This window comes from Hymenobacter mucosus (genome assembly GCF_900188255.1).
GTDB lineage: Bacteria > Bacteroidota > Bacteroidia > Cytophagales > Hymenobacteraceae > Hymenobacter > Hymenobacter mucosus.
On record NZ_FZNS01000001.1, the window covers coordinates 459,445 to 517,115 of the forward strand.

Sequence of the window (57,671 nt, forward strand, 5' to 3'; positions counted from 1 at the left end):
ACCTACGACCCCTCGCGGCCGCCGGTAATGGACATCAACCAGATTGCGGCCACGCTGCCTCACCGCTACCCCTTCCTGCTCATCGACAAAATTATTCACTTAGATGCCAATACGGTGTCGGGCGTGAAGAACGTGACGATGAACGAGCCGTTTTTTCAGGGCCACTTCCCCGGCAACCCCGTGATGCCGGGCGTGCTGCAAATTGAAGCCATGGCGCAAACTGGCGGCATTCTTGTACTGAACACCGTGCCCGATCCCGAGAACTACTGGACGTACTTCATGGGAATTGAAAACTGCCGCTTCCGTCGCATGGTAAAACCCGGCGACACGATCATCTTCAAGTGCGAACTGCTGGCTCCTATTAAGCGTGGCATTGCCAAAATGGGCGGCAAAGCCTATGTCAACGGCAAAGTGGTAATGGAGGCCGAAATGTCCGCTAGCATTGTTCGAAAGGATAATTAAAAATTAAGGCTGAAGACTTCCGGATGGCTTATGCCGTTTTTACGGAGCCATCTGCTTCACTTTTTAGTTTTTGATTCCCCATTTTCAATTGAAAGGAATGAACCAACCACTCGCCTACATCCACCCCGAGGCTAAAATTGCGCAAAACGTAGTAGTAGAGCCCTTCACGACTATTGATAAGGACGTGGAAATCGGGGAAGGCACCTGGATTGGACCCAACGTCACTATCATGGCCGGGGCCCGGATTGGCAAGAACTGTAAAATCTTCCCGGGGGCCGTTATTGCGGCTCAACCCCAGGACCTCAAGTTCGCCGGCGAGAAAACTACTGTGCACATTGGCGACAACACCGTGATTCGCGAGTGCGTGACGGTGAACCGGGGCACCGTAGATAAACTGAAAACGGTAGTAGGTAATAACTGCCTGCTCATGGCTTACGTGCACATTGCCCACGACTGCGTAATTGGCAATAATTGCATTCTGGCTAACACCGTGCAAGTAGCAGGTCATGTAGAAATTGGTGATTTTGCTATTGTCGGGGGCTCATCGGCCGTGCACCAGTTTGTACGCATCGGGCCGCACGCCATGATTTCGGGTGGCTCCCTGATTCGTAAAGACGTGCCGCCCTTCGTGAAGGCCGGCCGTGAGCCGTTGACTTACTCGGGCATCAATAGCATTGGACTACGCCGCCGGGGTTTCTCGGACCAGAAAATTGCCGAAATCCAACAGCTCTACCGCCTCCTATTCCTCAGTGGCCTGAACAACGCCGCTGCGCTCGACCAAATTGAGTTAGAGCTTTCCCCCTCTCCAGAGCGTGACGAAGTAGTGAATTTTATTCGCAACTCAGGCCGGGGCGTTATCAAGGGCTACTCCCGCAACGGCAACGGCGGCGCCGAGTAAACCGGGGAGTACGTAACCGGGGGTGAGCAGCAGGATTGGGGTAGGACCGTAGTCGTCCGGACCAGGTTCTGCTGCTCACCCTTTGCTTTTCTTTCTTTTACGCGCACCCTATGCTGCTAACCGCAACCGGACTTAGCAAACGCTTTGCCCGCGAATGGATTTTCCGCAACCTCACGCACGCATTTCATGCGGGCACGGCTACGGCCATCTTGGGGCCAAACGGCTCGGGCAAGAGCACACTGCTCAATACCTTATCGGGGCAGTTGCTGCCCAGCGAAGGCACGCTGACGTATGCGTACCAGGGAAAGCCCGTGGCGGTGGAAGAAGTGCCGACGTATTTGGCCTACGCTGCGCCGTATCTGGAGCTTATCGAAGAGCTGACCTTGACAGAATTGATTCAGTTTCATACTCGATTCAAGCCCCTCCGGCCCGGTCTTACCCCAGCGGCTCTAATTGAACTGATGTACCTGGAAAAGTCCCGCCATAAGCTAGTGCGCGATTTTTCATCGGGTATGAAGCAGCGCCTTAAGCTTGCTCTGGCTCTCTATGCCGAGGCTCCCTTACTCCTGCTCGACGAACCAACTACCAACCTCGACCGCACGGGTGTAGACTGGTATTTAGAGCACGTGCGGGCTACCTTAGCTGGCCGCACGGTGCTAGTGTCAAGCAATGTGCCTGAGGAGTACGACTTTTGCCAGGAGCAGTTGTTAATCACTGACTTCGGCGCTAAGGCCGCACGGTAGCGTGTTTAGGGAAGGGTAGCACAGCGAAGTGGCACCTGTGAAATAGCACGGTACAAGGTGTAGGCGCACCTTGCCTATCCAAACAGCAGAGTGGTGTAGCCGGGCCGAAGAGTAGAGAAATGGAATCCGGTTTCTTAAAATTACTACGCACCGGAACTGCCTGATTTCGCAGCAGAAGCACTTTTTTCGCCCTATTGCGAAGCAGCAGCGTAACCTTCTAAAGGCTGCGGCACGTATCTTCGCAGCCGAAGTGCGGCTTTTTTCCTCCGAATTTATTCACCCTTACCGCCCCTAGCAAGGCCATGAGACAATACGACGACCTCGACGACGACTTCCTCGACGATGACGACGAGCTGGACAACTTCGCCAAGACCGGCGGCAGCAAAACCCGCGGCAATTCCGAAGACCAGCTCTCCGCCAAGTACGCCGACTACCTGATGTGGCGCGATACGGGTTCTTCCCACGACGAAGCGCTGGACCTCGCCAGCATGACCGAAGAAGAATTCACTACCGCTGAAGCCGCCGAAGATCCTGATGGCAGCCGTGGCTACGGCAGCCTCGATGATGAGGACGACGACTTCGCGGATGATGACGATGACGACGACTTTGGCAGCCACCGCACCGGCAGCGGCCGCCGTGGTTCCAGCTTCGACGACGATGATTTGTAAGATTTCTAGCTGCCTTTTAGGGTAGCTATACAAGAGAAAGGCCCCTGGTTCTCCAACCAGGGGCCTTTCTCTTGTTAGATGAGTAGGTCCACGTTCGAATAATTGACAGCCTAGCTCTTGCGGCCGAATACTTTCTTGAGCAAATCCGTGGTGCGCGCTACGGGATTTTCGCGAATGTTGGCTTCTTCCTGAGCAATGAGCGTGAACAAGCCATCAATAGCTTTGCCAGTAGCATACTGGTTTAGGTCGGTTTGCACGGGCTTTACCATTGGAATGCGGTTGTAGCGCGTGGTGAGGTCGGTGTAGTAGCGCGTGGCCCCTACTTTGTCGAGGCTCTGCTGGATAATGGGCTTGAAGGCAACCGTGAGCTGTTCGGTGGTGGTTCGCTTGAGGTAATTGGTAGCCGCGTCTTTCTCACCTGTCAGAATACCCCACACATCTTTAAAGGTGAGGCTTTTGATGGCCGCCAGGAAGATGGGCTTGGCGCTTTTGGCGGCATCCTCGGCGCCGCGGTTCAGCGTAAGCTCAAACTTATCTACTTGGCTACCTAGCCCAATGGAGCGCATGGTAGTAGCTACGCGCTGAGCATCAGCCGGGAAAGGAATACGGATAAACTTATTCAAGTAAAACCCATCTGTTTTCGACGCTTGATCGGCTCCTTTGCTGATGCCCTGCACCAAGGCCTCCTTCAAGCCATTGGCCGCTTCTGTGTTCGACACACTGCCCGAGCTTACGCCGGTGGTAGTAGTCTTGGTAGGCATGGGCAGCTTGATGTTGCCAATCTTGGGGAGGCTAAATTGGGCGGCAGCCTGAAGGTGCAGGCCCAGCACGGCCATCGGGAGCAGAAGGAGGAGGCGTTTGTTCATGGAAGCAGGCAAAAGCAGCAAAGAATAACAGTAGGCTAGTGCCTACGAGGACTGCTAAATGCACAAACCGGACCAAATCAGCTCCTGTTTCGGGCAGACGTGCGCCAGCTACATCATTATCGATGGATGCCCCAGAAAGGTCGACCGCTCTGGCATTCTGATCGGGCTAGCAGGAAGCCCAGTCAACCCCTAAAATGACTACGGAGTGCCCAGCACGTGGTGGACACTCCATAGACCATAGAGAAGGCAGCAGCTACTTGCCGAATACTCGCTTCAGCAACGCACTACCCTGAGCCGCCGGGTTGGCCCGAATGCGGCCTTCCTCGGCTGAGATGAGGGCGAACAAGCCATCCACTGTTTTCTCGGTGGCATAAGGCACCAGCTGAGGATTAAGCGGCGTCACTAGCGGAATCTTATTGTAGCGGGCCACCATTTCAGCGTAGAGCCTGGTAGCACCGGTTTGCTCCAAAGACTGCTGCACCGTTGGTTGGAAAGACGTCCGCAAGTCGGCCGCTGTTTTTTCGTAGAGCAGTGTGGTAGCGGCATCTTCTTCCTTACTAGTGGCCAGTGTCAGCGCATCTTGCAGGCTCAGGTTTTGTACTGCGTTCAAGAAAATAGGCTTGGCCTGAGCAGCTGCCGTTTCCGCGGCATGGTTTAGCGCTACCTCGAAGTTATCGACCAAGGCACCGGCGCGCACCTTGCGTAGCGTGGCAGCTATTAGTTGAGCCTCCGGGGGAAAGGGTATGCGGATATCGGCGTTGGCATTGAAACCATCCGTTTGGCCAGCTTGTGCTACGGCCCGCGTCACGCCCTGGGTGAGGGCCTCGCGCAAGCCCGTGGTAGCCTCGTCGGCGGTGAGGGGCGCTTTCACGGGAGCGGCGGGCACTACGGGGGTAGTAGCTTTGGTAGTAGTGGTCGTCTTCTTGACGGGCGTAGTCGTCTTTTTAGCCGCTGTGGTTTTCTTGGCGGTGGTCGTCTTTTTGGTGGTCGTGGTGGTCTTCTTGGTCGTCGTTTTGGTCTGAGCTAGGCTTACTTGGGTGGCGGCTAGCAGGAGTGAGAAACCGAGGGCAACGGTGCGGAGGGGAGTCATGACAAAAAATAGGGTAAACCAGAAAGCCGTTGTGGCGTTGTTACGGCACGAGGTGCCAATATTGCGCCAATTCCACCACCCATCCTAACCCTTGCTTGCATGCCCACTCTTCCCGTCGTTGAAATCATGACCATTGGCGATGAGCTGCTCTATGGGCAGGTCGTGGACACAAACTCTGCCTTCCTGGGTCAGGAGCTGGCGAAGCTAGGCTTACGCGTGCGCCAAATTACCAGCGTGTCAGACCGGGCCGATGAAATTGTAACTGCCCTGGACCTAGCGCGGCAGCGCGCCGACGTAGTACTGATGACTGGTGGCCTGGGTCCAACCAAGGACGACCTTACCAAGCACGTGTTGGCCCGCTACTTCGGCACCGAGCTGGTGCTGCATGAACCCACTTTGCATCACGTGGAGGGCATTTTCGCCCGCTACAACCGGCCCATGCTTGAGGTAAACCGCCAGCAGGCCCTGGTACCAGCCAACTGCACTGTGCTGCACAATGCCCTGGGTACGGCCCCCGGCATGTGGTTCGAGGACCAAGGAACCGTATTCGTGAGCATGCCGGGGGTACCTTTCGAGATGAAAGGACTGATGACTGATGAAGTGCTACCCAAGCTTCAGCACCACTTCCAGACGCCTGCCATTGAGCACGTAGTTGTGCAAACGGTAGGCCTGGGCGAGTCCTTCTTAGCCGAGCGAATAGCGGCCTGGGAAAGTGCGCTGCCCGCCACGGTAAAGCTGGCTTACTTACCCTATTTGGGAGGGGTACGCCTGCGCCTTACGGGCTACGATGATGGGCAGCCGAACCTGCGCGCCCGCATGCAAGCCCTGCTACCAGAGCTGTACACCTTGCTCGGCGACCATATTTTTGCCGAGGGCGAGGTGAAGCTGGAAGATGCCGTGGGCCGGTTGTTGACGGCGCGCGGACTGACGGTAGGTACTGCCGAAAGCTGCACCGGCGGCTTGCTGGCACATCGCCTCACGTCAGTGCCCGGCAGCTCCCGCTACTTTCAGGGCAGCATCATAGCCTACAGCAACGACATAAAGATGCGGGAGCTTGGCGTGCAGGCTTCTACCTTGGAAGCCTATGGGGCCGTGAGTGAAGCTACCGTGCGCGAAATGGCGGAAGGCTTGCGTCATCACTTGGGGGTAGACGTGGCCCTGGCTACCAGCGGTATTGCCGGGCCCGATGGCGGCACGCCAGAAAAGCCTGTGGGTACCATCTGCATTGCCTACGCCGATGCGTTCCAGACCGTTAGCCGGCAGTTTAGCTTTGACCGGGGCCGGCAGCTCAATGTGGAGTACACCACTACTCTCGCCCTAAATCTACTGCGCCTGAGCTTGCCACAGTAACCCATACCGGGCCGGCGGCCTTATTCTACCGCCGAGCTCTATCACTGCCCAAGAGCGAAATCACCTGGCCGGTATAGTTGGGTAATATCCTAGCTTGCCAGCACAGTGCAGGCGTGATGCTTTCTACTACCTTTGCGCCACAAACCGCGAAACTCCCACCCCACCCCTTTTCCCCAAACTATCCCAACCGCATGGCACGAGTGGAAATGACGATGCCCAAAATGGGCGAATCCATTATGGAAGGCACCGTTCTAAAATGGCTCAAACAAGTCGGTGAGACGATTGAGCAGGACGAATCGGTGCTGGAAGTGGCAACTGACAAAGTAGATACGGAGGTGCCCGCCCTCCACGCCGGTGTATTACAGGAAATACTAGTGCAGGAAGGCCAAGTAGTAGCCGTGGGTGCTCCTATTGCCATCATCGAAACGGACGTGGCCAGTGCCGCTGCCCCAGCGCCTACCACCCAACTGGCACCACCTTCAGAAAACGGCGCCGAGAAGCCTGCCGTTCCTTACCTGCCCGAGCCACACGACCCACAGGCCGCAACTAGTCTTGCACAGCCCCAGCCTGGCCGCTTCTACTCCCCCTTAGTGCTTAGCATTGCCCGGGAGGAAGGCATTAGCATGAGTGACCTAGAGCACTTGCCCGGCACAGGTAGTGAGGGCCGCGTGACGAAGAAAGACATCCTAGACTACGTAGCTGCTGGTAAGCAGCCCTTGGCACAAGCAGCACCCGCACCTGCGTCAACACCCGCACCGCAGGCTACTCCGGCCCCTGCCGCCGCTGCTGAGCCTACGCCTGCTCCTATAGCACCAGCTGCTACTCTGGCGGCCACGGCCCAACCTGCTCCCACCGCACCGCAGCCGGCCGCTGCTACCAAAGCTGTTCCTTCCATCAGTGGCAACCAGGAGCTGCTGGAGATGGACCGCATGCGCAAGATGATTGCCCAGCGCATGGTAGACTCCAAGCGCATTTCGCCCCACGTGACCAGCTTTGTGGAGGCCGACGTGACCGAGTTGGTGCTCTGGCGCAACAAACACAAGGATGCTTACAAGAAGCGGGAGGGCGAAAACCTAACCTTCACGCCCATTTTTATTCAGGCTATTGCCCGGGCCATTCAGGATTTCCCCAACATCAACGTGTCGGTAGAAGGTGATTACATCATCAAGAAGCGCGACATCAATGTGGGAGTTGCCGTGGCCCTGCCCTCCGGCAACCTGATTGTTCCGGTAATCCATAATGCCGACCAGCTTAACCTCAATGGCCTGAGCAAGCGCGTAAACGACCTGGCCAATCGGGCCCGAGCCAATAAGCTTAAGCCTGAGGACTTGGAAGGCGGCACGTACACGGTATCCAACGTAGGCTCCTTTGGCAACGTGATGGGCACCCCCATCATCATGCAGCCCCAGGTAGCTATTATGGCCGTGGGTGCCATCAAGAAGAAGCCCGCTGTTATTGAAACACCGCAAGGCGACCTAATTGGAGTGCGTCACTTTATGTTCCTCTCGCACAGCTATGACCACCGCGTGGTGGACGGCTCCTTGGGGGGCATGTTCGTACGCCGCGTAGCCGACTACCTCGAGCAATTCGACCCGAATACCACCATTTAATTGGGCGCTAGTCACTTGTTGGAGGTTGATTGTTGAGGCGGCACTTCCCTTCAATAATCAACCTCCCACTTTTGCTAGCTTCACTTTTCTTCATGAATAAGCTTGTACCACTTGTAGCGCTCATCATTGCGTTGGGCCTCATTTTATTTCTGTACCAGCGCCTGCGCACGGCCGAATCAGAGCTGGAGATGGCGCAGAAGCGCTTCAATGACTGCGAGCAGGTCAACTTCCAGCTTCAAAATCAGCTGGTACAAGCTACTCGAGGTCCAGTCCCCGACAGCCTGAAAATAGTAGACTAGTCGGCGGCGTCAACAACACTAAAGAGAGCAAGCCTCTACTACGGCGCCACTTGGCGTCGTAGTAGAGGCTTGCTTGTTTCTGAGGTAGTAAGGGAGTTAGCTTACACAGTACGGTTTAGTGTGCGGGTGCGGGCGGCATCTACGCTCCAGGGGCCAGGGCCGGCCGCGGCTAGGTAAAGAAACACGAAACAGTATAGCACTGCCAGTTCTCCTTGGTTGACGATGGGCAAGGCGTGCTGGGGAGCATGTGCCATAAAGTAAGCCACCGCCATCAGGCCCGAGAGGATAAAGGCTACGGGCCGCGTGAACAAGCCAATAAGAATTAGCAAGCCTCCTCCAAACTCTAGAATACCTGCCACCAGCATAAGGCCCGTGGCACTACCGGCATGGTCGGAAGGAGGCCAGCCAAAAAGCTTTTGCGAACCGTGAAAGGTAAACAGCAGCCCAACCACAATGCGGAGCACGCTCAGCAGGCGGGCAGACCAAGGAGAAAGGAAGAAAGTAGCCATGGAGAAATGGTAGAAAGTGATGGTGTGGGTTTGCAAACGCAAAACTCCTTGGGCAGGATGCACCAAGGCCCGCTTTGCCCGCCTATTCCAATACCCAGGTTACTTTTTCATCCAGCGGCTTACGAATGCTGCGGGCAGTAGCGTCCGGCTTAGGGTAGCCCAGAAAGAAAAATCCCAACAGCTGGTCCTGGGGCCCCAAGCCAAAAAATGGCTTGGCCTCTTCTAGGTATGTAACGCCACCACTGCTCCAGAACCCCGCCAGCCCATAAGCTACGGCCGAAAGGTGCAGATTTTGTACGGCGCATGCTACGGCCGCTACTTCTTCTACTACGGGCACCTCAAGGTTGCGCTTCAAACCAATGGCGATGACGTGGGAGCTCAGCAAGGGGCTGGCCGCTAGCTTCTCAAACTTGTTCTGCTGAAACTTCTCCCCTGCTTTCTCCCGGTATAGTTCCGACTGAAACGTGGCCAGCTTTTGCCGGCCCTCACCCCCGAATACTACGAAATGCCAGGGCTCCGTGCGCTTATGGGTAGGGGCCCAAGTAGCATTTTCGAGTAGCTCCCGCAATAAGGCCGCAGGTACCACGCGGCCAGGCTCAAACTGTACGGGCTGCATACTCCGGCGCCCCCGGATAAGCTGCTTTACTGCGGCTGGGTCTACGCTAGCTTGGGTTTCAACGTGAGTTATCATAGGCATAAAAAGCAGAAGAGTAGTTGAATGTTTGCCTGCATGCATAAAAACCAAAAGCCAGCTCTAAGGCTGGCTTTTGGTTTTGTTCGGCGGCGTTAGGGACGGCCTCCGCTAGTACCCTGCGCGGGGGTAGCGCCGGCACCATTGCCCCCGTCGCTACCGTCCTTCAAGTCATCGTTGCTGACGGAACGGCGGCGTTTTGGCTGGGCCATGCTCATCTTACCAATGCGGTAGCTCAGATTCACGCGCAGGCTAGTGCGGTGAAATATGTTCACACTATTCTGGTCGAGCGTAGCCGTGCTGATTTCATTACGAATGCGGTTCGTGGGTGTGAAGAAGTTATCGGCACCGAAACCAATCGTGCCTTTCTTCTCATCGAAGTCCTTCTTCACACTCAGGCTGTATACGCCAAAGCCACCCTGGTAGCCTTGCAGCTGTACCTGCCGGCCGCGGTAGAAGCTAAACGCTTGCAGCCCCCAGCCTTTGGTGAAATTGTAACCTCCCATGAGGCGGCCGCTGGCTACCCAGCCTTGGTTGCTAGCCGCGTACAGCGGATCCGAAAGGTTGTTGTCGAGAGTAGCGTAGTACACATCTACCCCGCCTCCCAGCGTCAGCTTGTTGTTGATATTGACGTTGGCATTCACGCTGCCTCCGTAGGCGTTTTCCGTACCTATGTTGTCGTAGGAAGTACGAATAGTATCGAAGTTGGCGGTGCGTACCGGTTGAATAGAGCCGTCGGTGTTGCGTACAAAGGCCGAGAAGTTCAGCGAAGTCTGCTTGATAAAAGTATTGTAGCCGATTTCAAAGTTGTTCGTGTACTCTGGCCGCAGTTGGGGGTTACCCACAGTTACGTTGAGAGGATTGGCCGCTTGGCGGTTCGGGTTCAAGAACTGCAAAGAAGGCCGCTGAATCCGGCGGTTATAAGCGGCTTTCAATACGTTGCCGTTCGTCAGCTTGCGGGATACGTTTACGCTCGGCACCAACACCCCATACGATGGAATGGAGGGCGCATTTTCCGTGCGAAAATCCGCGTCGATGTTAGTGTATTCGTAGCGGGTACCAGCTTTCAGGGTGTAGCTTTTCAGGAAACTCAGCGTGTACGAAGCATAGGCCGAGGCAACGTTCTGGTTGTAGTCGAACACGTTCGACAAGTTGGCACCAGGCCGTACTTCCCCGTTTAGCAACGTAGTATAGTCGCTGTTTACCCGGCGCATAATGTCCTTGGCGCCAAACTCCAACAGCTGAGTTTTGCTTAGAGGCGTCTGGTAGTCAGCCTGCAGGGTAATTTCCTGGTTGTAGCTGTCGTTCTGGTTACGGATGTTGTCGCCAGCGCCCTCGCCTTCTAAAATGTAGTTGGTGAAGTTGTTATTGCGCGTGTTACGGCTGTACTGGCCCAGCAAGCTAAATTCGCGCTGGGGCGTTTCATACGTGTGGGTGTAGTTGATGGTCGCGTCCAGCGTGTGCGAGTTGTCAAGCACTTTCACATCGCGCAGGCTGCTGTTAGTTGGGTTCAGCCGCCCATCGTAGAAGATGGTGTTGGTAGCCAAATCGTCTTGGTAGTTGGTGCCATTGCGCACACCCAGCTGCACCGAGGCCGACAAGAAATTATACTTGTTGATGTCGTAGTCCCACCCAAAGGAATAACGACCAAATAGGTTCTGGTTGCGCGTATCGGCGGTTTGGGTCGTCTGGCTCAGCAACGAGCGGGTACTTAGGTCGCTACCCTGCACGGAGTAAGAGCGCTGGTCGTTCGTGAAGCTGCCAGGCGTGTTGTACTGAGCCCGGCCACCGCCACCTAGCGAGAAGCCCATCTTCCCTACCCGGTACGAGGCATTAAGGCCCAAGTCGGAGCCGCGTAGGCCGGCGCTAGAGCGCAAATCCAGGGTAAAGCCCTGCAAGTTGTTTTGCTTGGTAACGATGTTAATAATACCACCGGAACCTTCGGCATCGTACTTAGCCGAGGGCGAGGTAATTACTTCCACCGTTTTAATCTGATCGGCCGGAATCTGCTTGAGCGCATCCGCAATGCTGTTGGCCGAAATGGTGGAAGGGCGGTTGTTGATCAGGACCCGAATGTTTGAGCTACCCCGCAGGCTCACGTTGCCGTCGAGGTCCACGGAAAGCATGGGCACGCGCTTGAGCACATCGGTAGCATCGCCGCCGCGCGTTGTCTCGTCTTTCTCGGCATTGTAAACGGTACGGTCTACCTTCTCCTCCACTAGGCTGCGCTGGCCTTCCACTACTACCTCGCCCAGCTTCTGGGCCGAAGAACCTAGCACCACATTGCCCAGCGCCACCGTATTGCCGGCATCGGTGATAACAACACCAGACTTTTCCACGGTTTTGTAGCCAATAAAGCTAATTTGTACGGTATACGTACCAGCCGCTACCCGCGAGATAGTGAATTTGCCGTTGTCGTCGGCGGCAGTGCCATCCACGGGCTTGCCAGTAGCGGGATTCAGCAGTGCCACGGTGGCGTAGGGCACGGGCTGCTTGGTATCGGCATCCACAATAGTGCCCGTAACGCGGCCAGTGCCTTCCTGGGGAGCGGGCACTCCGCCAGGCATGGCACCCGCTGGCCGGGCTGCACCGGCAGGCCGCTCCCCGGTAGGCGCCTGGCCAAACACCACGTGGCCGCTGCTAGTAATGGCGAGAAGAAGGAAAAGTTTTTTCATGAGGGCGGGAAGGGAAGTCGCCAGAACGAGGCAGACGAGCCGTTAGCTGTAGTTTACTAGTGGTCAAAGGTACCGTCGCGTCAGAGCCTGCCGGAAAATAACCCGACTAACGCCGCTGTTTCAGCCCCGAAGACCACGGAATGTCCGGCCGAACCACTGTTGACCGGCTACTGACACAACTTTACTCCTGAGGTGGCACGCACCGCCTATTATTTATAGAAATGCTGCCTCTACAACCCAAAAAAGGCTGCTCCAGTTAGCCGGAGCAGCCTTCAACTAGGGTCTTAAGGCGGCAGGAAAATGCCCCCCGCGTGGGCCTAGGCCTTCATACCCAGCAACAGCAGCATGAAAGCAAACTGCCGGGCTGTGTCCTGAATGGACTTGAAGCGGCCCGAGGCCCCTCCGTGGCCCGCCTCCATATCGGTGTGCAGCAGCAGCAGATTGTTGTCGGTCTTTACGGTCCGCAGTTTGGCTACCCACTTAGCCGGCTCGAAGTACTGCACTTGCGAGTCGTGCAGGCCGGTAGTAACGAGCATATTGGGGTAGGCCTGAGCCCTTACCTGATCATAGGGCGAATACGACAGCATGTAGTCGTAGTACTCCTTCTGGCTGGGGTTGCCCCACTCATCGTACTCGCCGGTGGTCAGGGGAATGCTTTCGTCGAGCATGGTGGTTACCACATCTACAAACGGCACGGCGGCTACTACCCCCTTGTAGTACTCAGGATGCATATTCACAATAGCACCCATTAGCAACCCGCCTGCCGAGCCGCCCATGGCAAACAGCTTCTGAGCCGAGGTATACTGCTGGTCAATCAGGAATTTGGAGCAGTCGGTAAAGTCGGTGAAGGTGTTTTTCTTCTTGAGCTTCTTGCCGTCTTCGTACCACTGCCGCCCCATTTCCTGCCCACCCCGGATGTGGCAAATGACGTAGGCAAAGCCCCGATTGAGTAAGCTCAAACGACCGGCACTAAAGGTGGCATCCATGGAGAGGCCATAGGAGCCGTAGGCATACTGGAGTAGGGGTGCACTGCCGTCCTTCTTAAAGCCCTTCTTGTACACAATGGACATGGGAATTTTGGTCCCGTCGGTGGCTGGCGCGTACACCCGCTCCGTCACGTAGTCCTCCTTATTGAAGCCGCCCAGCACCGCTTGCTCCTTCAAGAGCTTTTTGGTGTGGCTGTTCATGTCATAGTCGTACGTGGAGTTGGGCGTCGTGAGCGAGGAGTAGCCGTAGCGCAGAATGGGGGTATCAAACTCGGGATTGATGCTGATGGCGGCAGTGTATGTAGGCTCACCAAAGTTGAGGTAGTGTTCCTGCTTATCCTTCCAGCGAATCACACGCAGCTGTAGTAGCCCCTCCTTTCGCTCCCCCAGCACCAAGTACTCCTTGAATAGCTCCATGTTTTCCAAAAACACGTCCTTACGGTGCGGAATCACCTCCTGCCATGCCGATTTGGCGGTGTTCGTCACCGGCGTTTTCAGCAAATGAAAGTTGGGGGCGCCGGCATTGGAAAGCACATAGAACTGGTCGCCGAAGTGCTCAATTTCGTAGAGGTGGTCTGCCTCACGGGGCAAAAACACCTTGGGCTCTTGCGTGGGCTTGGCAGCCTCCAAAAAGCGCATCTCCGACGACATTGTACTGCCCATTTGCAGGAAGATGTACTTGCGCGACTTGGAGCGGCCCACCCCTGTGTAAAAGGTATTATCCTTCTCTTCGTACACCAGCACATCCTGCTTGGGGTCGGTGCCCAGGGTATGGCGGTATACCTGGCAGGGCAGCAAGGTTTTCACGTCTTTCTTGGTGTAGAAGACGGTCTGGTTATCGGTTGCCCACACAGCGTTTCCGCTGGTGTTGGTAATTTTTTCGGGGTAAAGCTTACCGGTCTTCAGGTCGCGGAAGCGTAGCGTGTACAGGCGGCGGCTTACCGTGTCGGTCGAATACGCCAGCACGTGGTTGTTGTCGCTGACCTCAAAACCGCCAATTTGGAAGTACGCCTTGCCCTTACCCATTTCGTTGGCGTCGAGCAGCACTTCCTCCGGGGCGCTCAGGCTGTCCTTCTTACGGCAATAAATGGGGTACTCCCCTCCCGCTTCGTAGCGGGTGTAGTAGTAGTAGCCATTTTCGCGGTAGGGCACCGACTCATCCTGCTCTTTAATGCGGCCTTTGATTTCCTTAAATAACGCTTCCTGCAACCCTTTCACCGGAGCCATCTGCTGATCTACGTAGGCATTCTCAGCGTTGAGGTAGCTAATCACCTCAGGATTTTCGGGCTCGTTGAGCCAGTAGTAGTTGTCGGTGCGGGTACCGAATGGCGAAGTAAGTTGCTTGGGCTTAATAGCCGCTACGGGAGGCTTGCTCATGGTGCGTGACGCTGGAGATTGGGCGACGACCGCGCTGCTTAGCAGCACGCCCACGCCCGTCAGCAAAGTGTATAAGTGGTTCATAGAGCAGGTAGTCAAGGTGATTGTCTGCTCTAAAGAAAAGGAATATCATGTAACACGCACAGCCGTATGGGGCCGCCAATACCATCAAGGTGAGGCACTTCGGCGGGCGGCAATGCGTACGACAGGGTTGCCTGGTTACTAGCGTACCAACAAAAAGGCCGCCACGCTAGCGCGGCGGCCTTTTTGGCAGATTATAGGTTGGCTCGGCAGCTTATAAGGCAGCTAAGCTCTGTTCCAGGGCCGTAATCTTCGACTCGGCATCGGCAAGCTTTTGGCGCTCACGCTCCACGAGGTCGGGCTTGGCGTTCTGCACGAATTTCTCGTTGCTCAACTTCTTCAGCACCGAGTCGCGGAAGCCTTGGGCGTACTCCAGCTCCTTACTCAGGCGTTCCTTTTCAGCGCCCAAGTCAATCTGACCTTCCAAAGGCACGAAGAACTCCGCACCACCCGACACGAATCCAATGGCGGCCGCTGGCGCAGCATCTACCGCACTGATTTCGGTGAGCGAAGCCAGTTTCCGGATAATGCCATCGTAGTCTTGGAGCAGCGCCGCGTCGTCCGTTTTGGCGGCCAGCGTCAGAGGCTTGTTAGGGCCCAGGCCTTTTTGGTTGCGGATGTTGCGTACCCCGGCTACAATGTCGAGGGCCTTTTCCATGCGGGCAATCAGATCCGGAGCTCCGGCTATGATTTGCTTCTTGGGCCAGGCGGCTACGCACACGTAGTCCTTGGGGCTGCGCTCAGCCAGTTCATGCCAAATTTCTTCGGTGATGAAGGGCATGAAGGGGTGTAGCAGCTTCAGCAGCGTTTCCAGGAAGCCCGTGGTGTGGCGCAGGGTTTCCGGGTCGATAGGTGCCTGGTAGGCTGGTTTGATCATTTCCAGATACACTGAGCAGAAATCGTCCCACACCAACTTGTACACCGTCATCAGGGCGTCACTCATCCGAAACTTATCGAAGTGCTCGTCCAGCTCTGCCAGCGTTGTGTGCAGTTTAGCGGAGAACCACTCCACGGCCTTCTCGTTCACAAAGGGTAGTTCGGCATTCACCTCCCATCCTTTGATGAGACGGAAGGCATTCCAGAGCTTGTTAGTGAAGTTGCGGCCCTGCTCTACTAGCTTGATATCGAAGAGCAAGTCGTTGCCCGCCGGGGATGAGAACAGCATGCCAGTACGCACGCCGTCGGCACCGTATTGCGCAATCAGGTCCAGCGGATCGGGCGAGTTGCCGAGCTGCTTGCTCATCTTCCTACCCTGGTCGTCGCGCACGATGCCGGTGAGGTACACATTGCGGAAGGGCACTTCCTTGCGGTACTCCAACCCAGCCATAATCATGCGGGCCACCCAGAAAAACAGGATTTCGGGAGCCGTTACGAGGTCATCGGTTGGGTAGAAATAGTTAACATCTGCGTTGTCGGGGTCCTTAAACCCGTCGAACACTGAAATCGGCCACAGCCACGACGAAAACCACGTATCCAGCACGTCTTCGTCTTGGCGCAAATCGGTGGCTTGGAGGTTGTAGTCGCCGCTTTGCTCGCGGGCCAGTTTCAGGGCCTCCTCCACGTTGAGGGCTACTACAAACGTGCCGTCGGGCAGGTAGTAGGCCGGAATGCGCTGCCCCCACCACAGCTGCCGCGAAATGCACCAGTCGCGTACGTTCTCCATCCACACCCGGTACATGTTCTTGAATTTGGGCGGGTGCAGCTTAATCTCGTCGTTTTCTACTACGGCCAATGCTGGCTTAGCCAAGTGCTCCATTTTCAGGAACCATTGCAGGCTCAGGCGTGGCTCAATAACAGCGCCCGTACGCTCTGAGGTTTGCAGCACGCTGGCGTACTCCTCAATCTTGGCCAGCAAACCGGCTTCCTCCAAGTCCTTCACAATGTTACGGCGTGCCGCAAATCGATCCTGGCCCACGTACAGCTGCGCTTTTTCATTGAGCGTGCCATCGTTATTAAGGATGTCGATAACGGGCAGGTTGTGCTTGAGGCCTAGCTCGTAGTCATTCAGGTCGTGGGCGGGTGTAACCTTGAGCGCACCCGTACCAAAGTCGATGCTCACGTACTCATCCAGAATTACTGGAATGTCGCGGCCCAGTAGCGGAATGCGTACGCGGGCTCCGTTGTGCAGGTGGGTGTAGCGCGGGTCGTTGGGGTTCACGGCCACGGCCACGTCGGCCATGATGGTTTCGGGGCGCGAGGTGGCTACCGTCAGGAACTGGCCCTCCTGCCCTACTACCTCATAAGTGAGGTGGTACATTTTGGCCATGGTATCCTTCGGGATTACCTCCTCGTCGGACAGTGCCGTGCCACCCTTGGGGTCCCAGTTTACCATGCGGATGCCCCGATAGATTAGCCCTTTCTGGTACAGGTCCACGAATACGCGCAGCACGGCTTCCGTGAGTTCCGGCTCCATAGTGAAGCGCGTCCGGTCCCAGTCGCAGGAAGCACCTAGCTTCTTAAGCTGCTCTAGAATAATGCCGCCGTACTTTTCCTTCCACTCCCAGGCGTGCTCCAGAAACTGCTCGCGCGTCAGGTCCTTTTTCTCAATACCTTTCTCTTTGAGCAGTGCCACTACCTTGGCTTCGGTGGCAATGGACGCGTGGTCGGTACCAGGTACCCAGCAGGCTTCTTTGCCCTGCATGCGGGCTCGGCGCACCAGTACGTCCTGAATCGTATTGTTGAGCATGTGGCCCATGTGCAGCACTCCCGTTACGTTAGGCGGCGGAATTACTACCGAGTAAGGCTGCTTGCGGGGGTTGGCTTTGGCTTTGAAAAAGCCTTGCTCCTGCCAGCGCTGGTACCATTTGGCTTCAACGTCGGCGGGGGTATAGGTTTTGGCGATGGACATCGTCGGAGAAAAGTCAGTTCAGAATACTAGCAAAAGTAGGAATTTCGGGGCGGGGCGGGAAATGGACCGTAAAACACAACCGTTTCCCGCCCCAATAGGCCTCTGGCGTGGGTCAGTGCTACCGCCACCACGGGTGGCCTCGAATGCCATTTACTACTACATTTGAGGGAATGGGGTCTTGTGCTCCTTGCTTCTACTTGCGTACCAGCACGCGCTGCACTTTTATTTCGTCAGCTTCCATGGCCGCCTTCTTTTCCTTGCGCAAGCCGTTCAAGCCTGCCCCACCCCCTCCTAGCCCGGCACCAGCCGCGGCGGCGCATACCCCTAGCCCCGTGCCCATCCCCACTGAAACGTGGCGCATTGGCATGGGGCAGCTTCTAGTAGAAGGCGGCGAGCCAGAGCGCAACCTAGAGCGGGCCGCCCGAATGATAGAGGAAGCAGCCCAGCAACGCTGCGACATAGTGCTACTACCCGAAACCTTGGATTTCGCCTGGACCCATCCTAGCGCCCTTACTGATGCGCAGCCCATTCCGGGGCCCTACTCGGCCGTGTTGTGTCAGGAGGCCCAGCGCCACGGCGTATATCTGTGCGCAGGCCTGACGGAGCGCGCCCCCGACGGCCGCATTTACAACGCCGCCTTGCTTATCAATCCGCAGGGGGAAATCATCTGTAAGTATCACAAAATAAACCTACTGATGGTGGAGCAGCCTTTTTACGCAGTAGGACAGACCCTCAACGTCGTGGACACGCCCCTGGGTAAGATCGGCGTAAACATCTGCGCCGATAATTTTCTGGATGGCCTTTCCATCGGGCATACCTTGGCGCGCATGGGGGCCGAGATTATCCTGTCGCCCTCGTCGTGGACAGTAGATTATTCTATTACGGAGGAAGACGACCCCTACCGAGAAAAGTGGGTTACGCCTTACTCCATCTTGGCCCAGCTCTACAACATAGCTGTGGTCGGCACTACCTCCGTGGGCTACATTGTGGGCGGCCCATACGAAGGCAAAAAAAGTGTAGGTTGCTCGCTGGCCGTAGACGCCAGCGGTATTCGGGCGCAGGGCACCTTCAATGAGTTTGCCGGAGAACTCGTTGTAGCAGAAGTACCCCGGCCCATTCGGGCGGAGAAAGGCACCGCCATTGGCGAGATGCTGCGCCGCAAAGGCTTTACTTTTGACACTCTCCCAAGCTAACCTACATGGTTTCATCTTCTTCGGCTGCCACCCCGGCCCCTGCACCCACATCCTCATCTACTACCCATACCGGTACCTACCGCCAGTGCACTCGCTGCATTATGGATACCACCGTGCCCGGTATTCGATTTGATGGCCGGGGGGAGTGCAACTTCTGTCAGTTGCACGACAAGCTAGACCGCGCTTTTCCGCTGGGCGAAGTGGGCCACCGCCACGTAGCCGCCATGGCTGAGGATATGAAGCGGCTGGGCAAAGGCAAGAAGTACGACTGTGTGCTGGGGGTAAGCGGGGGGCGAGATTCATCGTTCACGCTTTGGTATTGCGTGGTAAAGCTCGGCCTGCGGCCCTTAGCAGTGCATTTTAACGACGGATTTGGCAACCCCGTAGCGGGCGAGAACATGGTGAAGGCCTGCCGGAAGTTGGGCGTAGAAATGCGTACCATCACCTCCGACTGGCGCGAATCGAAAGACCTGAAGATTGCTTTTCTGAAGGCATCTACCCCCGACATGGAGGAAGGCACCGACCTGGGAATTGCTACCGCCCTGTACGGGGTAGCAGCCAAGGAAGGTATTCAGCGCATTGTTATTGGGCAGTCGTTCCGCACGGAGGGCATTGCGCCTCTAAGCTGGAACTACCTTGATGGAAAATATCTAAAAGCGGTGCACCGGCAGTTTGGCACGGTACCGCTGCGCCCCTGGAAGCCCGACGACCCCGGCTTTCACCTGGACCTGAAGGAAATGTTTTACTATACGTTCGTGCGACGCATCAAAACCGTAACGCTGCTCTACCACATCGACTACGTGCGGGCCGATGTGGATGAGCTGCTAGTGCGAGAATTGCAGTGGGTGAATCCCGGGGCACACTACTTCGACGATTTGTACCAAAGCGTTATTTACTACCTCAATCGCACCAAGTTTGGCATCGACCGGCGCTTGTTTAACTACTCGGCGCTAGTACGTTCAGGCCAGATGCCCCGCGCAGTTGCTTTGGAGAAAGTCAGCCACATCAACGCCATCGAAGATGAGAAGGTCATCAACTTATGCATCAAACGGCTGGGTCTCACGCGTAAGGAGTTTGAGCAGATTGTGGCTACCCCACCCAAAACGTTTCGCGCCTACCCAAATAATTACGAGTTGATTCGCTTGCTACGCTGGCCGATCAAATTTCTCAGCCAATTCCGCCTCATCCCGGAGTCGGCCTACGACAAGTATTTTAACTGCGGTACTTAGCCCGTGCTTGTGGCGTCGCGTTCCGCGGCCTGAGAACCGCGCTACCCGCGCATAGAAACGGCCTTCCCAAGAGAAGGCCGTTTCATTTGTAATAGGGCTAAACCAGAAGAGTAGCTACGCTACACCTAGTAAAAGTCGAAGCTTACCACAGCCCGCAGAGGTAGCGAAATACCGGATTTCAGGGTCAGATATTCTTCGTGGGTGGCCCACACAGTGGTGTATACACGTTTGGTACTGCCGTCTTCGGTTTGAAAGTAGATGTCGAGCTTACCATGATAGGCATTGCCTAAGGTGGTAGCGCGCTCGGCATCATGGCGTCGGCGTTTTATGGCCGCCGGATCCGTCAGTACATCCTCTTGGGAAAACCGCAGGGTCGGAATAACATCTTTATCGACGGTTTCTATTTGGGCATCAGTGGTTTTTAATTCGGGTATCATGGCAGGAACGGATAAAATGGACAGGAACAGCCCATGTAACGTTAGAAATGTGCCGCGCCACGTATGAAGAATACATGAGGCACACCGGCCGTTGATGAGCACTCCAACTCTATTTACGCCAGTTCTGCTAAAAAGGCCATCGTATCTACCCCATCGGCATAGTCCATCACGCCGGGTTCCTGGGCTTGGCCGAAGGCAACGCTACCGGCATACTGCCCTCCGGCCGAAACCAAACACTGAGTTTGCGCCGCCACATCCGTCAGCTGATCTACCAAATCTACCTCACTGGCATAGGTACCATAGTGCAGTACCGATATGGGCGAGACAAGCTGGGCGCCTTCCGTGAGCAACAGAAAACCAGAATCGAGGTGTGGCACGCGGTTTACCAGCAGAATGCTTTTGTTGTAGTCGTAGTTGTTCTGGTAGCGGTTGTGCTCCAGCACGTGGTGCCAGGGCTGCAACGAGTCAAGCAACGGCGTGAAATCGTAGTTTTCGGGCACGTAGAGCTTGCTCACGTTGCGGCAGCCTAGGCCGTAATACCGGAAGATGTCGGCCCCCAGCAACCCCAAGTCGTGGTTAGACTCGCGGCCGGTCAGGATGGCAATGCTGGTACGGTTGCGCCGAATGATGTGGGGCTTCTTGCCGAAGTAGTACTCGAAGTAGCGAGCCGTGTTGTCGGAGCCGGTAGCAATAAAAGCATCCGCAGCATTCAGGCGCTCCACAAACTGTAGTTGATCGGCAAAGCGGGGCTCCAGGCGCAGCAGTTCGTCGGCCACCCAGCGCATGAGGAATGTATCGTCCTTGCTAAGCTTGGCAAGCAGGACATGGCCCGAAAGCAGCACGCACAGCATGTCGTGGAAGCCCACCAGAGGAATATTGCCGGCCATCACAACGCCTACCTGGCGCGGGGTGGCGGGCTCGGCGGGGTAGCGGGCCGCCCACTGGCGCAGGGTAGCTTCGGAGAGCAAGCGCGCAATGCCCCGCACGGCAGCCGTTACGTTGGGTGTATCAAACCACGGATTTTGGTTGCGGGCGCGGGAAGCTAGAGAAGTTAGTTCGTCGTCAGAGAGATGATGCAGGCGCTGGCCAAGCGCCACGAAGGCGGCCAGGCGGTCAGAATGTAGCATAGAGCGGAAAAAACAAAAATCGGTGGGGCAAAAGTACTGAACTGTGTACGGCTAATTTCTACTTTTGCCTGCCCGTACCTGCTTGCAGCTACGTATACAGGGCTACGACTCTCATCTACTCACTCCCAAACCGAGGAATAGGCTATGGCCATCATGATAACCGACGAGTGCATCAACTGTGGTGCCTGCGAACCGGAATGCCCCAACACCGCCATTTACGAGGGCGGAGCCCAATGGCGCTGGGCCGATGGCACCAAACTGAAAGAAGTGCAGATGGACGGCGGCCAGACGGTTTCTGGCGTGGCGCCCCAAACCCCCATCTCCGACGAGTACTACTACATCGTTTCAGATAAGTGCACCGAGTGCGTGGGCTTCCACGAAGAACCACAGTGCGCGGCAGTATGCCCTGTAGACTGCTGCGTAGACGACCCCGACTACCGCGAAGCCCAGCAAGACCTTCTCAAGAAGAAAGAGTGGTTGCACCAAGAGGCCTAGTCCACGTATCTACAGCATACGCTATTGCCTTACGTAACAAAAAAAGCCTTCCCAACTATGGGAAGGCTTTTTTATGGTCTTGGCGCTGGTAGCAAGGACTACAAACGGGAAAGCGTCGTGGCAATTAAGTCGTTGATGATGGCCTCCGAATTGGTGGCGAACTCACCCGTGGCCCGGTTGGCCACAATAGCGTTGAGCGACACCACATCATGACCCAGCATTCGGCCTAGAGCGTAGTAACCAGCCGTTTCCATTTCAAAGTTGGTGAGGCGGAACTCGCCTTCGGCGCTGTGGTGGCGGAACTGCTGAAACTTCTCGATGAGGTCGGGCATGCGCAGATCGAGGCGCAGCACGCGGCCTTGCGGACCGTAGAAGCCGGGGCAAGTGAGCGTATTGCCAACTACCATTCCGGCGCCTAGTTGCTCACGCAGCAGGTCGGAACCACGCACGCAGTACGGGCGGTACTCAAGCTGCAAGCTTTCCTGCACGCCGCGCGCTACGTCTACTTCGAGGCCCGTTTCGACCAGGGGGTAAAACTGCATAAGGGAATCGAGGCCCACTGCGTGCTCCGAAACCAGCAGGGAGCCCACCGGAATATCTGGCTGCAAGGAGCCACTAGTGCCCACGCGGATGATGCGCAGGGAAATGCGCTCTTCCAGGGGCCGAGCCTCGCGCGTAAACAAGTCCACGTTTACCAGGGCGTCCAGCTCATTAAGCAGAATGTCGATGTTGTCGGTGCCCATGCCTGAGCTGATAACCGTCACCCGCTTGCCGTGGTAGTACCCCACGTGGGTCACAAATTCCCGCTTGTGAATCTTGGTCTCAATGGAGTCGAAGTGCTGGCTCACCGTAGCCACGCGCTCCGGGTCGCCCACGGTGATAATCGTATCGGAAATATGGTCAGGAATCAGGTTCAGGTGGTAGATGCTGCCGTCTTTGTTAAGAATCAGCTCCGATTCGGGAATAGCCATGCGCAGGGAATGTTGGAGGAAAAGGAAGGTGCAATGGTACGCGAAAAACGACAGTTTGGGTACAGACCTAAAAACAACTGTCATCCAGAGCGCAAGTCCAGAGCCAGTAGAGAACTGAACACGTCACCGTTAGGTCACCTGTTCTGCCCTGTGCTGGTACTACGCTTGTGCTCCGGATGACAGAAAAAAGATTATCTGGCTTACCGAACGGGCGCCCGGTAGGAAAGCAGTCCCTGCTCGGGGTTGTAGTTGTTGCTGTGTTTAGGGTAGGTACCTGTGCCGTCGTACGGGCGTTTGTCGGGATGCTGCTGGCAGGCCTCCGAACAAGCGCCTTCTAGCTGCTGCCCGCAGGCCTCACACAGCGGTACGTGGGCGTTGCAATGCGGGTTAGCGCAGTTCACCATGCGGTCAGAAGGCGTATGGCAATGGTGGCAGTGGCTGATGACGGTTGGGTTGACGCTGTTCACATCCACGGCCACGCGCCCATCGAACACGTAGCACTTGCCCTCGAAGTCCTCACCACCAGCCTCCAAGCCATATTTGATGATACCGCCGTGGAGCTGGTACACGTTTTCGAAGCCTTGCTCCAACAGAAACGCGCTGGCCTTTTCGCATTTGATGCCACCCGTGCAGTACGTCAGGACCTTCTTGCCCTTGTACTGTTCCAGCTCGTTTACCTTCTCGGGAAACTCGCGGAAGTTCTCAATATCCAGGGTTACGGCATTTTTAAAGCGGCCCAAGTGGTGCTCATAGTCAGAGCGAACATCGAGCACTACGACGTCGTCTTGGTCCTTCAAATCCCGAAACTCCTCGGGCGAGAGGTGAATTCCTGTACGCTCATAGGGCTTAATGTGCGGGAGGCCCACATTTACAATTTCGGGCTTCACGCGCACATGCAGCTTCTGAAAGGTGTGGGCCGATGCCTCTTCTATTTTAAACTCCAGAGCGGCAAAACGCGGGTCAGCCTTCACCAGCCGCATGTACTCTTCACAATCAGCCCGGCGGCCCGACACAGTGCCATTTAGTCCTTCCGAAGCCACAATGATGCGGCCCAGCAGATGCAGGCGCAAACACAGCCGGTGGTGCTCTTCCCGGAACTCTTCGGGGTTAGCAAGGGGCGTGTAGCAGTAATACAGCAGAACGAGGTAGTCCATGGTGTTATCAGAAGCGAGAAGTAAACGGCAAAAAGGCTGAGCGGGCGGCCCCTACTTCTAGCCGTACTTCTTGGGTCTACGATTTATACTTTTTGAGCGGGGTTACCGAACACGGTTTGGTTGGCAGGCACATCGGCTACTACCACCGATCCAGCTCCTACGCGCGCCTTGGCTCCAATCTTAACGCCAGCTACTACTACCGCGCCGGCTCCAATGAAGGCTTGCTCGCCTACTACTACGCCGGCATTCAGAATAGCACCAGCACCTAGTTGGGAGTAGTCGCCCAGCTCTGCTTTTACGTCTATCACAGCGTTGGCCCCCACGATGCAGCCATCACCGAGCTTGGCGTTGCCGGCCACCACGGCATTGGGCCCAATGAGGTTACCATGGCCCAGCCACGCGTGCTCCGATACGCTGGCGCGCTGGTGAATAGCATTCACCGGTGCTACCTCATATTCATCGCGCAACATGCTGGTGAGGCTTTTGCGGCTGGCAGTATCATCGGTAGCCACAAACACTTCGCACTTCTTACCAAGTAGCTTCAGTAGCTCTTTATCGTCGGTGTTACCCATCACGGGCACATCGTTCAACTCGGTGTTTTGCAGCTTCGTGTCGTCGTCGAGGAGGCAGTATACGACCACGTCGTTGCTCTGAAAAGCATCTAGGGCAGTAGTGCCAACGGTCTGTGCACCGAGAATGATTACGGGATTTTCCATACAAGCGAAAAACGGCCGCGTAGCGCGGCCGATAGGTTATTTCAACAGCAAAGATACAGCTTCTCGCCCGGACCACCTGCGGCAGATGATCATGTAGGCAATGGAAGCCAGGGTCCTAGTGCTAACAGTTGGGTTGCAGTAGATGTTCCTACCCCCTTAGGCGCTTTACTACTCCGCAGAAATACTCATTTTGCGTGATGAGCAGCAACAGAAAGGGAAGAAACGCTACCCGGTAGCGGCTCAGGGTACCCAAGTTGGGGGTTGATAGCCCGAGTAAAATGGCCAGCAGCAGACAGTACAGCAGAAGGGCCAGCATCACGCCAAATGGTAGCTTACCACTCCGCCGCTGGACTACCGCCCAAGCCGCTAGTAGCAATAGCACCGCCAGCAGCGCGTTTTCCATACCGGCTATTAAGTACAGCAAGCTGGTTCCCTCCCAAGGCCAGGGGCGCGTGGTAGCATTAAAAATGGCCGCCGGAGCATTGCGCAATATGCTCTCTGTAGTGGGCGCCAAGGTAGGGTACTCCAGATGTGGTCGATTGCGCGATATAGCTAACAGGTCGGTGTAGTTGCGCTGGAGCTGGCTGGTAAACTTATTGAGCCGGAAGGCCGGGCTAATTTCACTGGCGGCCCAAGCTCCAGCGCTCAGCAGCCCTACCATTAGCAGCAGTTGCGGCACCCGGCGGCGCGTACCAGTGAGACGCTGGAGGACTCGTATCAATCCTAAGCCCGCCAAAACGCCTAGTAGCACGGCGGCAAAAAAGAACCGCATCTTGAAATGCAGCCACCCCAGCAGTATCACGAGGGCCACTTTCTGCCACTGCCGCCCCGAGAGCAATGGGTAGTATAGCTGCAACACGTAGGCCAGCAAAGCCGCACCACTGCCCACCAGCAGGCTTTCCTTGGTCAGCCCAGACGTCCAATACACTACCGTTGGCCACAGCAAAAAGCCGATAACTACGCCGCCTGGTCGGGCGGCGGGCCACAAGCGACCAATCGTGCACGCCAGTGTCCAAGCGCCCCAAAAGCTAAACAACGACAGGTATAGGGCATTGAGCCACACCACACCTCCCGATACTACGTTCAGCATCGAAAGGACTTTCATCATGAACAGGGTGTTAGAAAAACCATGATAGATGAGGTGCCAACTACCAAAGTGAAATTCTTCCTGTCCTAGCATTTGCAGCCACGCTGTAGGCTGCTGCCAAAACTGCACCGTCATGCGCCGCGCCCACATCGTGAAGAGGTAGGAGTCTTCACTCATGAAGCGCACCGACAGCCCCGTGGTGGCTAGCTTCAGCAGTAAGGTAGGAAGCACCCAACCGCCTATACGGGGCTTCTGGTGCTGCCGCCGCAACCACACAAGCAGCCCTCCTAGCAAGGCAGCATTAAGGAGGAGTGCCAGTATTATTCGCACCGGGCGGCGGGCTTGGTTTGCAGCAGGCGGCTACCAATGGCGCAGTGCAAACACCGGCGTGGCGTGCAGTAGCCTTTATGCAGCGCCAGCAGCCCCTGCGAATCAGCAGCGGTGCGGTGGATGAAGCCTAACGTATCGTAGAGGTCGGTCACGTGGTTGTATTCGGCGGGTAGCTGATCTAGCAAAGCTACGGCAGCTTCCACCAATTCTGGGTTTCCTACGTGCTGGTAGTACGCCACTCGCAAGGGTACAACCACATTGGTGATGAGCACATGTAGGCTAGTTCGGCCTAAAGCGGGCACCTTCCCGGCCTTACCAGGCCGGTAGTGAGTTTGCCAGTAAGCCGAAATAGGTGCGGCAAAAAACTGTAGCAGAGCTGCTACATCGGTAGCAGTTAGCAGGGCGTCAAAGAGAGCAGGCCGCGCGTGCAGCAAGCCAGCTAATTGCGCGAGGCGCACCGTGGGGAAATTAGCAGGGCGCAACCGCAAGAAATTCCACTCGTGCGCAGCCAGAGCCGTGCCGGCTAGGTTGTACTTGTGGCGCAAAAACGCATACTCCTGGCTTAAGTCCCTGATATACAGGTCGTGCGCTATATCCTCGCCAGCACCTAAGAAGCCCGCTTGCCCAAATAATAGAGCTTCCAGTTGGCGGGGGTCGTGGCGGTGACGGCGCAGCACAGCTAGCGGCAGGGCTTTGGCAAGCCGGGCTAGTGGCTCCGTGTTTTTTTGAAACCCAAAGGCCGCTGCTACGACATGCCACGCCGTAGCTTCCCAATCTTGACCCAGTTGCTGATGCAAGCCTGTAATGACAGCCGCCTTATTTTCCATCCGTTCCAGTAGCGCCCGCCCAGTCATCATGGTACGCGTGAGGCTGGGCACTTGGCTGAGCAAGGACGCACACGGGAGCAACTCGGCAGCCGTGGGGGTAGTAAGCCGCTCGTAGGCGTGGAGCAAAGCCGGTGACAGGCGTGGGGCAAGCTCTAACGCCGGTACTACCGAGCCGTTAGTGCGCTGCACTTCCTGATCGGCTGTGTGCACTACGTGTAGCACTACTTGGTCGTATTTGGGGTCCTGCTGATGGTAGTGGCGGTACCAGTCAGATGCGCGCAGGTGTATCTCCACGGCCCCGTTCCACTCTACCTCACCTAGCTGTAGGCGGGCACCCAAGAAATCAGGCCCGGCATCGGGGTTGCGCATGCCAGGCCGCAGCACCGTAATGGGCTGTCCTTCCTGCGTGCATAGGTTAGCTTTTTCGAAATACTGATGCTGCCAAACGTAGTGTAGAAAATCTTCTTTCACGGGTATATAGTGCTAGTAAGTAGTCTTAAGCACGGAAGATAGTTTACTCCTCCATACAGATCAATATGGCTACAGCACTACTCTACGACCAACGCACACCGGCCCGCCCCTGCATTGATGCAAGAGCGGGCCGGTCAGAATGGCAGCACTGCTGGGCGTCTAGCGCAGGTCAATCACCTTAACGCCCTTGTACTTGTTTTTATCGAAGGTGAAGGTGGTAGCGTCAACCGGAGGGTTGGGTTGGAACTTGCTAATCTTATAGGTGTAGCGGTTACCGTTCTTCTTGAACATCTGCCAGCTTTTCACCGATTTATCAGCCTTACTTACTTTCAGGCGCACCTTATATACCGGGTTGGAGCGGTCTTCCGGGGAAAGCTCGATAACGTCTACCAGCTCTCCGCCTTCCTTGGCTTCCTGCACGTAAGAGTACTTATAGCCCTTTTTGTACAGGGTATAGATCTGGGAAGGAGAAATTTCCTGGTCTTCGGGCTCGTAGTCGGAAATGTTCACTTCATTTTCAGCCCGCATGTAAGTCCACAGAGTCTGGCCGTTGTTGATGACCTCCTGGCCACTCATCTTTAGGCGAAACTTCTGCCCACTCACCGTAATATCACCGCTCAAATTTTCCTTCACCTTAGCCGCATCGTTTTCGAGGGTTTGAGTAAAGGTAGCCTTGAAGGCCTTCAACGCCTGGTATTTGGCGCTCATCTGGTCCAGAATCTTACCGGCTTTCGGATCCTGCTGCGCCAAGGCAGCCGTCGAAACCGATACAGAAACGGCAAGCAGAGTGAGAAACTTTTTCATTAGGTAGTAGAGAGGTGTGTTGGAGTAGTACTCAGTGAGACGCGCAAAGCGCAACTTTGTTTAAACAATTGCCAGCGAAATTATGTCCCGCTTGGCTGGTACTACTTGCTGCTATTTAGGCAAGCTATTCAACAACTGTTCCAAACTATATTCGTCAGGAATCAAAACCTCCCGGGCCTTGCTTCCTTCGAATGGCCCTACGATACCAGCGTGTTCTAGTTGGTCGATGAGGCGGCCCGCACGGTTGTAGCCCAATTTAAGACGGCGCTGCAGCAGCGAGGTGCTACCCTGCTGGTGCGTAACGATGACGCGGGCGGCTTCCTCAAACATAGCGTCGCGCTGGCTGGGGTCCATATCTTCGGCGTCGCCGTTGCCACCGCCACTTTCGCCTACTACTTCGGGTAGCTGGTAAGCGTCGGGGTACCCTTGCTGCTCTCCTACGAAGTCACACAAGCTGTCTACCTCCGGCGTGTCAATGAAGGCACACTGCACCCGAATAATATCGGAGCCCTGGGAAATCAGCATGTCGCCCTGCCCTACTAGCTGGTCGGCCCCGCCGGCATCCAGGATGGTCCGGGAATCGATTTTGCTGGTTACTTTAAAGGAAATTCGGCAGGGGAAGTTGGCCTTGATAATACCCGTAATAACGTTTACGGAGGGGCGCTGCGTGGCAACAATGAGGTGAATACCGATGGCACGAGCCAACTGAGCCAGGCGTGCAATAGGCGTTTCGACTTCCTTACCAGCCGTCATCATCAAATCGGCCAGCTCGTCAATCACTAGTACAATGAAAGGCATGTAACGGTGCCCCTTTTTGGGGTTGAGGCGGCGCTCCACAAATTTGCGGTTGTACTCCTTAAGGTTGCGGCAGCCAGCGTCTTTCAGCAAATCGTAGCGCCGGTCCATCTCCATGCATAAGGAGTTGAGCGTGTTCACTACCTTCTTGGTATCAGTAATGATGGGCTCGTCGGAGTCGGGGAGTTTGGCGAGGAAGTGACGCTCAATTTTATTGAAGATGCTTAGTTCCACCTTCTTAGGATCGACAAGCACAAACTTGAGCTGGGAAGGATGGCGCTTGTAGAGCAGAGAAGCCAGAATCACGTTCAGCCCTACCGATTTACCTTGGCCCGTAGCACCGGCCATCAGCAAGTGGGGCATTTTGGCCAAGTCGACCACGAACACCTCGTTGGTAATGGTGCGGCCAAAGGCAATGGGCAAGTCCATTTCGGTGTGCACAAACTTGTCGGTATTGAATACCGAGCGGATGCTCACCATTTCTTTTTTCGTGTTTGGCACCTCAATACCAATGGTACCCTTGCCCGGAATAGGCGCAATAATACGGATACCGAGTGCGGCAAGGCTTAGGGCAATGTCATCTTCCAGGCTCTTGATCTTGGAGATGCGCACCCCAGCATCGGGCACAATCTCGTAGAGCGTGACGGTAGGGCCGATGGTAGCCTTGATGCTGGCGATGTTGATGCCATAATGGCCCAGCGTTTCTACAATCCGGTCCTTATTGGCCTCTAGTTCCTCCTTGGTTACCTGCGCCTTGGCAGGACCATAGTCGTTTAGTAGGTCAAGGGTAGGATACTGGTAGCGGGGCAGGTCGAGGGTAGGGTCGTACTCGCCGGTTGGCATGGCCTCCGCATCTTCATCCTCCTGTGCAATGACGGCCATATCTGCCCCAGCTGCGGGGTCCAGTTCGTGGGCTGTGGCCTCGGGCGCCGTGGCATCTTCTACCTCAAACGACAAGCCGGATGCTACCGACGGAGCTGCGGGCACAACGGGTGCTACCGGTGCTTTTGCTACTGGTAAGGGAGTGGCATCATCCACCAAGTCAGCCATGGACAAAGGCGTGGGTACGCGAGCCGGCACTGGGGGAGCAACCTCCAGGGCAGGTGCTTCCACGGAGAAGCTGGGTCCGCTGGCTGGCACCCCAGCAGTAGTGGCCGGAGCTACCGCACCTGCTAGGGCGGCCCCGGCGGCAGGAGCTACGCTCAGCGGCACTGTGGCCGCTGCCAAGCCCCCAGCACCAACCGCAGCGGCGGCAGATGCCGTAGCCGCTACCGGCGCTGCAACACTAAATGCTGGACTAGGTGAGGCAACCGGGCCAGTGCGCTGGGGCTGTGGCAAGTCTTCCTGGGCTGGTTCTTCCGCTACGGCAGGGCGAGCGGCTAGAGGCCCCACCCGCTTGAGCGTGATGCCCAGCGAATCATCTTTCTCTTTTACTTCCTCCTCTTCAAAAGAAGGCACAGGACGAGCTACGCGGTTGGCCGCGGCCGTGGAAGCACCGAAAGCCGGAGCCGGAGTCACTTCCTCTTCGTCGTCATCCTCTTCTCCCGCGCTGCGGCGCAGGTTCAGGTTGAGGCTGGTAACGTTGAAGAAGAACACCACAAAGGAGATAAGCAGGAAGGCCAGCAGCAGCACGGTTCCCCACCCAATGAGACTATTGAGCAACGAAGCCGTTTCGTAGCCAATACCACCGCACAGGAAATCGAGGCTGTGGGCCAAGGCGGGGTCAGCATCGGGGCTTTGGATAGTGAGCACCACGTAGCCGAGCAATACGCTCAGCCAGATCATAGTGAACAGGCTTAGACTCAGCACATACGAAAAGGACACGCCCGCTCGTCGGAAGACAATCTTGTAGCCTAGGAAGAACACAATGGGAATAACGGCGAAGGCTGCCACCCCAAATCCTTTGTAGATGAGGGTTTGAGCCAGCATGGCGCCAAGTAGGCCCAGCCAGTTGCCAGTTTCTTGCCCAGATTCTCTTACTGGCGTACTCCCCACGGTTTCTACCACGCTTTGGTCAGCATGGCCCGTGAAGAGGAATGACAGGAAGGCAATGGTCAGGTAGATGGACCCAATCAGGAAGAAGAAGCCGAGGAAGAGTTGGAACCGTCGGTCGCGCAGAAAGCTAAACAACCCGCCCAGCTGAAACTGGGGAAGTTGCAGGGGCTTGCGGGGCGCTTTGGGCACCGGGGCAGCCTTTGCTTCATTACGACGAGGTTCGCGCGCGGGGGCCTCCGCCGGACGGGGCTGGTTACGCACCGGGCGCGGTTCTGTGGGCCGGGGCTCGTTGGAGCGGCCGGGAGCCGTGTTGGGTTGTTGCTTGTAGGTATTTTTAGCCATTCTCACGCACCAAAGCACCAAATCTAGACAATTATGTGATGTGCTGATGGGATGATGTGCTAACGTGGTGATTTAGTGAATTGGTACGAATGTGCACTATCAGCTTGTAGCATTGCATTCGACCTATACTCACCCCCTCCCCTATTGCACCTCGTAGACCCATATATGCCAGTAGGCACCCGCCATGGCATAGTCCCCGGCCAGCCGCAGACCACTCCGGGCTGGGGTAGCAAGCCGGGCAGCCGAAAGCACGTAGCGCCCACCCAGCTTCCGGAAAGCAGCGGCGTTGAACCGCCACTCCCGAATGATGCGCATGGGTACGGCTCCTACCCGGAAGTTCTTACCTAACTCTGCAGAAAACAAGTAGCATCGATTGCCCCACGCATCAAAGTAGGTAGCAAGGGTGGGGCTTCGAGCCAACTCATCGGCAATAAGGGGACGGAACTGGCGCTTATAGGTCAGGGGGTAGTTGTTAAGGTACGCGTCTAGTGTGTAGAACCCATTGAGGGAAGCCACCGCCGGCGGTAGGCCCAAGCTAGCCACCCGATACTGCGCTGGCTCCAACCCAGTACGCGCCTTGACATCGGCTTGAATGCGTTGGAATAGTGCGGGCGCTATGTAGGCCGCATAAGAAGGCTCATTGGCGGGCGCACGGCCCGCCAGGTATCGCAGATTGATAACCCATTCGGTGTTCATAGCCAGCCCGATTAGCAGCTGTAAGCCTACTACAGACCACCGCGCGGCAGCGGACGGTAGGTGGCGTAAACTCAGCACCAGCACAACAAACCAGAGTAAGGGTGTCAGAAAGTGAAACCGGGAAAGGTTGAACGTACGCAGCAAAGGAAGCTGCTTCTGCACCGCTCCCATTAGCTGAGGGTAAAAGCCACAGAACACGGCCGTCAGGCCTAGCACTACTAGAAGGAAGCTTAGTTCTCTAACCAGGGGGTAACGACGAGGCGACGGCGTGACCCATACTGCTAGGCCAGCTGCCAGCACTGGCGCGGCCCGCAGGAAAAGGCCAGCGTGGTACTGGCCCAGCAAAAAGTAGCGGGCACTAGCCAGAATTCCTGCCCCTACCCCTCCGGGAGTTAGCCGGGCGTAGTCGAACTCTACTCGGTGAGGTACAAATTGCCGCTCTATCAGCAGAGAGTAAAGCAGAGGGTATTCCACTACGGCATACAGGAGCGCCATGCTCGCAAGCCCAGCCACAGCCCGCCACGCCACGCGGCCACTCCGAACCGCATCGATACCTAGCACTGCTGCGCCACCCAGCAGCACAAAAGCCCCCGCTAACACCAGATTCGACCAGAGGGGAAAGAGCACCAGAGGCAGCAAGTGCAGCCAACTTGCGCCGGGCCGCCGCAACTGCAGCAGTGCCAGCAGCACCCACGGCTGCCCTAGCACGGATATTCCGTACATGGAATACAGGGGTAGTATAGCCCAGGCTAAGGCGAGAAGTGCTGCTAGCCCCCGTTGTGCTGGTTTCGGCAGGCCATATTGCCGCACTAGCCTGTACATTCCTAGCAGCGCTACCAACCGCACCAAGAGCTGATTGAGCAGGTAAGCGGTCAGCGGCTCGAAGCTGTTAAACAACAAAACCGTGAGGCTTAAGCCGGGCCGTAGCGCATTGCGAGGCACCCCGTTCATCAAGGCCGGCACTACCGTGGACGCGTGGTAGTCGAGGGCCGTACCCGAACGGGTGAGCAACCAGGGCAACACTACTTCCGTGTCTAAGTTATCGTCGAGAGTGACGTAGCTAGCGGAGCCAAGCCAGAGGTAAGGAGCGTGAAAAAGCAATACGGCCACCACTGCCCATAGCAGAGGCAACACCCGGCGGCGCACTGGCACAGGGCGCTCTATAACATCAGGCATCAATGAAACGCAGCATAAGGAAGCGCAAAGGTAGGTAGTAGCACCGCCGGGTTACTAGCCTGCCCTGGACGACAGGACGAGTACTCCAGCAGTGTAAGGCGCGCCCACGCCTGCTTTGGGCGTTAGCTGCGCGGGTGAAACTCCGTAATCACCTGTCGTAGGTAGTCCCGGTCGAGGTGGGTGTAGATTTCCGTGGTCGTGATGCTTTCGTGGCCCAGCATTTCCTGCACGGCCCGCAAGTCAGCACCTCCTTCTATCAGGTGGGTAGCAAAGCTGTGCCGAAATGTGTGCGGGCTGATGGTCTTGCGGATGCCTGCCCGGTCGGCGGCGGCCTTGATGATGTGAAACACCATCACGCGGGATAACTTGGTACCCCGCTTGTTTAAAAACACGATGTCTTCGTGCCCTGGCTTAATATCGAGGTGAGCCCGTATGCCTTGCAGGTAAAACCCAAGGTGCTTGAGGGCGTCGCGACCAATGGGCACGAGGCGTTCCTTGTTGCCTTTACCCGTTACACGCACAAAGCCCTGGTCGGCGTACAAATTAGAGAGGCGCAGTTCCGTTAGTTCACTCACGCGCAGGCCGGAGCTATACAGCACCTCCAGGATGGCTCGATTGCGCGTGCCCTCGGGCGTGCTTAGGTCAATAGCACTTAGTAGCTGCTCTATTTCGGGGTAGCTGAGCGTATCAGGAAGCTTGCGGCCGGTTTTGGGCGTTTCTAGCGTATCGGTAGGGTCCAGCGTGAGCAGGTCCTCCATGATGAGGTAGTTGTAGAAGGCTTTGATACCTGAGAGCGTGCGCGCCTGCGAGGTGGCCGTCATGCCCAGCCCACCAAGCCACGAGAGAAAGTCGCGCAGGATGCGGGTCGTGACTTGTTGGGGGGAGGCCGGCAGCTTTTCCAGCTCTAGGTACTGGCGCAGCTTCTGCACGTCGCGCACATAGGCCTCCACGGAGTTAGCGGAAAGAGACTTTTCGAGCTGCAAGTACCCCTCGAACTGTTTGATGCTGATAGACCAGGTAGACATGCGGGCAAAGATAGCCGTACTACTCCCCCTTCAAGCCGTATTGGGCTTTTCGTTCTGCTACCGGTACGTGCTCGTTGGCCATTGCGCCTGCGGAAAGCAGCCGAACTAGCGGATAGCTGGTTTTTTAGCCAGGCCGCCAGCGGCTTACGTCATTTGTTCACCATTTTGTCAGAACAATACCTAGTATTGGTCTTTTTAGCTAGTACATCTCTCCGCGCTCTTCTTTGTTCTCATGCAAATCCTCCTCCTCAACGGCCCCAATCTGAATTTGCTGGGCCGCCGCGAACCAGGCATCTACGGCACGCGTTCCTTTGACGACTACCTGCCCGAATTGCGGGAAGCTTTTCCGCAGTTTGAGCTAGCCTACTTTCAAAGTAACCACGAGGGCGAGCTGATTGACAAACTGCACGAAGTGGGCTTCACCTACCATGGCATTGTGCTGAATGCCGGCGGCTACACGCACACCAGCGTAGCCCTTGCCGATGCCATAGTCGCAATTAGCTCACCGGTAGTAGAAGTTCATCTGAGCAACCTGCATGCCCGCGAGGAGTTCCGCCAGAAAAGCCTCGTTGGCCGCAACTGTGTGGGTAGCATCAGCGGCTTCAAGCTCGACAGCTACAAGCTAGCGCTCCATTACTTCGACGGCTTGCGCCCGCGGCGGGTGGGGTTCAAGGTGTAACGCACTGCCATGGCACCTGTGCCTGTGGCAGTGCCGGCTACCGTGCTCCAAACGGCTTAGAGCAACAGCAGCAGTTTCTAAGACGGAAACCGTGGTGTTCAGCGTTAGGGGGTAGCTAGCGCTGCACCGCTGAGTATTCTTTCATGTCACTTTCTTGCAGTAGCGCCGCTGCCCCTGCGGCTAGCGTCCTACCTTTGTGCTTCCATTTCCTGTAGCCTTCTCTTTCTATGTATACGTTCAATCCCGGCCCTTCCCAAGTATATCCGCAAGTGCGTCAGTACCTGCTTGATTCCTTTGACCAGGGCTGGCTTTCTGCCCAACACCGGGGCGAGCGGTTTGTGCAGCTCATGCGCGAAACCATCACGGAGCTGAAAAATAAGCTCAACATTCCGCAGGACTACACCATCTTCTTCATGAGCTCGGCCACCGAGTGCTGGGAAGTATTAGTGCAAAGCCTCACTCCTACCAAGAGCTTCCACTTGTACAATGGTGCTTTTGGCGAGAAGTGGCTGGACTATGCTAAAGCCCAGCGCCCAGCATCTACGGGCGTGCAGTTTGGCATTGATGAGCTACCCAATTTGCAGAATCTGCCGGGCCTTGATGAGGAAACCGACCTTGTCTGCATCACGCAAAACGAAACAAGTACGGCCACCCAGCTCCGCGACGGCGCCGTACTCAACATCTACAACCGCCTACCAGGCAATGCCCTTCTGGCCGTAGATGCCACGTCCTCCATGGCAGGCATTCAACTGAAGTACATCAAGGGAGATATTTGGTACGCCTCGGTGCAGAAATGCTTTGGCCTACCCGCAGGCCTGTCCGTTATGTTGCTCTCACCGCGAGCCATAGAGCGCATGCGCAAAATCAACGAGCGGGCGCATTACAACTCGCTCACGGCCCAGTACGAGAAGATGCTTAACTTCCAAACTACCCACACCCCCAACGTGCTGGGTATCTATCTGCTGAACCGCATCATCCACGACCGTCCCGCCATCAAAGTCACCCACCAGCACCTTGTGGATCGGGCCACCAAACTCTACGACTACTTCGACCAAGCAACCCAACTTACCCCTCTCATCACAAATCCAGAAGCCCGCTCTACCACCGTCATTGGCCTGAAAGCCCCGGCTCCGCTCATTGACGAAGTAAAGCGCCGGGCTTTGGCTCAGGGCCTGCAACTGGGTAGTGGCTACGGCAACTGGAAACCTACCAGCTTGCGCATTGCCAACTTCCCAGCCATTCCCGATGCAGCTTTTGAGCAGCTGGTGCAGTTTTTCGCCCGCGAGTTTGCGTAACGGATAGTTTAACTGAGGAGGTAGTCTAGTTGGTAGTTAGCAGAGTATAGTAGCCTGTCGACTACCAACTAGACTATCTCCTACCTGCGCTATAGTTTCTTCCTCACCTACCCCCAATGTTTAGCCTCAAGGAAATATTCTCCGTCACGCTCACGCTGTTTGCTGTCATTGATATTTTGGGTTCAATACCTATTATCATCCAAATTCGACAGCGCGAGGGTAAAATTCACTCCGAAAAAGCCACAATGGTGGCTGGAGTGCTGATGGTCGTATTTTTATTTCTAGGGCAAAGTATTTTATCCCTATTTGGGGTTGATTATCAATCATTTGCCTTGGCTGGCGCGGTTATCATCTTTCTTATCGGGATGGAGATGGTACTAGGAATTGAGCTGTTCAAGCATAACCCGCTCACGTCCTCGGGCTCCATTGTTCCGCTGGCTTTTCCCCTTATTGTGGGTGCCGGCACCATGACAACCCTGCTTTCGTTGCGGGCGGCGTATTCCTTGCCCAACGTGTTGGTGGGTATTGCCCTCAACTTGGTGTTTGTGTATATCGTGTTGAAAGGCAGCGCTTGGATTGAGCGTAAAATTGGCAAAGCTGGAGAGGATATTCTCCGCCGTGTGTTCGGCGTGATTCTACTGGCAATTGCCATCAAGCTGTTTAAATCGAATTTTTAGGTTCTTGCCTTCAGCTCTCGGCACTACTAAGCAGTAGTGCTATTAAGTAGCTGCTTGGCAAGCCCTGTGGGGCGCACGTCCGCCTTAGACCTGTTTCGTAGTATGATTCATTTGTTTACCGACGGCTCCTCCCGGGGCAATCCTGGTCCTGGGGGCTACGGGACCATTCTGCGCTTTGGCCAGCACGAAAAGGAACTCACCCAAGGCTTCCGACTCACGACCAATAACCGCATGGAGTTGCTAGCGGTGATAGTAGGTCTGGAGGCCATCACGCGCCCTGAGCTACCCATTACAGTCGTCACTGACTCAAAATACGTGGTGGACGCGGTAGAGAAGAAATGGGTATTCAACTGGCTCAATAAGCCCGATTTTGGAAAGAAAGCCAACGAGGATTTGTGGCGGCGCTTCGTGAAAGTGTACCGTCAACGGAACGTACAATTTCGTTGGGTACGCGGCCACAATGGACACCCAGAGAACGAGCGGTGCGACCAACTAGCCGTGCGTAGCGCCACGCAGGGCCCTTTGCTTACGGATGAAGGCTACGAGTTGATAGAGGCCCGACGCGCTTAGATACCACTGCCAATTCTACTGAGTCTCATTGAGAGATACTGACCTTATCTATCATAAGATTAAGTAGCTCGGCGGTATTATTTTAGGTTTCGCCAACATCATATAATAGACTTGCTTTTCTATTAGCATGCAACAAACCAAATTTCTGTGGATAACAGGATTAATTTCACTTACTGTTATTAGTGTATATCTTACTTTGTTGCTTCAGTCTCATTCTTACCAAGCATTCCTACGCTTCGCAGATACAGAATATAATAATACATTTTATCACGCTACTCCTTACGTAACAGGCACTACATATTCTATTTTCAGAGCTTTTCTTTCTATCCTATGTATATGCTCCCTATTTGTATTACTACATGCATGCGCAAAGCGAAACACCATCTACACGGAGTTAGCACACTTACGTAAGGAAAGTCGTGCAGCACGCCTTGAGCTATTTATTGCATGGAATAGAACGAGTTATAATCAGCGGCTGATAGCACTTCTCTTGGGCAGCAGCGTGCTAATAGCCAGAATTTTTTATTTTTTCAATTATCCAGTTAGCGATGATGAAATTACATCTTATAATTTCTTCGTCAGTAAAGGCATTACGTACGTTAGTAGTTATTACCCCTTGCCGAATAATCATATACTATACAATAGCATTTGCTGGTTTTTTCATCAACTACATGTCAATTTCTACTGGACTAGCCGCTTACCTACTTTGCTAATTAGCGGAGCGGGCACTTACCTAGTCTATTTATTGCTACTACGCTTTAGCAATTTTACTATTGCCACATGTGCTGTTTTTATATTTTGCTTCTCTCCATATGGCTTAGAGTACGCATTTGTTGGCCGCGGGTATTTTTTATTATTTTGCTTAGCTAGTATCAGCTTCTTCGCTGGTATACAACTGATCTACGAACCAAATAAATACAAGCGTCTTTCTTGGTTTATCATTATAAGTAGCAGTATACTGGGGTTTTATACTGTTCCTACATTCCTGTATCCGTTCTTATCATTACTAGTAATCTTAACAATATCATTTGTAAAGCATAAGCGCAAGAATGACATTCTTAACCTCGCAGTAGCTTGCGCTATCATCGCGCTTTGCGGAACATTACTCTACACTCCTGTTCTAGCAGTTTCTGGTCTACAGTCACTAATCGGCAATAAGTATGTAGCAGCAAAAAATGCACATGAATTTTGGGCAACATTTCTGCCATTTTACTCCTATTCAGAGGGCTTCATTACTGGGCAAGAAAGATTAGGAATTTGGTTTACTGCGTGTCTAATTATCGTTTGTGTTTATGTTCTTCAAACTGAAAAATCCAGCAAGCTTAGGTTACTAGGAATAATATCCTGCGCTTATGTACTGTTACCGTTCTTATTTGTCGTAGCGCAGCGTGTGCTAACTCCAGCCCGAGTTCTATCTTATCGGGTTCTCTTTCTGGCACTTTTGTTTGGAATCTGCTATGATAGATTGAGTAACGTATTATTTCCCTCACGCCGTGTGTGGTTAGTACTCATACCAATAGGCATTTTTCTATATGGGATTTACGGAATATTTCATACGGAGCAACGTATCTATCCGCTGAGGGTAGCGGACCAGCGTATTCATACAGTATATCAACTGCTGCACGCCAAAAACTCACGGCGGATACTAGTGAATTCGCGAGACTATGTGCTACTGCTATATCATTATCTCCATCAGCAAGATCCTTCTATAATTATCAATACTGAGCCGCAGCCGAGCACTGCCTATGAATATGCTGTTATTGACTACGACAAGCACCCTCCAAATTTTGTAGGCCTGTCTGCTAAGGAAGTATATCATGATGGCTATGTGCGCGTCTTCTCTTACCACGTGCAACAGTCAGCAGCACACTTACCTTATCAGCAAATTTTAGAAAAAACCAAATCCGCATATCGGTAGCGGCAACCTTTAGTTCTTCCCTTTTTCTTTTCGGCGTGTCAAACTCCTACTTTCAGTTTAAGCAGTTTCGTATTGAGCAGAGCAACTGCGCTATGAAAGTATGCACTGATGCGTGCGTGCTAGGCGCGGTTGCTGGTTTGGAAGGCGCTTCGCGTATCTTGGACATTGGTACTGGTACCGGCTTGTTGGCGCTTATGGCTGCTCAACGGGCGCCGGGAGCCTGTATTGAGGCAGTGGAACTTGACCCAGCCGCTGCTATCCAAGCGGCAGCTAATTTCAAGGCTTCTCCCTGGACAAACCGGTTGCAACTGCATCCGCAGCCTTTGGCACAGTTTGCAGCTAGTCAACCTCACTCCTTCGACTATATTATCTGCAATCCTCCTTTCTTTCGGGATTCACTTCGCTCACCGAGTGCGCAACGTACTACTGCCCGCCATACGGCAGAAGACACCCTCACCTTTACGGAATTAGCGGCTTTCGCAACCAAATTTCTTACTCCTGAAGGGCAACTTACGGTGCTACTACCTCCCCCAGAGATGGAGCACTTTGTGCACGCCGCAACAGTTTGTGGATTATGGCCTCGCAACAGAATAGTACTTGTACATCGTAGGGGCAGCAAGCCGCAACGGCACATCCTGACGTTTACCCGGCGCCCACGCGAAGTGGCCGAGCGAGTATTGCCAATTAAGGCGGCCGATAGTGATACCTATTCAGAAGAGTTTCAGACGCTGCTTGCTCCGTTTTATCTGCATCTATGACGGTAGCGGGAGCCTAAGCGGTTTTTATGAGCGCCGCATCACTTAGACCCAATTCCTGAACAGAATGTTCGCGCATGATAAACTTCTGGATTTTGCCCGTCACCGTCATAGGGAAGTCATCTACAAATTTCCAATAAGCGGGAATTTTGAAAGTAGCAATGCGCCCCCGGCAGAAGTCACGCAACTCATCGCCCGTTACCGTGCAGCCATCCTTGAGTTTTACCCATGCCATTACCTCTTCGCCATACTTAAAGCTTGGCACTCCAATTACTTGCACATCAAGTACCGCTGGGTGCTGATAGAGAAACTCTTCTACTTCACGCGGGTACACGTTTTCGCCGCCCCGCATAATTAAGTCCTTGATGCGGCCCACGATGTTTACGTATCCGTGCTCAGAGATAGTGGCCAAATCGCCCGTGTGCATCCAGCCGGCGGTGTCAATGGCCGCCCGGGTTGCTTCGGGATTGTTCCAGTAGCCAAGCATAACGGAATAGCCCCGGGTGCATAGCTCGCCGGGCGTACCACAGGGCACTACGTTGCCCGTTTCGGGGTCTACTACCTTCACTTCCAGGTGTGGATGTACGTGGCCCACGGTACTTACCCGCTGCTCTAGTGGGTCGTCGGGGTAGCTTTGCGTTGATACGGGTGAGGTTTCCGTCATTCCATAGCAGATGGTGACGTCGCGCATGTTCATGAGTTGCTGCACCCGCTTCATTACTTCTTCGGGGCAGGGTGAGCCCGCCATTACCCCAGTCCGCAGAGAGGATAAGTCGAAGCTACTGAACGCTGGGTGATCTAACTCGGCTATGAACATAGTGGGCACACCATAGAGTGAGGTGCAACGCTCTTGCTCCACTGTTTGCAAGGTAACCAATGGGTCGAACGCCTCGCCGGGTACTACCATGCAAGCTCCGTGCGATACGCAGGCCAAGTTACCGATAACCATTCCGAAGCAGTGATAGAATGGCACTGGAATGCATACCCTATCTTGCTCCGTATAGCGCAAAGTTTGCCCAATGAAGTAGCCGTTGTTGAGGATGTTATGGTGGGATAGGGTGGCACCTTTAGGGAACCCGGTAGTCCCGCTAGTATATTGAATGTTGATGGGGTCATCGAACTGTAGCGTGGCTTCGCGCTCGGCCAGCAGTTTATTGGGTTGAGCATTGCCGCGGGCGAGCAGGTCGTCCCAGTCATCATCCAGTATCAACACGTATTCTAAAGCCGGGCACTGAGACCGTACCTGCTCCAAAAGAGCTTGGTAGTCCGTCAGACGAAACTTGGCGGCAAGTAGCAGCACGCGGCACCCCGCCTGATTTAAAGCATACTTCAGTTCTTCGGCTCGATATGCCGGGTTAATGTTAACGAGAATGGCGCCCGCCCGCGCCGCGCCAAACTGCGTCACCACCCATTCGTACCGATTGGGCGACCAAATCCCGACCCGTTCTCCAGCTTGCACTCCCAGAGCCAGCAGCCCTTTTGCTAGGGCTCCGGTTTGTTCCCACAGCTCGGCATACGTGGCACGATAGCCCTGCTGGGCTACCACCAAGGCCTCTCGGTCAGGAAAAAGCGTTACTGTGCGGTGGAGGTTTTCACCAATAGTTTCGCCTAGCAATGGCCTAGTGCTCGTGCCACTGAGGTAGGAAGATGTGCGCATGAGAACAGAAGATCAAGACCGACAATGCGTATGTAGCAGACCGAAAGAGTTGAAAGTACAGCCTCAGCCCTGGCTATACCAGCACTGAATCGGAGGTTTTACTATTTCAAACAAACAGCTACTGCGCCTAATCTATTGTCTTGTATTCTGTTGCCAAGCTGAATAGTGGAACCACCAGAGCGTCCGGTAGTGGATGTCTTTTCCCACAAAAAGCGAGTAGCATACTCGTGTGACGTCAGAACTCAATGGCCCTAAAATAAAAGAGCCGCATCCAAAATAGGTGCGGCTCCCGTGCAATAGGTGGTGGCGACGGAGCTGGGTCATATACATTGAGCCAGCGGTAGCATATCTCTAAGCAAGTTGATCTATAACCTCGCATTACGAGCGAGCGAAATGGCAACCCGAAAAGTAGAATTGTGCTTACCACGTAAATATAAGATGATGAAATTGTTTCCCAATCAAAATGGGAATATTATTTCTTGCTTTGCTCATTTTGGGACACTACCCTTACCCCGCACGGTAGTAGCGCATGCACTTCATAAGGTTAGAGAATCTAAAGTGTTTACTGCGTAACAGTTTGCTTGTTTTCTACAAAGTGGATGCCGTACTGAGTAGCTAGCTCGTGCAAGATGGGTTCGTATAACTCGGCGCTGGTAGGAATAACGACTCCACGCTGCGAGACATGTCCTTGCAATAAACGTCGTACGGCTATTCCCACCGGTAAACCAACTGTTTTTGCCATTGCAGTATGAATACTATCATCCCCAAGCACTACTAGGGAAGATGTGTGGTGGTACAGTACACCACCTAACGTGTACCTGAATAAATGCTGCATCACAATCATATCCTGGTCTGTAGGTTCTAGCTGCCATTTCGCCGTAAGTAGCCGCTCCAGTAACTGAGCAGGTTTGGCGTTAGCAAGCCCTACGGGAACGTCGGAGAATATACCTAGCCATGCGAGGCGCTGCATCTCCGGCGAGTCTGGAGCTAAACCTAGGTGCTGGGCCGTACGAGTGGCCAGTGGTAAGGAATGGTCGGCTGCTTGAGGTAGATAGGCCGTTACCAGTTCGGACCAAGTCATGCTGGCCGCGTTGCCAAGATGTACTGCATCGTCGGTGAGCCCCAGCAGCACCAAAGCGTGCCAGGCGGCGCAATAACCTGGGCGGCGCAGCGTACCGCGCAAAATCGTTGGAATGTCGTGGAGGCCGTATGGTGCACGGTAGCTCAGCGAATCACGGTTGGCATAGCCTTCGAACTCCCCGTAAGTAGGAATACATAGAAGCTCTGTGCGAGCAAACAACTGCTGATACGGAATGAAACGGGGCTGTCCGCCCTCCAAGAATTTGGCCGTTCCTTGCCCAGCCAGCACCACATTACGCGGATTCCAGGTGAACTTGTAGCGCCACGGGTTGTCGCCTTCCGAGCCAGGGGCCATCAGCCCGCCGCAGTACGACTTAAAGGACAACAGTTCCCCTCCCTGGGCCCGTACTTCGTCTATTACCTGCATGGCCGACATATGATCGAGGCCAGGATCGAGGCCGCATTCCATTAGTAGGACAAGACCTGCGGCCTGCGCCTGCTCGTGTAAGGCGTTGATTTCTTCACTCGCGTAGCTGGCCGTTACCAAATGACATTGAAAACGCAGGCAGGCGCGTGCCACCAGCGGATGAAAAAGCGCCGGAAGCATCGAAATGACTACCTCGGCCTGCGAAATCAACTCTTCCAGGCGGGCATTGTCTTCTACGGCAAAGGGCACGGCCTGCGCATAGGCCGCGTGAGGAAGTAGCAAGGCGCGCACAGGCGCTGGGTTCACGTCGGCCACAGTTACCTGCCAGCCTTCTGTAGGGGCGTGATGCAACAAGTACTGGAGTAACGAAGAGGCTGAGCGGCCAGCGCCAAGAAGCAGAATACGGGACATAGATGCCGAGGAAGGAGAAATGTCAAACAGGAACCAATAATCGGAAAAACCCAGCAACTGTTGGGCCGCCTACGCGTGCTCCTATCACGCGGTACACAATGCACTCGTGCATCCAAGAAAAAATGGTACATTCACCGCCCCTTTCACTAACCGGGGCCGCCTGTCGGCGCCGGTGCGTTCTTTTTAGCCCCGCCGATGGCCCAACCGCTCCACCTGACTATCACTGTGGAGGTACTGGCTTCCGAAGCCGACCTAACCCCTGCCGAAACTGCCACGTGGCAGGCCGCCCGCGCCGCCACGGACCACGCTTACGCGCCTTACTCGCACTTTCACGTGGGCACGGCCCTCCTACTCGACGATGGCACGCTGTTCCGGGGTACAAACCAGGAAAATGCGGCTTTCCCTTCTGGTCTTTGCGCTGAACGCACTGCCTTGTTTGGACTAGCCGCCACCCAGCCTGAACGCCGTATCCTGGGCATGGCCGTAGCCGCCCGTCCCGCCAACGGTGAGTTTGTTGCGGTAACGTCCTGCGGCGCTTGCCGACAAGTGATGGCCGAATACGAACACCGCCAGCGCCAAGCTATTCCGCTACTGCTACAGGGCCCAAACGGTAGCATCTACCGATTCAAGTCGCTCTCTGATTTGCTACCCTTGGGTTTCACTCCTGACGACCTCCCCTCGCCTAATCAATAACCATAGGAAGCACAGCTCTTGTGCGGTTTCCTTGGCACCAAGGCTCACCTGTGCTAGTTGGCACTCTGGTGTACGCACCTTTTGCTGCAGTCCAGCTTGACTTTTCTTTCTCGCTTTTACCTTCCTAATGGCGGCTCAGGAGCATCATTTTTCCGTTACACGTACGGCCCGATACTATCAACTGGGAGAATTATCAGCGGCTACCAAGCGGGTATGGTTTGTATGCCACGGATACGGTCAGTTGGCAGCGTACTTCATCCGTCACTTTGCCCATCTTACCGCAGCTGACCCGGAGTTGGTAGTCATTGCTCCCGAAGGCTTATCGCGCTTCTACCTCCAAGGAACCGGCGGACGCGTGGGTGCTAGTTGGATGACGAAGGAAGACCGCCTAACGGAAATAGAGGATTACGTGGCTTACTTAAACCAACTGACCACGGCCACCCTCCCCCTAGCGGCAGCTACTGTACAGGTTACAGTATTGGGCTTTTCGCAAGGTGCTGCCACGGTGGGGCGTTGGCTGGCTCATGCCTCATTCCGTCCTGCGCATCTCGTGCTTTGGGCCGGGGCTTTCCCACCAGATATGGAGCCTTTTACTGCTTCTCGATTGCTAGAGCAACTGCCCGTAACACTGGTCTGCGGCACCGATGATGCGTACGTTTCTACCACCGACTTAGAGCAGCAATACGCCTATCTTTCCAAGGTAGGCACAACGCCTATTGTTATCCGCTTTTCCGGGTCCCATACCCTAGATGCCGACATTTTGCTGCGCCTCCAAGCAATGGAGAAAGCTCTTTAACACCGAAAAGCCCCGCCATCGTTTAAACGATGGCGGGGCTTTTCTACATGGTGTGTGCAAGCACCAGCTACTCCTTGCGAATGGTAGCGGCTGCGCCTTGCGCAGCCGGCAGGATAAGTACCTCAGCAATGTTTACATGGGCTGGGCGCGTTACCATGAATTCAATCAGGTCGGCTACGTCGCTAGCTCGTAGCGGCTCAAACCCTTTGTATACCGTGGCAGCCCGTTCCTTGTCGCCTTTGAAGCGCACCTCGGAAAACTCGGTTTCTACAGCTCCTGGATTTACTTCCGCTACCCGAATGTGCTGGGGCAGCAAGTCTAGCCGCATGCCTTTCGTAAGGGCTGCTACTGCAGCTTTGGAAGCACAATAGACGTTCCCATTGGCGTAGGTTTCGTGCCCGGCAATAGAGCCAATGTTGATGATGTGTCCCGTCTTGCGGCGCGTCATAGATGGAAGCACTGCCCGGCTTACGTACAACAAGCCTTTCACATTGCCGTCGAGCATATCATCCCAGTCTTGGGGGTTGCCTTCTTGAATAGGCGATAAGCCGTGGGCGTTACCAGCATTGTTGATGAGGACATCAATATCCTGGAAAGCAGCCGGTAGGGTTTGTACTGCCGCGTCTACGGCAGCCCGATCTCGCACGTCGAAGGTGAGCAAGTGGGTAGGAACGTCCCCCAACTCCTGTACCAAGGCCTCCAGCCGCTCGCGCCTACGACCCGTGAGCACCAGTTGGAAACCCGCGCGACCCAGCGCTACTGCTGTGGCCCATCCAATTCCGGAAGAGGCGCCAGTGATAAAAGCGGTTTTACGCATGACAACGCAGACCTAACGGCCCGAATAAATATTTAAGTACAACGTTACGGTGTTGCTCTTCATGCTCTGAAGGCTTCGGCTGTATACGTCCGTACCAGGTTCCAGGAGGTTTTTCAGGCCGTGTGAAAACCGCAGTTCCGGCGAGAACTTAAAGAACGGGTAGAACAGATCCAGCCCTACCCCATACTCGACAGCAAAGTCGGAACTAGCGGCCCGCAGCAGGTTCACTTCCGGGTCTTTGCGGCGGTTACCGATGTTAAAATTTGGGTTTACCCCGCCCACTAAGTACACCCTAGTGTTACGCCGACGCTGTGATTTGAGCTTAAGCAGCAGCGGCATATTCACTTGCGTAGCGCCAATTTCTTGGGTGGTGATTTCCTCTGGGTCAGAAGGATACTGCGTGGTATTTTGTGAGTAGCCATACGGCTTAAACTCAATACGTCGCGTCATGAAGCTTACCCCAGGGGCAAAGTTGAAGCTGAGGTAGTCCGCTAGCCGAACATCAGCCAAAAAGCCCACCGTGAACCCAGGACTGATGATAGAGTTAGCCGAAACCCCTTGGCTTGGATACCCCGGAGCTTGCTCAATCTTATAGCGCGAGAAGTTCGGTGCTACGTGCATGCCGAGGTGCAGCGCCCGGCTGTCGTACCCCGGAAGGTTTTCGGTTGTTACTGATTTTACTTGTCCATTTTTTCCTCTGCTGGCGCTACTACGACTTTTCTTTTGCGCCTCGGCTGCAAAAGGAATAGTAGCAGCTGCTAATGCCAGCAGAGCCAGCCGGCCTACTTTTGCGCGGTATAGATGGAGCTGATGCCGAACGTGAGGGGTTGCCATGCGGGAGTAGTAAAGCCAACCTTTCGCAGAATAGCCAGAAAATCGGGCCCGTCGGGAAAGGCCTGCACCGATTCGGGCAGGTAGGTATAGGCGGAATTGTCTTTGGAAATCAGTTTACCAAACACCGGCAAGATGCGCCGGAAGTAAAAATTGTATGCTTGTTTGAGCGGGAAAGCCGTAGGCTTCGAAAACTCCAGCACCACCAGCTTGCCACCAGGCCGCAAAACGCGGCGCATTTCGCTGAGGCCTTTTTCTAGGTTCTCAAAGTTGCGCACGCCAAACGAAGCCGTCACCGCGTCGAAGTGGTTGTCAGGAAATGGCAAGTTTTCCGAATCGCCCAGCTCCAGCTGAATACGGTTAGCAAGGCCTTTTTCCTGGAGCTTGCGGCGACCTACTTCCAGCATACCTTCCGAAATATCCACGCCTGTTACGTGGGCATCGGGGGAAGCAGCACGCAGCGTTTCAATGGCGAAATCCGCCGTGCCGGTAGCAATATCTAAAATGCGAGCGGGCCGGAGTTGCTTTAGCTCTCCCACAGCCTTGCGCCGCCAGTAGATGTCAGTACCAACGCTAAGGAAGTGATTCAGAAAGTCATACTTCCCAGCAATGCTGTTGAACATGTGTGCCACCTGCGACTTCTTGTCGGCGGTGTCATCTTTGTAGGGTACTACGGCCATAGTGCTTAGTGCGAAGAACGGCAAAACAAAGGCAAAATTGCCTTTTGATAACGCCAACCTCCGCATTATGTTGAAAAAAAACGGGCCGGACTTGAGGTCCGACCCGTTTCTAGGAATTTGGTGACGTGGATTAGTCGTTGTCCGTCTTCACCTTAGTTTTAGAACCATCAGCCTCTTTGGCTTTCGAGTCAATGGTACCGTCTTTGGTTACGGTCTTGCTTTTCTCGTCGTTGGCGCCTTTGGTTTTCACTTTCACCTTGTCGCTGTCCTCATCTACTTTAGTTTTCACCTTCGTACCGTCGGGCAGTTTGGCTTTGCTCTTGCCCGGCGACAATGGCACCGTAGTACGAGTGCTAGTTCCGGAAGTGCCTGTAGTGGTGGTAGAGGTTCCGCCAGTGGTAGCACCCGAGCCAGTAGTACCGGAGTTGAGCTGAGGCATTGTTTCGCCTTCCTTCAGAATCACACGGAACTCTACGCGGCGGTTTAGCTGCATGTTCTCTGGCGAGTCGTTGGCGGCAGCCGGACGACGCTCACCGTAGCTTACCGTCACCATGCGGGTCTCACCAATACCTGATTTCTTCAAGTAGTTGTAGGCAGCATCAGCACGGTTCTGACCCAGTACAATGTTGTACTCGTCGGTGTTGCGCGAGTCGCAGTGGCCTTCGATGGAGATGTTTACCCCGGGGTTTGCCTTCAGGATATTGCTAATGTTGTTCAACTCGCGAATTGACTCCGGCCGCAACTTATACTTGTCGGTATCGAAGTAAATCTTGTTGAACTGAGCAAATGTTGTAGTGTCGATGTAGTCAACGTAGAAGTTCTTCTCGATGATAGTCGAGTCGTTCGTTGACACGGGCACCGGGAACTCTTGCGTCTCGATGTTTTTGCCATCTCTTGATACTGCCACCTGGTAGGTACGGCCCGAAAGCACACTTACCTGATAGTCGCCAGTTTCCGGCTTGGTGATGTCGCGGTAGCTCAGAGCCGTTTTATCGGCTTGCGTACCACTGAACACCAATTCTACACCCGAAATTACTGAGCTATCCCGCTTGGAAATTACCTTACCACGGATAATGGCATTTTTGATGTAGTTGATGGTATAGATGTCTTTTTCACCGTAACCACCAATGCGGTAGGACGACAGATACGCATAGCTACCATCAGGGCTGAGGCGGTAGTACGTGTCATCATCGGGCGTGTTCACGGGGTAACCCATGTTTTCCGGACGGCCCCACTTGTTGCCTACCGAATCCCAATCCGACTTAAAGATGTCGTAGCCACCCATGGTGTTATGACCACGGGAAGAGAAGTACAGCGTCTTACCATCCCGACTCAAATACGGGCTGTCGTCATCGTACTGCGTGTTGATGACGCTACCTACTGACTTGGGCGAACCCCAGTCGCCACCTTCCTGACGCGTAGCGTAGTAGATGTCTAACGAACCATCTTCCGAATACTTGCCGGTCGAGAAATAAATAGTGCGACCATCTGGCGTGATGTAGGCGTCTGACTCAAAGGCTTTCGAGTTAACGTTACCGTTTAGCTTCTTTGGAGACGTCCAGTCTCCGCCCGATTTCTCCGAGTAGAAAATGTCACCATTCTCATCTTGGCGGTACATCAACATCTTGGTGTCGTTATCGAACACTTGAATGGATGCATCATGGCCTTTGCCGTTTAGCACACCGCTCAACGAACGGGGCTTATCCCATTCATCGTCACCGAGGCGCTTGGCTTCGAAGATGTCTTCGTAGTATTCACCATCGGAAGCAATGTTGCCTTTGTTCTTGCTATCCGTATTGCCAGCACCAGTTACGTTTTCACCACGCGAGGTGAACAGCAACAGTTTGTCGTCGTTAGAAATAACAGGGCTGTGCTCTGAGTACTGCGAGTTGATAGTAGGGCCCAAGTTCTTCACGAAGATATCCTTGGGGCTGTTGAACTGCACTTTTGCGTTCTTGCTATGCTGAATCAGCAGAGCAAGTTCGCGCTTGCGCGTGTCTTTGCTTTTCAGCGTAGCATTGTATGCCTGAAAGTGCGTGATGGCCTCATCAAAGTTGTAGTTCAGGTGGTCTACCCGACCTAGCCAGTACTCTACATCCTTTGATACTTTTGGTTTCAGCTTTTGAGCCTTATAAATGTAGTCGCTGGCCTTTTCTTTGTCGAAAGACATATAAGATATGCCCGCCCGGAACAACGCCAGCGCATTGTTTGGCTCCTTGGCCAACACTTGTTCGTAGTAAGGGATGGCAGCCCGGTAGTTCTCTTTCTCAAAGAACTTATTTGCAGTCTTCAGCTGTTTACGCGTGCTCTGGGCCAGTGCAGGTTGGGCCATAGCCGCCGTCAGCGCGAAGGCGCACGAGGCTTTCAATAACCTTCTGACTAAGTTGTCCATTGTTGGAGGGGTTAGGGAAATAAGGAGTTGCAAGGAGAAGTTAGAATACCGATTACGGGCTGTAAATGCGGTTTTCGGGAAGTTGCCTCTTATACTGAAATTAAGTTCCAGGGTTAAGATAATATGGGCAAATTTGCATCTACCACAAACTGTTTGTAGGTAATCTGCTCACTTTCCCAAATAGTCAGTTGCCTGAATCTGGTGTATTTACGGGCAAAGATAGTAGTTTTATAATACGACCTTAGCCATATCCAATTTCGTACAATACGATACGCAACACATCGAAAAATAGATTTTGGTATTCCTCTATAGTTGAGCTATGCTGTTTAGGCCGCGCAAATATAGGTCCACTCATTAAACAGCAAGTTTTTTCATGAAAAAATTATGCTCGGCAGCCTCCGCATGCAATTGGTTACCTTTGCGTTTCACAACCTGTCGCCAATGAATATCCGGGAAGCCAAGTTTCTGATGAGTAATACCCGCGTAGAGCAGTGCCCGGCTCCTACGCTACCTGAATACGCCTTCATTGGACGCTCCAACGTAGGTAAGTCGTCGCTTATTAATATGCTGACGGGCCACAAGGGCTTAGCTAAAACATCTTCATTGCCTGGCAAAACGCAACTTATTAATCACTTTCTTATTAATAATGAGTGGTATTTGGTCGATTTACCAGGTTACGGCTATGCCCGCGTGAGCAAAGATGCCCGCGTGAAATGGGGGCGAATGATTAATTATTATTTGCGCCAGCGCGAAAACCTTACCTGCGTGTTTGTGCTAATTGATTCGCGCCATGAGCCACAAGCAGTGGATTTAGAGTTTATGGAAATGCTCGGCTCCGAGGGCATTCCATTCGTGATGATCTTTACGAAGGCCGACAAACTTTCGGGTACGCGCACGCAACAAAACGTGGCTGATTACTTGCGGAAGATGCAGGAAACCTGGGACGAATTGCCGCGTCATTTTGTTACGTCGGCGGAAGAAAAGACTGGGCGAGAAGAAGTGATAGAGTTTATTGCGGAAGTGAATCGGCAACTGGCCGAAGAAGGCAGTGATGCGTAGATTGGCCCCGTAATTGCCTAGTTTTCGGCAGTCTCATTTGTACGTTTTGTTCTCTCTTTATTGCATGAAAAAAATTTCCTTCCTGCTAGGTTTTGGGCTCCTGGCTCTATCGGCCCCAGTCCTGGCGCAAAAAACCAAGGTAAAAGTGAAGGAGGATGCCGCAGCACCCCAATCGGCGCCTGCACCTGATGCACCAGCCCAGCAAGCTCCGGCTCCGAAGGCTATTCCGGTAGCCGAATATTACGAGGGCGGTCAGGAAGCCATGTATGCCTTCATCGCCAAGGAACTGAAGTATCCAATTATGGCCCGCCGCAACCGCATTCAGGGTCAGTGTATTGTGAGCTTTACGCTAAATACCGATGGCACTATGTCAGGCATCAAGCTGGTTAAGAACATTGGCGGTGGCTGCGGCGAAGAAGCGTTGCGCGTAGTGCGCCTGTTAAAGTTTAACAAGCCCGATTACGCCATCCTGACCAGCCTGCCCATCACGTTTAAGCTGCCTGCGCCCGGCCAAGCCGCCGCTACTGAGTAACTTCGCACTTTCCAACAATTGCTTTTTTCCTTATGCCCTACGACCTGAGAGAGGTAGCTGCTATCAGCGGCATGCCCGGTCTGTACCGCCTGCTGAAGCCTACCCGCGCTGGCGTTATCATTGAAGCCCTCGACGAGAAAGGCACCCGCTCCGTGGCTTCGGCCCGCAACAAGGTGTCGCTGCTTCACGAAATTTCCATCTATACCCAAGACTACGATCAGACGGTACCCTTGACGGAAGTATTCGACCGGATTCACCAGCAGTACGGCACTGCTCTGCCCCTCACCAATAAATCGGATGACCGGGACCTGACGGCCTTCATGGGTACTATCATCCCTGACTATGACCGGGACCGGGTGTACATGTCTGACATCAAGAAGCTGGTGACGTGGTATCACACCGTAAGCAGCCGCTTGGAGTACCAGGCACCTGCAACGGAGGATGAAACCACGGCCTCGGCAGAAGAGCCTTCTGCCGACGAAGCGCTGAGCACAGCTGGTATCATTGCATCCTCTTCGGAAGATGACGCTGCGGGCAACCCAGAAGCTGCAACGGAGAAACCCGCCAAAAAAGCGGCTAAGAAGAAAGCAGAATAATATACCTGCTCTCACATAAAAAAGCCTCCTGATGCATTCAGGAGGCTTTTTTATTATAAAAAGTAGTGAAAACCCTGCTAATTATCAGCTAGCGTTGTCTTGCGCGAGGAATTGCTCTGCTTTCTCTACCAATTCCGAGGAGCCAATAAATACAGGGCTGCGCTGGTGCATCTCGTGGGGCTCTATTTCCAGAATACGGCACCGCCCGCTGGTAGCTTTACCACCGGCTTGCTCCACAATAAAGGCGAGTGGGTTGCACTCGTACATGAGACGCAGCTTGCCCTGCGGAGCTTTAGCCGATGCGGGATACATGTAAATCCCCCCTTTTAGCAGATTGCGGTGGAAGTCGGCTACCAATGAGCCGATATAACGGGCGGAGTAGTTTTGCTCTTTGCAGTAGGCTACGAAGGCAGTGGTCCCGGCCGAGAAGGTTGCCGACGCGCCTTCGTTAATTGAGTAGATAGCGCCCGTAGCAGGCGTTTGAATATTAGGGTGCGAAAGGAAAAACTCTCCTAGTGAAGGCTCATACGTGAAGCCGTTGACGCCATTGCCCGTGGTATACACCAGCATGGTGCTAGAACCGTAGACCACGTAGCCGGCGGCCACCTGATGCGTACCCGTTTGCAAGCAGTCTTGGCGGGTACCCTCGCCTCCCGTGGGCGACACACGCCGGTAGATGCTGAAAATCGTCCCGATGCTCACGTTTACGTCAATGTTGGAAGAGCCGTCCAAGGGGTCGATAGCAACAATGTACTTGCCTTGCACATTGCCCGTCTGAATCACTTCTTCATCTTCCTCGGAGATAATAGTACATACCTCTCCCCCATTACGCAATGCCCGAATAAACCGAATGTTGGCAATAACATCGAGCTTCTGCTGATCCTCCCCTTGCACGTTGCGGTTGCCATACGCGCCAGCAATATCGATAAGGCCCGAACGGTTTATTTCGCGGTTTACAATTTTAGCGGCCAAAGCAATGTCGCGCAGCAGTTGCGAGAGTTCCCCCGTTGCGTACGGAAAGTCTTCCTGCTTGCGCATGATAAAGCGGTCTAGGGTAGTACCTACAGGTAAGGCCAGCTTGTCGGGGTGGTTCATAGGAAAGACTAAGAAAAAAGGAAAGAAAGTAAAAGCAAAGGAAACAAAACGATACAACAGTCCAAAAATAGCGTATTTCCTCTAATGGTGCGCGGATTAGTACGTACGGCTGCGGCAAGCCTTGTACCGGCTCTGGAATACGATAGTTATGCTAGGTAAAAAAGTACTTCGCCCTACATTTGGGCCATGCAGGAACCGCATCAACTCAAAATTTACAAGTTCGGCGGCGCTTCGGTGAAGGACGCAGCTGCTATTCGTAACCTCCAGCTGATTGTACGAGAGCACAGCGGGCCGGGTCCCTTGCTGATTGTCGTATCGGCTATGGGCAAGACGACTAATGCACTCGAAGACCTCTTTCACCTAGCCCATGGGGGCCAGGAATATACCGCACCGTTGGCAGCGCTACGCGCCTTTCACTTGGGCGTGGCAGCGGAGCTTGGCGTAGCCGATATTACTCTGCCCACTGCGCCCAGCATAGTGGAGCTGCTGGAGCAGCTTGGCGACCGACTAGCTACGATAACTACCGGTGACTACGATAAGCAATACGACCAAGTAGTAAGCTTTGGAGAGCTGCTGGCCACGCGCATTGTAGCCGCCGCTTTAGAGGCACAGTGGGTTGATTGCCGCCCTCTGATTCGGACGGACCATACCTGGCGGGAAGGCCGCGTAGACTGGCCCACTACCGAGCGTAGCCTGCGGGCAACCTTGCCCCCTTTATTAAGCAACGGCCCCATCGTAACGCAGGGTTTTCTGGGGGGAACCGCCAGCGGCTATACCACTACTTTAGGGCGTGAGGGCTCTGACTACACGGCTGCTATTCTGGCGTACTGCTTGGGGGCACAGGACGTCACTATTTGGAAAGATGTGGCCGGACTGCTGAACGCTGACCCCAAAATATTTGCCGATACCGTGCGCTACCCAGAAATCAGCTACCAGGAAACCATTGAAATGGCTTACTATGGCGCTTCGGTTATTCACCCCAAAACCATAAAGCCTTTGGCCGTGCGGCATATTCCGCTGCTGGTAAAGTCGTTCGTAGATCCTACGGCAGAGGGCACCAAAATCCATGACTGCCGCCACGGCCTACTGGCTCCTGCTTATATTCGTAAGGCCGCCCAGTGCTTGATTTCCTTTTCCTCTAAGGACCTTACTTTCATTTCGGAAGAAAACCTAGAGGTCATTTTTGGGGCGTTGGCTCAGGTACGCCTGAAGATTAACCTGATGCAGAACTCGGCTATCAGCTTTTCCGTGTGCACTGATTTTTCGGCGTACCGCTTAGAGAAGCTCTTGGACCTCTTGCGCGAGCAGTTCACCATTCATTATAATACCGGCCTGGAGTTATACACCATCAAAAACTACGATACCGCTAGCATTCGGCGGATTGCCCAGGACCGGGAGTTGTTGCTGGAACAGCGGACCCGCCAAACATTTCAGTTCGTTTGCCGGGGAAGTTTTAATGAGGTCAGTGCCTGATTGGTTACGGGTAAGTAGTAGCAGACAAACCTGCCACCTAATTGCCACTACAGTACCACGTAGGAAGTTGTAGACCGCCAAAACGAAACATTTTTGTCTTCTGCTACCTTATCCCTCTACCTTTACTGATAATCATTCCTACCTAGTGAGCCTTTCACCCAACCATATGCACGCATCGGCATCGGCAGTCAATCCGGGAGCCTTGCGCAGTCGCCTAGCCCAAGCGGGGCTCCGGGCTACCCGGCAGCGGCTGGTTATTTTAGAGAGCCTACTGACCTTGCCTGGCCATCCTACTGCCGAGCAAGTTCATCGGCATGTAGTAGGCCATTCTCCTTCCATTTCTCTGGGCACAGTATACAAGGCGCTTGATTCCTTTGTAGCGGCTGGCCTTACGCGGCGTGTAGCCTCAGCCGAGGGAGCTTCTCGCCGCTACGATGCCGATTGCACGGAACACCACCATCTATTCTGCACCGATACACAGGAAATCATTGACTATTGCGATCCGCAACTGGATGAACTGATTCGTCAATTTTTTGCGGCGCGCGAACTAGAAGGGTTTCAGCCCCGGTCGTTCTCCTTGCATGTAGTGGGTACTAGGGGTATGAAATAACGGGCGCACAGCAGGGCACTCAATCTTTTCAGCTCGCTATGCGTACCAGCAAGTAGACAGATCAGCTGATCTGTTTTTCTTGTCCCTCTCCTCACTACTCCACTTCATGGCAGTTCTAGTTGGCAAACGCGCCCCTTCGTTTAAAGCCACCGCCGTTATTGCCGGCGAATTCGAAGAAGAATTTTCTCTCGACCGATACTTGGGGAAGAAGCACGTACTCTTCTTCTTCTACCCCGCCGATTTCACGCAGGTGTGTCCCACCGAAATCTTAGGCTTTCAGGATCGGATAGCCGACTTTGAAGCCAAGGGCGTGGCAGTGGTAGCCTGTTCTACCGATACCCACTTCTCGCACGCAGCCTGGCTGAAAACCGGGCGTGATGCTGGTGGTATTGCCGGCATCACGTACCCGCTGGTAGCCGACGCCAGCAAGACTATTTCGGCTAACTACGATGTACTAGGTGGCCACTTCGACTATAACGAAGCCGGTGAAATGACCTTTGTCGGGTCGCCGTTGGCTTACCGCGGCTTGTTTCTAATTGACAAGGACGGAATTATCCGCCACCAGGTAATCAATGATGGCCCCCTGGTGCGTAGCGTGGATGAAGCCATGCGCATGGTAGATGCCCTGCAATACTTTGAGGTGCACGGTGAAGTGTGCCCCGCCAACTGGGAAGAAGGCAAGCACGTGTTTCCTAACACTGGCGATAACGGCAGTAGCCTTTCTGGTAAAAAGACGGCCTACTAACCATAGTCCCGCATGGGTTACAAAGCCTCAACCTCAGCTGGTTGAGGCTTTTTTCGTTTGCCGTTTAGTAAACGCCTATTTTTGCCGCCTCTGCTTCCTACCTGTTGGCCCTTGGTTCGACTAAATATTTGTTTTGCGGAGCATCACCTCTAAGTCCTTTCCTCGAATTGGTTTTCCTATATTCTATAGCCCTGCACCTGTACGGCCTGCTGTTGCAACTAGTGGCGCCCTTGGTGCCGAAAGCTGCACAGTGGGTAGAGGGGCGCCGCGGCCTCCTGGTTCGCATCCAGCAGGCACTACACGCCGAAACGGCCCCAATTGTCTGGTTTCACTGCGCTTCCCTGGGTGAGTTTGAGCAGGGCCGCCCCGTCATGGAGGCGTACATGGCTCGCCATCCTCATCACAGGCTGGTCCTGACGTTCTTCTCGCCTTCGGGCTACGAGATACGCAAGAACTGGTCGGGCGCCGACTACGTGTTTTACCTCCCCCTCGACACAGCCGAGAATGCTCGGCTCTTCTTAGCGGCGGTGAAACCTCGCTTAGCCGTGTTCGTGAAGTATGAATTCTGGTATCATTTCCTCACGGAGCTTGAGCGGCGCCAGGTCCCAACCATCTGCGTATCGGCCATCTTCCGGCCCGAACAGTCGTTTTTTCGGCCCTGGGGCGGTTTTTTTCGCCGTACCCTTGGCCGCTTCACGCACATCTTCACGCAGAATGCCTCGTCGGTGGAGCTGCTGCGCGCCGTAGGTCTCACGCGTGCTAGCGTGGCTGGCGACACTCGTTTCGATACGGTAGTTCGTACCGCATCGGTGCCACCCAAGCCTCTGCCCCTGATTGAGGCTTTCACCGATGATTGGTCGCCCGTATTCATTATTGGTAGTAGCTGGCCCGAGGATTTGCCTGCCCTCACGCCCTTATTTCGGCAGTACGCCGACCATTTGCGCTTTGTGGTAGCCCCCCACGAAATCAACGAAACCAATCTGCGCTTGGTGGAGGAAGCGCTTCCCGGCAAGGTTGTCCGTTTCTCCCGGGCTCACCTTGCCACCGTGGCCGAAGCGCGCCTCCTGCTAATAGACAACGTAGGCATGCTCAGCCAGCTGTACCGGTTTGGGCATTTTGCTTACGTAGGAGGAGCCTTTGGCAAAGGCCTGCACAATACGCTGGAGGCAGCAGCATTTGGGTTGCCACTGTTCTTTGGCCCAACTTACCACAAGTTTCAGGAAGCACAAGACTTGGTAGACTTAGGGTGCGCTTTTCCCATCAAAACAGCCGATGAGCTACTAACAGCTTTTGGCCCGCTCTACCACCGGGAGGAGGCGCGCTTGGCAGTGCAAGACATTAGCCTCGATTACGTGCACGACCACAGTGGAGCAACTGGTAAGATAATGAGCTGGCTAGAACGTGACGTAGTACAGCCATAAGCCCATCTGCTTTGCTCAGCATCTCAGCCAAGTTTCAACTCCGTATTTCCCCTTACCTCCCACTCCCAACTTCACTTTTATATGACCGGAATCATCGTTAAGTCGACGGGCTCGTGGTACGTGGTACGCGAAACGGGCAACGGTCAATTACACCGCTGCCGCTTGCGGGGCAAGTTTAAGCACAAGGGGCTGAAGGTAAGCAATCCGTTGGCCGTAGGCGACCAGGTAGATTTTACCGTTGAGGAGCAAACGGAAGGCGCGGGCGTCATTCATCATATTGAGCCCCGCCGCAACTACATCATTCGCCGCTCGGTGCACAAAACCGAGCATGCGCACATTGTAGCCGCCAACATCGACCAAGCCCTGCTGGTTGTGACACTAGCTTCACCCGCTACTTCGTTCGGATTCATCGACCGATTTCTGGTTACGGCCGAAGCGT

At 54.5% G+C, this 57,671-nt stretch carries 52 protein-coding genes (2 of these 52 only partly in view); 26 read left to right on the top strand and 26 right to left on the bottom strand.

The window, feature by feature from the left end; genetic code table 11:
- From CHB83_RS01980 to CHB83_RS01995, 4 genes are all read left to right on the top strand, one after another.
- Positions 1 to 462, top strand: partial view of a bifunctional UDP-3-O-[3-hydroxymyristoyl] N-acetylglucosamine deacetylase/3-hydroxyacyl-ACP dehydratase gene (locus tag CHB83_RS01980; protein ID WP_045688100.1) — the final stretch only. 933 nt of this gene lie to the left of the window's left edge; 462 of the gene's 1,395 nt are visible here — the last part of the coding sequence; the start codon falls outside the window, past its left edge; its stop codon occupies positions 460 to 462.
- A gap of 97 nt (positions 463 to 559) precedes the next feature.
- The gene (gene lpxA / locus CHB83_RS01985; protein ID WP_045688101.1) at positions 560 to 1,360 is read left to right on the top strand and encodes an acyl-ACP--UDP-N-acetylglucosamine O-acyltransferase; all 801 of its coding nucleotides are present in this window, start codon (positions 560 to 562) and stop codon (positions 1,358 to 1,360) included.
- A gap of 110 nt (positions 1,361 to 1,470) precedes the next feature.
- Complete coding sequence (locus CHB83_RS01990) at positions 1,471 to 2,103, top strand: ABC transporter ATP-binding protein (RefSeq protein ID WP_045688102.1); 633 nt, start codon at positions 1,471 to 1,473, stop codon at positions 2,101 to 2,103.
- Between the two features lie 302 nt (positions 2,104 to 2,405).
- Complete coding sequence (locus CHB83_RS01995) at positions 2,406 to 2,771, top strand: hypothetical protein (protein WP_045688103.1); 366 nt, start codon at positions 2,406 to 2,408, stop codon at positions 2,769 to 2,771.
- A 110-nt stretch (positions 2,772 to 2,881) separates the two neighbouring features.
- Here CHB83_RS01995 and CHB83_RS02000 read toward each other — a convergent pair whose 3' ends face one another.
- A complete protein-coding gene (locus CHB83_RS02000; RefSeq protein WP_052695017.1) occupies positions 2,882 to 3,637 on the bottom strand; it encodes a DUF4197 domain-containing protein in 756 nt (251 codons plus the stop codon).
- Between the two features lie 253 nt (positions 3,638 to 3,890).
- Positions 3,891 to 4,727, bottom strand: a complete 837-nt coding sequence (locus CHB83_RS02005; protein WP_089331487.1) for a DUF4197 domain-containing protein — start codon at positions 4,725 to 4,727, stop codon at positions 3,891 to 3,893.
- Between the two features lie 99 nt (positions 4,728 to 4,826).
- On the opposite strand from CHB83_RS02005, the gene CHB83_RS02010 reads away from it, so the two are divergent.
- The 3 genes from CHB83_RS02010 to CHB83_RS02020 all read left to right on the top strand — a co-directional run bounded on the left by CHB83_RS02010 (position 4,827) and on the right by CHB83_RS02020 (position 7,986).
- Positions 4,827 to 6,077 (top strand): competence/damage-inducible protein A, encoded by a 1,251-nt coding sequence (locus tag CHB83_RS02010; protein WP_089331488.1) that lies wholly within the window; start codon positions 4,827 to 4,829, stop codon positions 6,075 to 6,077.
- Positions 6,078 to 6,268: 191 nt separating this feature from the next.
- A complete protein-coding gene (locus CHB83_RS02015; protein WP_089331489.1) occupies positions 6,269 to 7,687 on the top strand; it encodes a dihydrolipoamide acetyltransferase family protein in 1,419 nt (472 codons plus the stop codon).
- A 92-nt stretch (positions 7,688 to 7,779) separates the two neighbouring features.
- Positions 7,780 to 7,986, top strand: a complete 207-nt coding sequence (locus tag CHB83_RS02020) for a hypothetical protein (protein ID WP_045687516.1) — start codon at positions 7,780 to 7,782, stop codon at positions 7,984 to 7,986.
- 101 nt (positions 7,987 to 8,087) lie between these two features.
- Here the strand turns inward: CHB83_RS02020 and CHB83_RS02025 are convergent, their stop codons facing one another.
- The 6 genes from CHB83_RS02025 to CHB83_RS23745 form a co-directional block, all read right to left on the bottom strand.
- Entirely contained in the window at positions 8,088 to 8,495 is a 408-nt protein-coding gene (locus CHB83_RS02025; protein WP_045687560.1) for a DoxX family protein, read from the bottom strand.
- Between the two features lie 82 nt (positions 8,496 to 8,577).
- Complete coding sequence (locus CHB83_RS02030; protein WP_089331490.1) at positions 8,578 to 9,186, bottom strand: nitroreductase family protein; 609 nt, start codon at positions 9,184 to 9,186, stop codon at positions 8,578 to 8,580.
- Between the two features lie 95 nt (positions 9,187 to 9,281).
- Entirely contained in the window at positions 9,282 to 11,861 is a 2,580-nt protein-coding gene (locus CHB83_RS02035; protein WP_089331491.1) for a TonB-dependent receptor domain-containing protein, read from the bottom strand.
- Between the two features lie 317 nt (positions 11,862 to 12,178).
- On the bottom strand, positions 12,179 to 14,308 hold the full coding sequence (locus tag CHB83_RS02040; RefSeq protein ID WP_394340136.1) for a S9 family peptidase: 2,130 nt from the start codon (positions 14,306 to 14,308) through the stop codon (positions 12,179 to 12,181).
- Positions 14,309 to 14,519: 211 nt separating this feature from the next.
- Complete coding sequence (locus tag CHB83_RS02045; protein WP_089331492.1) at positions 14,520 to 17,153, bottom strand: valine--tRNA ligase; 2,634 nt, start codon at positions 17,151 to 17,153, stop codon at positions 14,520 to 14,522.
- A 193-nt stretch (positions 17,154 to 17,346) separates the two neighbouring features.
- Positions 17,347 to 17,514: a hypothetical protein gene (locus CHB83_RS23745; RefSeq protein WP_179225432.1), complete on the bottom strand. Its 168-nt coding sequence runs from the start codon at positions 17,512 to 17,514 to the stop codon at positions 17,347 to 17,349.
- Here CHB83_RS23745 and CHB83_RS02050 point away from each other — a divergent pair.
- Both CHB83_RS02050 and CHB83_RS02055 read left to right on the top strand, forming a co-directional pair.
- Positions 17,486 to 18,346, top strand: a complete 861-nt coding sequence (locus tag CHB83_RS02050) for a carbon-nitrogen hydrolase family protein (protein ID WP_179225433.1) — start codon at positions 17,486 to 17,488, stop codon at positions 18,344 to 18,346. The genes CHB83_RS23745 and CHB83_RS02050 overlap by 29 nt on opposite strands.
- Positions 18,347 to 18,351: 5 nt before the next feature.
- The gene (locus CHB83_RS02055; protein ID WP_089331494.1) at positions 18,352 to 19,575 is read left to right on the top strand and encodes an N-acetyl sugar amidotransferase; all 1,224 of its coding nucleotides are present in this window, start codon (positions 18,352 to 18,354) and stop codon (positions 19,573 to 19,575) included.
- 125 nt (positions 19,576 to 19,700) lie between these two features.
- Here CHB83_RS02055 and CHB83_RS02060 read toward each other — a convergent pair whose 3' ends face one another.
- Together CHB83_RS02060 and CHB83_RS02065 are read right to left on the bottom strand one after the other, a co-directional pair.
- Positions 19,701 to 20,012 carry a hypothetical protein gene (locus CHB83_RS02060; RefSeq protein ID WP_045687521.1) on the bottom strand — a complete coding sequence of 104 codons (312 nt, stop codon included), beginning with the start codon at positions 20,010 to 20,012 and terminating at the stop codon, positions 19,701 to 19,703.
- A 113-nt stretch (positions 20,013 to 20,125) separates the two neighbouring features.
- Positions 20,126 to 21,139, bottom strand: a complete 1,014-nt coding sequence (locus CHB83_RS02065; protein ID WP_089331495.1) for an acyl-CoA reductase — start codon at positions 21,137 to 21,139, stop codon at positions 20,126 to 20,128.
- A gap of 144 nt (positions 21,140 to 21,283) precedes the next feature.
- On the opposite strand from CHB83_RS02065, the gene CHB83_RS02070 reads away from it, so the two are divergent.
- Complete coding sequence (locus CHB83_RS02070) at positions 21,284 to 21,634, top strand: 4Fe-4S dicluster domain-containing protein (RefSeq protein WP_045687523.1); 351 nt, start codon at positions 21,284 to 21,286, stop codon at positions 21,632 to 21,634.
- 98 nt (positions 21,635 to 21,732) lie between these two features.
- On the opposite strand, the gene CHB83_RS02075 is transcribed toward CHB83_RS02070, so the two are convergent.
- The 9 genes from CHB83_RS02075 to xerD all read right to left on the bottom strand — a co-directional run bounded on the left by CHB83_RS02075 (position 21,733) and on the right by xerD (position 34,023).
- On the bottom strand, positions 21,733 to 22,605 hold the full coding sequence (locus CHB83_RS02075) for a nucleoside phosphorylase (protein WP_089331496.1): 873 nt from the start codon (positions 22,603 to 22,605) through the stop codon (positions 21,733 to 21,735).
- A 200-nt stretch (positions 22,606 to 22,805) separates the two neighbouring features.
- A complete protein-coding gene (trhO, locus tag CHB83_RS02080) occupies positions 22,806 to 23,759 on the bottom strand; it encodes an oxygen-dependent tRNA uridine(34) hydroxylase TrhO (RefSeq protein ID WP_045687525.1) in 954 nt (317 codons plus the stop codon).
- An 83-nt stretch (positions 23,760 to 23,842) separates the two neighbouring features.
- The gene (locus tag CHB83_RS02085; RefSeq protein ID WP_045687526.1) at positions 23,843 to 24,475 is read right to left on the bottom strand and encodes a NeuD/PglB/VioB family sugar acetyltransferase; all 633 of its coding nucleotides are present in this window, start codon (positions 24,473 to 24,475) and stop codon (positions 23,843 to 23,845) included.
- 148 nt (positions 24,476 to 24,623) lie between these two features.
- Positions 24,624 to 25,892: a hypothetical protein gene (locus CHB83_RS02090; protein ID WP_143436966.1), complete on the bottom strand. Its 1,269-nt coding sequence runs from the start codon at positions 25,890 to 25,892 to the stop codon at positions 24,624 to 24,626.
- Positions 25,883 to 27,190: a DUF2851 family protein gene (locus CHB83_RS02095; protein WP_179225434.1), complete on the bottom strand. Its 1,308-nt coding sequence runs from the start codon at positions 27,188 to 27,190 to the stop codon at positions 25,883 to 25,885. The genes CHB83_RS02090 and CHB83_RS02095 overlap by 10 nt, the downstream gene beginning before the upstream one ends.
- 159 nt (positions 27,191 to 27,349) lie before the next feature.
- The gene (locus tag CHB83_RS02100; RefSeq protein ID WP_045687529.1) at positions 27,350 to 27,994 is read right to left on the bottom strand and encodes a LolA family protein; all 645 of its coding nucleotides are present in this window, start codon (positions 27,992 to 27,994) and stop codon (positions 27,350 to 27,352) included.
- Positions 27,995 to 28,105: 111 nt separating this feature from the next.
- Positions 28,106 to 31,126 carry an FtsK/SpoIIIE family DNA translocase gene (locus CHB83_RS02105; protein WP_089331499.1) on the bottom strand — a complete coding sequence of 1,007 codons (3,021 nt, stop codon included), beginning with the start codon at positions 31,124 to 31,126 and terminating at the stop codon, positions 28,106 to 28,108.
- A gap of 141 nt (positions 31,127 to 31,267) precedes the next feature.
- Positions 31,268 to 32,998 (bottom strand): DUF6044 family protein, encoded by a 1,731-nt coding sequence (locus tag CHB83_RS02110; RefSeq protein ID WP_089331500.1) that lies wholly within the window; start codon positions 32,996 to 32,998, stop codon positions 31,268 to 31,270.
- Between the two features lie 122 nt (positions 32,999 to 33,120).
- Positions 33,121 to 34,023, bottom strand: a complete 903-nt coding sequence (gene xerD, locus CHB83_RS02115) for a site-specific tyrosine recombinase XerD (RefSeq protein ID WP_045687531.1) — start codon at positions 34,021 to 34,023, stop codon at positions 33,121 to 33,123.
- Positions 34,024 to 34,255: 232 nt separating this feature from the next.
- Between xerD and aroQ the strand changes: the two genes are divergently transcribed.
- The 6 genes from aroQ (at position 34,256) to CHB83_RS02145 (ending at position 39,920) form a co-directional block, all read left to right on the top strand.
- Positions 34,256 to 34,702, top strand: coding sequence for a type II 3-dehydroquinate dehydratase (aroQ, locus tag CHB83_RS02120; RefSeq protein WP_089331501.1), 447 nt, complete (start codon positions 34,256 to 34,258; stop codon positions 34,700 to 34,702).
- Positions 34,703 to 34,929: 227 nt separating this feature from the next.
- Positions 34,930 to 35,997, top strand: coding sequence for an aminotransferase class V-fold PLP-dependent enzyme (locus CHB83_RS02125; RefSeq protein WP_089331502.1), 1,068 nt, complete (start codon positions 34,930 to 34,932; stop codon positions 35,995 to 35,997).
- A gap of 116 nt (positions 35,998 to 36,113) precedes the next feature.
- Positions 36,114 to 36,674 (top strand): MarC family protein, encoded by a 561-nt coding sequence (locus tag CHB83_RS02130; RefSeq protein WP_045687534.1) that lies wholly within the window; start codon positions 36,114 to 36,116, stop codon positions 36,672 to 36,674.
- Positions 36,675 to 36,776: 102 nt separating this feature from the next.
- On the top strand, positions 36,777 to 37,244 hold the full coding sequence (gene rnhA, locus CHB83_RS02135; protein WP_089331503.1) for a ribonuclease HI: 468 nt from the start codon (positions 36,777 to 36,779) through the stop codon (positions 37,242 to 37,244).
- Positions 37,245 to 37,371: 127 nt separating this feature from the next.
- The gene (locus CHB83_RS23460; RefSeq protein ID WP_143436967.1) at positions 37,372 to 39,162 is read left to right on the top strand and encodes a hypothetical protein; all 1,791 of its coding nucleotides are present in this window, start codon (positions 37,372 to 37,374) and stop codon (positions 39,160 to 39,162) included.
- Between the two features lie 35 nt (positions 39,163 to 39,197).
- On the top strand, positions 39,198 to 39,920 hold the full coding sequence (locus CHB83_RS02145; RefSeq protein WP_089331505.1) for a tRNA1(Val) (adenine(37)-N6)-methyltransferase: 723 nt from the start codon (positions 39,198 to 39,200) through the stop codon (positions 39,918 to 39,920).
- Positions 39,921 to 39,933: 13 nt separating this feature from the next.
- On the opposite strand, the gene CHB83_RS02150 is transcribed toward CHB83_RS02145, so the two are convergent.
- Positions 39,934 to 41,574: an AMP-binding protein gene (locus tag CHB83_RS02150; protein WP_089331506.1), complete on the bottom strand. Its 1,641-nt coding sequence runs from the start codon at positions 41,572 to 41,574 to the stop codon at positions 39,934 to 39,936.
- A gap of 562 nt (positions 41,575 to 42,136) precedes the next feature.
- Positions 42,137 to 43,492, bottom strand: a complete 1,356-nt coding sequence (locus tag CHB83_RS02155; protein ID WP_089331507.1) for a saccharopine dehydrogenase C-terminal domain-containing protein — start codon at positions 43,490 to 43,492, stop codon at positions 42,137 to 42,139.
- Between the two features lie 195 nt (positions 43,493 to 43,687).
- Between CHB83_RS02155 and CHB83_RS02160 the strand changes: the two genes are divergently transcribed.
- Positions 43,688 to 44,185, top strand: coding sequence for a cytidine deaminase (locus CHB83_RS02160; RefSeq protein WP_045687538.1), 498 nt, complete (start codon positions 43,688 to 43,690; stop codon positions 44,183 to 44,185).
- Between the two features lie 127 nt (positions 44,186 to 44,312).
- Positions 44,313 to 44,981, top strand: a complete 669-nt coding sequence (locus CHB83_RS02165; protein WP_089331508.1) for an alpha/beta hydrolase — start codon at positions 44,313 to 44,315, stop codon at positions 44,979 to 44,981.
- Between the two features lie 67 nt (positions 44,982 to 45,048).
- On the opposite strand, the gene CHB83_RS02170 is transcribed toward CHB83_RS02165, so the two are convergent.
- The 4 genes from CHB83_RS02170 to CHB83_RS02185 all read right to left on the bottom strand — a co-directional run bounded on the left by CHB83_RS02170 (position 45,049) and on the right by CHB83_RS02185 (position 49,701).
- A complete protein-coding gene (locus CHB83_RS02170) occupies positions 45,049 to 45,798 on the bottom strand; it encodes an SDR family NAD(P)-dependent oxidoreductase (protein WP_045687540.1) in 750 nt (249 codons plus the stop codon).
- 12 nt (positions 45,799 to 45,810) lie between these two features.
- Positions 45,811 to 46,632 carry a type IX secretion/gliding motility protein PorT/SprT gene (gene porT / locus CHB83_RS02175; protein ID WP_052695021.1) on the bottom strand — a complete coding sequence of 274 codons (822 nt, stop codon included), beginning with the start codon at positions 46,630 to 46,632 and terminating at the stop codon, positions 45,811 to 45,813.
- A complete protein-coding gene (gene ubiE / locus CHB83_RS02180) occupies positions 46,581 to 47,309 on the bottom strand; it encodes a bifunctional demethylmenaquinone methyltransferase/2-methoxy-6-polyprenyl-1,4-benzoquinol methylase UbiE (protein WP_045687541.1) in 729 nt (242 codons plus the stop codon). Before ubiE ends, porT begins: the two co-directional genes overlap by 52 nt.
- A gap of 130 nt (positions 47,310 to 47,439) precedes the next feature.
- Positions 47,440 to 49,701, bottom strand: a complete 2,262-nt coding sequence (locus CHB83_RS02185) for an OmpA family protein (RefSeq protein ID WP_245855253.1) — start codon at positions 49,699 to 49,701, stop codon at positions 47,440 to 47,442.
- A 441-nt stretch (positions 49,702 to 50,142) separates the two neighbouring features.
- On the opposite strand from CHB83_RS02185, the gene yihA reads away from it, so the two are divergent.
- The 3 genes from yihA to CHB83_RS02200 all read left to right on the top strand — a co-directional run bounded on the left by yihA (position 50,143) and on the right by CHB83_RS02200 (position 51,888).
- Entirely contained in the window at positions 50,143 to 50,760 is a 618-nt protein-coding gene (gene yihA, locus CHB83_RS02190; protein WP_089331742.1) for a ribosome biogenesis GTP-binding protein YihA/YsxC, read from the top strand.
- Positions 50,761 to 50,824: 64 nt separating this feature from the next.
- Positions 50,825 to 51,292 carry an energy transducer TonB gene (locus CHB83_RS02195; protein WP_089331510.1) on the top strand — a complete coding sequence of 156 codons (468 nt, stop codon included), beginning with the start codon at positions 50,825 to 50,827 and terminating at the stop codon, positions 51,290 to 51,292.
- 32 nt (positions 51,293 to 51,324) lie between these two features.
- The gene (locus tag CHB83_RS02200; RefSeq protein ID WP_045687542.1) at positions 51,325 to 51,888 is read left to right on the top strand and encodes a DUF5606 family protein; all 564 of its coding nucleotides are present in this window, start codon (positions 51,325 to 51,327) and stop codon (positions 51,886 to 51,888) included.
- A gap of 84 nt (positions 51,889 to 51,972) precedes the next feature.
- Here the strand turns inward: CHB83_RS02200 and fbp are convergent, their stop codons facing one another.
- Positions 51,973 to 52,983: a class 1 fructose-bisphosphatase gene (fbp, locus tag CHB83_RS02205; RefSeq protein WP_045687543.1), complete on the bottom strand. Its 1,011-nt coding sequence runs from the start codon at positions 52,981 to 52,983 to the stop codon at positions 51,973 to 51,975.
- Between the two features lie 186 nt (positions 52,984 to 53,169).
- Between fbp and CHB83_RS02210 the strand changes: the two genes are divergently transcribed.
- From CHB83_RS02210 to rsgA, 5 genes are all read left to right on the top strand, one after another.
- The gene (locus tag CHB83_RS02210) at positions 53,170 to 54,456 is read left to right on the top strand and encodes an aspartate kinase (protein WP_089331511.1); all 1,287 of its coding nucleotides are present in this window, start codon (positions 53,170 to 53,172) and stop codon (positions 54,454 to 54,456) included.
- A 166-nt stretch (positions 54,457 to 54,622) separates the two neighbouring features.
- Positions 54,623 to 55,066 (top strand): Fur family transcriptional regulator, encoded by a 444-nt coding sequence (locus CHB83_RS02215; protein ID WP_045687544.1) that lies wholly within the window; start codon positions 54,623 to 54,625, stop codon positions 55,064 to 55,066.
- 106 nt (positions 55,067 to 55,172) lie between these two features.
- Entirely contained in the window at positions 55,173 to 55,811 is a 639-nt protein-coding gene (locus CHB83_RS02220) for a peroxiredoxin (RefSeq protein ID WP_089331512.1), read from the top strand.
- Between the two features lie 167 nt (positions 55,812 to 55,978).
- Positions 55,979 to 57,232 (top strand): 3-deoxy-D-manno-octulosonic acid transferase, encoded by a 1,254-nt coding sequence (locus tag CHB83_RS02225; protein ID WP_089331513.1) that lies wholly within the window; start codon positions 55,979 to 55,981, stop codon positions 57,230 to 57,232.
- A gap of 81 nt (positions 57,233 to 57,313) precedes the next feature.
- Positions 57,314 to 57,671, top strand: the start of a protein-coding gene (gene rsgA, locus CHB83_RS02230) for a ribosome small subunit-dependent GTPase A (protein ID WP_045687545.1). 569 nt of this gene lie beyond the right edge of the window; the window shows 358 of its 927 coding nt (coding positions 1-358); its start codon is at positions 57,314 to 57,316; its stop codon lies off the right edge, out of view.

Coding starts and splice junctions, on each gene's coding strand:
- lpxA (WP_045688101.1), top strand. CDS start 560: ATGAACCAACCACTCGCCTACATCCACCCCGAGGCTAAAATTGCGCAA.
- CHB83_RS01990 (WP_045688102.1), top strand. CDS start 1,471: ATGCTGCTAACCGCAACCGGACTTAGCAAACGCTTTGCCCGCGAATGG.
- CHB83_RS01995 (WP_045688103.1), top strand. CDS start 2,406: ATGAGACAATACGACGACCTCGACGACGACTTCCTCGACGATGACGAC.
- CHB83_RS02000 (WP_052695017.1), bottom strand. CDS start 3,637: ATGAACAAACGCCTCCTCCTTCTGCTCCCGATGGCCGTGCTGGGCCTG.
- CHB83_RS02005 (WP_089331487.1), bottom strand. CDS start 4,727: ATGACTCCCCTCCGCACCGTTGCCCTCGGTTTCTCACTCCTGCTAGCC.
- CHB83_RS02010 (WP_089331488.1), top strand. CDS start 4,827: ATGCCCACTCTTCCCGTCGTTGAAATCATGACCATTGGCGATGAGCTG.
- CHB83_RS02015 (WP_089331489.1), top strand. CDS start 6,269: ATGGCACGAGTGGAAATGACGATGCCCAAAATGGGCGAATCCATTATG.
- CHB83_RS02020 (WP_045687516.1), top strand. CDS start 7,780: ATGAATAAGCTTGTACCACTTGTAGCGCTCATCATTGCGTTGGGCCTC.
- CHB83_RS02025 (WP_045687560.1), bottom strand. CDS start 8,495: ATGGCTACTTTCTTCCTTTCTCCTTGGTCTGCCCGCCTGCTGAGCGTG.
- CHB83_RS02030 (WP_089331490.1), bottom strand. CDS start 9,186: ATGATAACTCACGTTGAAACCCAAGCTAGCGTAGACCCAGCCGCAGTA.
- CHB83_RS02035 (WP_089331491.1), bottom strand. CDS start 11,861: ATGAAAAAACTTTTCCTTCTTCTCGCCATTACTAGCAGCGGCCACGTG.
- CHB83_RS02040 (WP_394340136.1), bottom strand. CDS start 14,308: ATGAACCACTTATACACTTTGCTGACGGGCGTGGGCGTGCTGCTAAGC.
- CHB83_RS02045 (WP_089331492.1), bottom strand. CDS start 17,153: ATGTCCATCGCCAAAACCTATACCCCCGCCGACGTTGAAGCCAAATGG.
- CHB83_RS23745 (WP_179225432.1), bottom strand. CDS start 17,514: ATGCGCCACGTTTCAGTGGGGATGGGCACGGGGCTAGGGGTATGCGCC.
- CHB83_RS02055 (WP_089331494.1), top strand. CDS start 18,352: ATGGTTTCATCTTCTTCGGCTGCCACCCCGGCCCCTGCACCCACATCC.
- CHB83_RS02060 (WP_045687521.1), bottom strand. CDS start 20,012: ATGATACCCGAATTAAAAACCACTGATGCCCAAATAGAAACCGTCGAT.
- CHB83_RS02065 (WP_089331495.1), bottom strand. CDS start 21,139: ATGCTACATTCTGACCGCCTGGCCGCCTTCGTGGCGCTTGGCCAGCGC.
- CHB83_RS02070 (WP_045687523.1), top strand. CDS start 21,284: ATGGCCATCATGATAACCGACGAGTGCATCAACTGTGGTGCCTGCGAA.
- CHB83_RS02075 (WP_089331496.1), bottom strand. CDS start 22,605: ATGGCTATTCCCGAATCGGAGCTGATTCTTAACAAAGACGGCAGCATC.
- trhO (WP_045687525.1), bottom strand. CDS start 23,759: ATGGACTACCTCGTTCTGCTGTATTACTGCTACACGCCCCTTGCTAAC.
- CHB83_RS02085 (WP_045687526.1), bottom strand. CDS start 24,475: ATGGAAAATCCCGTAATCATTCTCGGTGCACAGACCGTTGGCACTACT.
- CHB83_RS02100 (WP_045687529.1), bottom strand. CDS start 27,994: ATGAAAAAGTTTCTCACTCTGCTTGCCGTTTCTGTATCGGTTTCGACG.
- CHB83_RS02105 (WP_089331499.1), bottom strand. CDS start 31,126: ATGGCTAAAAATACCTACAAGCAACAACCCAACACGGCTCCCGGCCGC.
- CHB83_RS02110 (WP_089331500.1), bottom strand. CDS start 32,998: ATGCCTGATGTTATAGAGCGCCCTGTGCCAGTGCGCCGCCGGGTGTTG.
- xerD (WP_045687531.1), bottom strand. CDS start 34,023: ATGTCTACCTGGTCTATCAGCATCAAACAGTTCGAGGGGTACTTGCAG.
- aroQ (WP_089331501.1), top strand. CDS start 34,256: ATGCAAATCCTCCTCCTCAACGGCCCCAATCTGAATTTGCTGGGCCGC.
- CHB83_RS02125 (WP_089331502.1), top strand. CDS start 34,930: ATGTATACGTTCAATCCCGGCCCTTCCCAAGTATATCCGCAAGTGCGT.
- CHB83_RS02130 (WP_045687534.1), top strand. CDS start 36,114: ATGTTTAGCCTCAAGGAAATATTCTCCGTCACGCTCACGCTGTTTGCT.
- rnhA (WP_089331503.1), top strand. CDS start 36,777: ATGATTCATTTGTTTACCGACGGCTCCTCCCGGGGCAATCCTGGTCCT.
- CHB83_RS23460 (WP_143436967.1), top strand. CDS start 37,372: ATGCAACAAACCAAATTTCTGTGGATAACAGGATTAATTTCACTTACT.
- CHB83_RS02150 (WP_089331506.1), bottom strand. CDS start 41,574: ATGCGCACATCTTCCTACCTCAGTGGCACGAGCACTAGGCCATTGCTA.
- CHB83_RS02155 (WP_089331507.1), bottom strand. CDS start 43,492: ATGTCCCGTATTCTGCTTCTTGGCGCTGGCCGCTCAGCCTCTTCGTTA.
- CHB83_RS02160 (WP_045687538.1), top strand. CDS start 43,688: ATGGCCCAACCGCTCCACCTGACTATCACTGTGGAGGTACTGGCTTCC.
- CHB83_RS02165 (WP_089331508.1), top strand. CDS start 44,313: ATGGCGGCTCAGGAGCATCATTTTTCCGTTACACGTACGGCCCGATAC.
- CHB83_RS02170 (WP_045687540.1), bottom strand. CDS start 45,798: ATGCGTAAAACCGCTTTTATCACTGGCGCCTCTTCCGGAATTGGATGG.
- porT (WP_052695021.1), bottom strand. CDS start 46,632: ATGGCAACCCCTCACGTTCGGCATCAGCTCCATCTATACCGCGCAAAA.
- ubiE (WP_045687541.1), bottom strand. CDS start 47,309: ATGGCCGTAGTACCCTACAAAGATGACACCGCCGACAAGAAGTCGCAG.
- CHB83_RS02185 (WP_245855253.1), bottom strand. CDS start 49,701: ATGGACAACTTAGTCAGAAGGTTATTGAAAGCCTCGTGCGCCTTCGCG.
- yihA (WP_089331742.1), top strand. CDS start 50,143: ATGAATATCCGGGAAGCCAAGTTTCTGATGAGTAATACCCGCGTAGAG.
- CHB83_RS02195 (WP_089331510.1), top strand. CDS start 50,825: ATGAAAAAAATTTCCTTCCTGCTAGGTTTTGGGCTCCTGGCTCTATCG.
- CHB83_RS02200 (WP_045687542.1), top strand. CDS start 51,325: ATGCCCTACGACCTGAGAGAGGTAGCTGCTATCAGCGGCATGCCCGGT.
- fbp (WP_045687543.1), bottom strand. CDS start 52,983: ATGAACCACCCCGACAAGCTGGCCTTACCTGTAGGTACTACCCTAGAC.
- CHB83_RS02210 (WP_089331511.1), top strand. CDS start 53,170: ATGCAGGAACCGCATCAACTCAAAATTTACAAGTTCGGCGGCGCTTCG.
- CHB83_RS02215 (WP_045687544.1), top strand. CDS start 54,623: ATGCACGCATCGGCATCGGCAGTCAATCCGGGAGCCTTGCGCAGTCGC.
- CHB83_RS02220 (WP_089331512.1), top strand. CDS start 55,173: ATGGCAGTTCTAGTTGGCAAACGCGCCCCTTCGTTTAAAGCCACCGCC.